This window comes from Streptomyces griseomycini (assembly GCF_014203535.1).
Classification (GTDB): Bacteria; Actinomycetota; Actinomycetes; order Streptomycetales; family Streptomycetaceae; genus Streptomyces; species Streptomyces griseomycini.
The window spans coordinates 168,400-223,867 of record NZ_JACHJI010000002.1; the positions used below are offsets into that span (position 1 = coordinate 168,400).

The 55,468-nt window shown below is 71.8% G+C and carries 54 protein-coding genes, 3 tRNA genes and 1 riboswitch (2 of these 58 running past the window's edge); of the genes, 22 read left to right on the plus strand and 35 right to left on the minus strand.

Features of this window, described 5'->3' with window-relative positions; all coding sequences use genetic code 11:
- Positions 1–311 carry the 5' end (the start) of a TetR/AcrR family transcriptional regulator gene (locus FHS37_RS05285; RefSeq protein ID WP_373304218.1) on the minus strand. The gene continues 352 nt to the left of window position 1, outside the view, so the window shows 311 of its 663 coding nt (coding positions 1–311); it begins with the start codon at positions 309–311; the stop codon falls past the left edge of the window.
- A gap of 167 nt (positions 312–478) precedes the next feature.
- On the opposite strand from FHS37_RS05285, the gene FHS37_RS05290 reads away from it, so the two are divergent.
- From FHS37_RS05290 to FHS37_RS05325, 8 genes are all read left to right on the plus strand, one after another.
- Entirely contained in the window at positions 479–1,231 is a 753-nt protein-coding gene (locus tag FHS37_RS05290; protein WP_184817864.1) for an SDR family oxidoreductase, read from the plus strand.
- A 172-nt stretch (positions 1,232–1,403) separates the two neighbouring features.
- Entirely contained in the window at positions 1,404–2,189 is a 786-nt protein-coding gene (nagB, locus tag FHS37_RS05295) for a glucosamine-6-phosphate deaminase (RefSeq protein WP_184817865.1), read from the plus strand.
- A gap of 174 nt (positions 2,190–2,363) precedes the next feature.
- Entirely contained in the window at positions 2,364–3,128 is a 765-nt protein-coding gene (locus FHS37_RS05300) for a GntR family transcriptional regulator (RefSeq protein ID WP_184817866.1), read from the plus strand.
- A 172-nt stretch (positions 3,129–3,300) separates the two neighbouring features.
- Complete coding sequence (locus tag FHS37_RS05305; RefSeq protein WP_184817867.1) at positions 3,301–3,567, plus strand: DUF3311 domain-containing protein; 267 nt, start codon at positions 3,301–3,303, stop codon at positions 3,565–3,567.
- Complete coding sequence (gene mctP, locus FHS37_RS05310) at positions 3,564–5,192, plus strand: monocarboxylate uptake permease MctP (protein WP_184817868.1); 1,629 nt, start codon at positions 3,564–3,566, stop codon at positions 5,190–5,192. Before FHS37_RS05305 ends, mctP begins: the two co-directional genes overlap by 4 nt.
- 76 nt (positions 5,193–5,268) lie before the next feature.
- Complete coding sequence (locus FHS37_RS05315; protein WP_184817869.1) at positions 5,269–5,775, plus strand: GNAT family N-acetyltransferase; 507 nt, start codon at positions 5,269–5,271, stop codon at positions 5,773–5,775.
- 52 nt (positions 5,776–5,827) lie between these two features.
- Positions 5,828–5,967: riboswitch (cobalamin riboswitch) on the plus strand.
- Positions 5,968–6,090: 123 nt separating this feature from the next.
- A complete protein-coding gene (locus FHS37_RS05320) occupies positions 6,091–8,460 on the plus strand; it encodes a ribonucleoside-diphosphate reductase subunit alpha (protein ID WP_184817870.1) in 2,370 nt (789 codons plus the stop codon).
- Positions 8,460–9,479, plus strand: a complete 1,020-nt coding sequence (locus FHS37_RS05325; protein WP_184817871.1) for a ribonucleotide-diphosphate reductase subunit beta — start codon at positions 8,460–8,462, stop codon at positions 9,477–9,479. Before FHS37_RS05320 ends, FHS37_RS05325 begins: the two co-directional genes overlap by 1 nt.
- Before the next feature lie 40 nt (positions 9,480–9,519).
- Here FHS37_RS05325 and FHS37_RS05330 read toward each other — a convergent pair whose 3' ends face one another.
- Positions 9,520–9,792: a hypothetical protein gene (locus FHS37_RS05330; protein ID WP_184818864.1), complete on the minus strand. Its 273-nt coding sequence runs from the start codon at positions 9,790–9,792 to the stop codon at positions 9,520–9,522.
- Between the two features lie 93 nt (positions 9,793–9,885).
- Here FHS37_RS05330 and FHS37_RS05335 point away from each other — a divergent pair, with 93 nt between their 5' ends.
- Complete coding sequence (locus tag FHS37_RS05335) at positions 9,886–10,848, plus strand: GlxA family transcriptional regulator (RefSeq protein ID WP_184817872.1); 963 nt, start codon at positions 9,886–9,888, stop codon at positions 10,846–10,848.
- 19 nt (positions 10,849–10,867) lie between these two features.
- Here FHS37_RS05335 and FHS37_RS05340 read toward each other — a convergent pair whose 3' ends face one another.
- The 10 genes from FHS37_RS05340 to FHS37_RS05385 form a co-directional block, all read right to left on the minus strand.
- The gene (locus FHS37_RS05340) at positions 10,868–12,238 is read right to left on the minus strand and encodes a bifunctional albaflavenone monooxygenase/terpene synthase (protein WP_184817873.1); all 1,371 of its coding nucleotides are present in this window, start codon (positions 12,236–12,238) and stop codon (positions 10,868–10,870) included.
- Positions 12,235–13,320 carry an epi-isozizaene synthase gene (gene cyc1, locus FHS37_RS05345; RefSeq protein WP_184817874.1) on the minus strand — a complete coding sequence of 362 codons (1,086 nt, stop codon included), beginning with the start codon at positions 13,318–13,320 and terminating at the stop codon, positions 12,235–12,237. Before cyc1 ends, FHS37_RS05340 begins: the two co-directional genes overlap by 4 nt.
- 297 nt (positions 13,321–13,617) lie before the next feature.
- Positions 13,618–14,268 (minus strand): peptide deformylase, encoded by a 651-nt coding sequence (gene def / locus FHS37_RS05350; RefSeq protein ID WP_184817875.1) that lies wholly within the window; start codon positions 14,266–14,268, stop codon positions 13,618–13,620.
- A gap of 114 nt (positions 14,269–14,382) precedes the next feature.
- On the minus strand, positions 14,383–15,363 hold the full coding sequence (locus FHS37_RS05355; protein ID WP_184817876.1) for a tetratricopeptide repeat protein: 981 nt from the start codon (positions 15,361–15,363) through the stop codon (positions 14,383–14,385).
- Between the two features lie 190 nt (positions 15,364–15,553).
- On the minus strand, positions 15,554–16,792 hold the full coding sequence (locus tag FHS37_RS05360; protein WP_184817877.1) for an HD-GYP domain-containing protein: 1,239 nt from the start codon (positions 16,790–16,792) through the stop codon (positions 15,554–15,556).
- Entirely contained in the window at positions 16,789–18,144 is a 1,356-nt protein-coding gene (locus FHS37_RS05365) for an HD-GYP domain-containing protein (protein ID WP_184817878.1), read from the minus strand. The genes FHS37_RS05360 and FHS37_RS05365 overlap by 4 nt, the downstream gene beginning before the upstream one ends.
- Before the next feature lie 156 nt (positions 18,145–18,300).
- The gene (rsrA, locus tag FHS37_RS05370) at positions 18,301–18,630 is read right to left on the minus strand and encodes a mycothiol system anti-sigma-R factor (RefSeq protein WP_184817879.1); all 330 of its coding nucleotides are present in this window, start codon (positions 18,628–18,630) and stop codon (positions 18,301–18,303) included.
- Complete coding sequence (gene sigR, locus FHS37_RS05375; RefSeq protein WP_193473752.1) at positions 18,627–19,316, minus strand: RNA polymerase sigma factor SigR; 690 nt, start codon at positions 19,314–19,316, stop codon at positions 18,627–18,629. The genes rsrA and sigR overlap by 4 nt, the downstream gene beginning before the upstream one ends.
- Positions 19,317–19,572: 256 nt before the next feature.
- Positions 19,573–20,283: an alpha/beta hydrolase family protein gene (locus FHS37_RS05380; RefSeq protein WP_184817880.1), complete on the minus strand. Its 711-nt coding sequence runs from the start codon at positions 20,281–20,283 to the stop codon at positions 19,573–19,575.
- Position 20,284: 1 nt separating this feature from the next.
- Complete coding sequence (locus FHS37_RS05385) at positions 20,285–21,100, minus strand: SOS response-associated peptidase (RefSeq protein WP_184817881.1); 816 nt, start codon at positions 21,098–21,100, stop codon at positions 20,285–20,287.
- Between the two features lie 55 nt (positions 21,101–21,155).
- Between FHS37_RS05385 and FHS37_RS05390 the strand changes: the two genes are divergently transcribed.
- The 4 genes from FHS37_RS05390 (at position 21,156) to FHS37_RS05405 (ending at position 24,857) form a co-directional block, all read left to right on the plus strand.
- Positions 21,156–21,896, plus strand: a complete 741-nt coding sequence (locus FHS37_RS05390) for a M50 family metallopeptidase (RefSeq protein WP_184817882.1) — start codon at positions 21,156–21,158, stop codon at positions 21,894–21,896.
- 159 nt (positions 21,897–22,055) lie between these two features.
- Positions 22,056–23,372, plus strand: coding sequence for a 3-phosphoshikimate 1-carboxyvinyltransferase (gene aroA / locus FHS37_RS05395; protein WP_184817883.1), 1,317 nt, complete (start codon positions 22,056–22,058; stop codon positions 23,370–23,372).
- Between the two features lie 12 nt (positions 23,373–23,384).
- On the plus strand, positions 23,385–24,395 hold the full coding sequence (gene rsgA / locus FHS37_RS05400; protein WP_184817884.1) for a ribosome small subunit-dependent GTPase A: 1,011 nt from the start codon (positions 23,385–23,387) through the stop codon (positions 24,393–24,395).
- Positions 24,396–24,533: 138 nt separating this feature from the next.
- The gene (locus FHS37_RS05405; RefSeq protein WP_145867333.1) at positions 24,534–24,857 is read left to right on the plus strand and encodes a DMT family transporter; all 324 of its coding nucleotides are present in this window, start codon (positions 24,534–24,536) and stop codon (positions 24,855–24,857) included.
- 10 nt (positions 24,858–24,867) lie between these two features.
- Here FHS37_RS05405 and FHS37_RS05410 read toward each other — a convergent pair whose 3' ends face one another.
- Positions 24,868–25,482 carry a TetR/AcrR family transcriptional regulator gene (locus tag FHS37_RS05410; RefSeq protein ID WP_184817885.1) on the minus strand — a complete coding sequence of 205 codons (615 nt, stop codon included), beginning with the start codon at positions 25,480–25,482 and terminating at the stop codon, positions 24,868–24,870.
- Between the two features lie 120 nt (positions 25,483–25,602).
- Here FHS37_RS05410 and hisN point away from each other — a divergent pair, with 120 nt between their 5' ends.
- Both hisN and FHS37_RS05420 read left to right on the plus strand, forming a co-directional pair.
- The gene (hisN, locus tag FHS37_RS05415) at positions 25,603–26,403 is read left to right on the plus strand and encodes a histidinol-phosphatase (RefSeq protein WP_184817886.1); all 801 of its coding nucleotides are present in this window, start codon (positions 25,603–25,605) and stop codon (positions 26,401–26,403) included.
- A 183-nt stretch (positions 26,404–26,586) separates the two neighbouring features.
- Positions 26,587–27,000 (plus strand): CBS domain-containing protein, encoded by a 414-nt coding sequence (locus tag FHS37_RS05420; RefSeq protein WP_184817887.1) that lies wholly within the window; start codon positions 26,587–26,589, stop codon positions 26,998–27,000.
- Positions 27,001–27,093: 93 nt separating this feature from the next.
- Here FHS37_RS05420 and FHS37_RS05425 read toward each other — a convergent pair whose 3' ends face one another.
- On the minus strand, positions 27,094–28,545 hold the full coding sequence (locus tag FHS37_RS05425) for a catalase (RefSeq protein ID WP_229889957.1): 1,452 nt from the start codon (positions 28,543–28,545) through the stop codon (positions 27,094–27,096).
- A gap of 144 nt (positions 28,546–28,689) precedes the next feature.
- Here FHS37_RS05425 and FHS37_RS05430 point away from each other — a divergent pair, with 144 nt between their 5' ends.
- The gene (locus tag FHS37_RS05430) at positions 28,690–29,106 is read left to right on the plus strand and encodes a Fur family transcriptional regulator (protein ID WP_004983642.1); all 417 of its coding nucleotides are present in this window, start codon (positions 28,690–28,692) and stop codon (positions 29,104–29,106) included.
- Between the two features lie 141 nt (positions 29,107–29,247).
- Here the strand turns inward: FHS37_RS05430 and FHS37_RS05435 are convergent.
- The 4 genes from FHS37_RS05435 to FHS37_RS05450 all read right to left on the minus strand — a co-directional run bounded on the left by FHS37_RS05435 (position 29,248) and on the right by FHS37_RS05450 (position 34,836).
- Positions 29,248–29,321: transfer RNA gene (locus tag FHS37_RS05435), tRNA-Met, on the minus strand.
- Between the two features lie 418 nt (positions 29,322–29,739).
- Complete coding sequence (locus tag FHS37_RS05440; protein WP_184817889.1) at positions 29,740–31,557, minus strand: tetratricopeptide repeat protein; 1,818 nt, start codon at positions 31,555–31,557, stop codon at positions 29,740–29,742.
- A gap of 224 nt (positions 31,558–31,781) precedes the next feature.
- Positions 31,782–31,855: transfer RNA gene (locus FHS37_RS05445), tRNA-Met, on the minus strand.
- A 56-nt stretch (positions 31,856–31,911) separates the two neighbouring features.
- Complete coding sequence (locus tag FHS37_RS05450; RefSeq protein ID WP_221499455.1) at positions 31,912–34,836, minus strand: UPF0182 family membrane protein; 2,925 nt, start codon at positions 34,834–34,836, stop codon at positions 31,912–31,914.
- A gap of 164 nt (positions 34,837–35,000) precedes the next feature.
- On the opposite strand from FHS37_RS05450, the gene FHS37_RS05455 reads away from it, so the two are divergent.
- Positions 35,001–35,543, plus strand: a complete 543-nt coding sequence (locus tag FHS37_RS05455) for a PPA1309 family protein (RefSeq protein ID WP_245005411.1) — start codon at positions 35,001–35,003, stop codon at positions 35,541–35,543.
- A gap of 21 nt (positions 35,544–35,564) precedes the next feature.
- Here the strand turns inward: FHS37_RS05455 and FHS37_RS05460 are convergent, their stop codons facing one another.
- The 4 genes from FHS37_RS05460 to FHS37_RS05475 form a co-directional block, all read right to left on the minus strand.
- The gene (locus FHS37_RS05460; protein WP_184817891.1) at positions 35,565–36,659 is read right to left on the minus strand and encodes a YlbL family protein; all 1,095 of its coding nucleotides are present in this window, start codon (positions 36,657–36,659) and stop codon (positions 35,565–35,567) included.
- Positions 36,660–36,759: 100 nt separating this feature from the next.
- Positions 36,760–36,924 (minus strand): hypothetical protein, encoded by a 165-nt coding sequence (locus FHS37_RS05465; protein ID WP_184817892.1) that lies wholly within the window; start codon positions 36,922–36,924, stop codon positions 36,760–36,762.
- 189 nt (positions 36,925–37,113) lie between these two features.
- Positions 37,114–37,572: a molybdenum cofactor biosynthesis protein MoaE gene (locus FHS37_RS05470; RefSeq protein ID WP_184817893.1), complete on the minus strand. Its 459-nt coding sequence runs from the start codon at positions 37,570–37,572 to the stop codon at positions 37,114–37,116.
- Between the two features lie 117 nt (positions 37,573–37,689).
- Positions 37,690–38,802, minus strand: coding sequence for an SDR family oxidoreductase (locus FHS37_RS05475; protein ID WP_184817894.1), 1,113 nt, complete (start codon positions 38,800–38,802; stop codon positions 37,690–37,692).
- Positions 38,803–38,994: 192 nt separating this feature from the next.
- Between FHS37_RS05475 and FHS37_RS05480 the strand changes: the two genes are divergently transcribed.
- Together FHS37_RS05480 and FHS37_RS05485 are read left to right on the plus strand one after the other, a co-directional pair.
- Positions 38,995–40,440, plus strand: coding sequence for a zinc-dependent metalloprotease (locus FHS37_RS05480; RefSeq protein WP_184817895.1), 1,446 nt, complete (start codon positions 38,995–38,997; stop codon positions 40,438–40,440).
- Positions 40,437–40,958 carry an NUDIX hydrolase gene (locus FHS37_RS05485; protein ID WP_184817896.1) on the plus strand — a complete coding sequence of 174 codons (522 nt, stop codon included), beginning with the start codon at positions 40,437–40,439 and terminating at the stop codon, positions 40,956–40,958. Before FHS37_RS05480 ends, FHS37_RS05485 begins: the two co-directional genes overlap by 4 nt.
- 60 nt (positions 40,959–41,018) lie before the next feature.
- On the opposite strand, the gene FHS37_RS05490 is transcribed toward FHS37_RS05485, so the two are convergent.
- The 4 genes from FHS37_RS05490 to FHS37_RS05505 all read right to left on the minus strand — a co-directional run bounded on the left by FHS37_RS05490 (position 41,019) and on the right by FHS37_RS05505 (position 45,004).
- On the minus strand, positions 41,019–41,774 hold the full coding sequence (locus FHS37_RS05490; protein WP_184817897.1) for an AIM24 family protein: 756 nt from the start codon (positions 41,772–41,774) through the stop codon (positions 41,019–41,021).
- A 17-nt stretch (positions 41,775–41,791) separates the two neighbouring features.
- On the minus strand, positions 41,792–42,472 hold the full coding sequence (locus FHS37_RS05495; RefSeq protein WP_184817898.1) for an AIM24 family protein: 681 nt from the start codon (positions 42,470–42,472) through the stop codon (positions 41,792–41,794).
- Between the two features lie 12 nt (positions 42,473–42,484).
- Entirely contained in the window at positions 42,485–44,260 is a 1,776-nt protein-coding gene (locus tag FHS37_RS05500) for a TerD family protein (RefSeq protein ID WP_184817899.1), read from the minus strand.
- A gap of 147 nt (positions 44,261–44,407) precedes the next feature.
- On the minus strand, positions 44,408–45,004 hold the full coding sequence (locus FHS37_RS05505; RefSeq protein ID WP_184817900.1) for a M48 metallopeptidase family protein: 597 nt from the start codon (positions 45,002–45,004) through the stop codon (positions 44,408–44,410).
- A gap of 218 nt (positions 45,005–45,222) precedes the next feature.
- On the opposite strand from FHS37_RS05505, the gene FHS37_RS05510 reads away from it, so the two are divergent.
- Positions 45,223–46,437 (plus strand): TOMM precursor leader peptide-binding protein, encoded by a 1,215-nt coding sequence (locus tag FHS37_RS05510; protein WP_184817901.1) that lies wholly within the window; start codon positions 45,223–45,225, stop codon positions 46,435–46,437.
- Entirely contained in the window at positions 46,430–47,797 is a 1,368-nt protein-coding gene (locus FHS37_RS05515) for an ABC1 kinase family protein (RefSeq protein WP_184817902.1), read from the plus strand. Before FHS37_RS05510 ends, FHS37_RS05515 begins: the two co-directional genes overlap by 8 nt.
- Positions 47,798–47,819: 22 nt before the next feature.
- On the opposite strand, the gene FHS37_RS05520 is transcribed toward FHS37_RS05515, so the two are convergent.
- The 5 genes from FHS37_RS05520 to FHS37_RS05540 form a co-directional block, all read right to left on the minus strand.
- Positions 47,820–48,032, minus strand: a complete 213-nt coding sequence (locus FHS37_RS05520; RefSeq protein ID WP_184817903.1) for a hypothetical protein — start codon at positions 48,030–48,032, stop codon at positions 47,820–47,822.
- A gap of 132 nt (positions 48,033–48,164) precedes the next feature.
- Positions 48,165–48,488, minus strand: a complete 324-nt coding sequence (locus tag FHS37_RS05525) for a putative WhiB-interacting protein (RefSeq protein WP_184817904.1) — start codon at positions 48,486–48,488, stop codon at positions 48,165–48,167.
- Positions 48,485–48,853 (minus strand): WhiB family transcriptional regulator, encoded by a 369-nt coding sequence (locus FHS37_RS05530; protein WP_073932361.1) that lies wholly within the window; start codon positions 48,851–48,853, stop codon positions 48,485–48,487. Before FHS37_RS05530 ends, FHS37_RS05525 begins: the two co-directional genes overlap by 4 nt.
- A gap of 174 nt (positions 48,854–49,027) precedes the next feature.
- Positions 49,028–49,342, minus strand: a complete 315-nt coding sequence (locus tag FHS37_RS05535) for a hypothetical protein (protein ID WP_184817905.1) — start codon at positions 49,340–49,342, stop codon at positions 49,028–49,030.
- A 164-nt stretch (positions 49,343–49,506) separates the two neighbouring features.
- A complete protein-coding gene (locus tag FHS37_RS05540; RefSeq protein ID WP_184817906.1) occupies positions 49,507–51,717 on the minus strand; it encodes an ATP-dependent DNA helicase UvrD2 in 2,211 nt (736 codons plus the stop codon).
- Between the two features lie 202 nt (positions 51,718–51,919).
- Here FHS37_RS05540 and FHS37_RS05545 point away from each other — a divergent pair, with 202 nt between their 5' ends.
- Positions 51,920–52,177 (plus strand): mycoredoxin, encoded by a 258-nt coding sequence (locus FHS37_RS05545; protein ID WP_184817907.1) that lies wholly within the window; start codon positions 51,920–51,922, stop codon positions 52,175–52,177.
- 69 nt (positions 52,178–52,246) lie between these two features.
- Here FHS37_RS05545 and FHS37_RS05550 read toward each other — a convergent pair.
- The 4 genes from FHS37_RS05550 to FHS37_RS05565 form a co-directional block, all read right to left on the minus strand.
- A tRNA-Arg gene (locus FHS37_RS05550) sits at positions 52,247–52,321 on the minus strand.
- 76 nt (positions 52,322–52,397) lie between these two features.
- Complete coding sequence (nudC, locus tag FHS37_RS05555) at positions 52,398–53,342, minus strand: NAD(+) diphosphatase (protein WP_229889958.1); 945 nt, start codon at positions 53,340–53,342, stop codon at positions 52,398–52,400.
- Positions 53,343–53,497: 155 nt separating this feature from the next.
- The gene (locus tag FHS37_RS05560) at positions 53,498–54,910 is read right to left on the minus strand and encodes a dipeptidase (protein ID WP_184817909.1); all 1,413 of its coding nucleotides are present in this window, start codon (positions 54,908–54,910) and stop codon (positions 53,498–53,500) included.
- A 10-nt stretch (positions 54,911–54,920) separates the two neighbouring features.
- A protein-coding gene (locus tag FHS37_RS05565) for an ATP-dependent DNA helicase (RefSeq protein WP_184817910.1) crosses the window boundary here: on the minus strand, positions 54,921–55,468 show its 3' portion. Its footprint extends 3,070 nt past the window's final position; 548 of the gene's 3,618 nt are visible here — the last part of the coding sequence; its start codon lies beyond the right edge, outside the window; the stop codon is at positions 54,921–54,923.

Below are 55,468 nucleotides of genomic sequence, written 5' to 3' on the forward strand. Positions count from 1 at the left end.
GCGCGGGCGGTGGGCTCCTCGGCGAGGGCGCGGTCGGTGAAGGAGCCGTACCGCGCGCCGTAGACCCGGACGACCTCGTCGAACAGGGAGCGCTTGTCGCCGAAGGCCGCGTAGAGGCTGGGGGCGCCGATGTCCATGACGCGGGTGAGGTCGGAGACCGACGTGGCCTCGTAGCCGTGTTCCCAGAAGGCGAGGAGCGCCTTCTCCAACGCGGTCTCCCGGTCGAAGGAGCGGGGGCGGCCGCGGGCTCTGCGCGCGGATCCGGCTCCGGGGCGGGCGGCCCCGCTCCGTCCGGCGTCCCCGTCACTCATCATGCGACTCCTCCTCGCCCACCGGACACTCCCGCCCCGTTCGCCGTGCGTCCCGTTCGCGGTCCCACCATGGAGTGCATTTTATAGCGAGCACTAGAAAAACGGCGGCGGACTGTCGTACGGTTTTTTCTGTAACGACCACTAGAAAAATCTGGAGGGGCGTCGACATGGGCGTGCTCACGGGCAGGACGGCACTCGTCACGGGGGCGAGCAGGGGGATCGGGCGGGGCATCGCCGAGCGGCTGGGGCGCGACGGAGCGCGGGTCGCGGTGCACTACGGCCGGAACGAGGCGGCGGCGAAGGAGACGGTCGCCGCGATCGAGGCGGCGGGCGGCTCGGCGTTCGCGATCGGCGTGGAGCTGGGCACGCCCGGGGACGCCGAGGCCCTGTGGGAGGAGTTCGACCGGCACGCGGACGGCCTGGACGTGCTGGTGAACAACGCCGGGATCGGGTCGTCACGACCGATCGAGGAGATCCGGGAAGAGGAGTACGACGCGGTCTTCGCGGTGAACGTGAAGGCGCCCTTCTTCATCGTCAAGCACGGCATGACCCGGCTGCGGGACGGAGGGCGGATCATCAACATCTCCTCGGGGCTCGCCCGGACCGCCGTGATGCCGGGGAACATGGCGTACGCGATGACGAAGGGGGCGCTGGACGTCTTCTCCCGCGACCTGTCCAAGATCCTGGGCCGGCGGGGCATCAGGGTGAACTCGGTGGCGCCGGGGCTGATCGACACCGACAACACGGCCGCGCTCCTGCACGGCACGGAGGACGGCTGGGCGCAGGCCGAGGCGATATCGGCGCTCGGGAAGGTGGGGACCCCGGCGGAGGTCGCGGACGTGGTGGCGTTCCTGGCCTCGGACGCGGGCCGATGGGTGACGGGGAGCTGGGTGGACGCCACCGGCGGTTCGCTGACGTAACCCCGCGGAACGGGCCGGGTCCGCCCGGCCCCGGGAAGCCGGAGGAGGCGGGAAGGGGGCCGCGCCGCTCACCTGGGAGGGCGGCGCCCGCTCTGCTAGATTGGTCTAAACCACATGGTCCCTTCCGGGTCCAGTACCAGTCGAGCCCTCCTCTCAGATCGGCAGGCCCAGCGTGGAAGTTGTCATCGTTGCGGACGCCCAGGCCGGCGGCGAACTCATCGCCGAGGCCGTGGCACACCTCCTGCGGCGCAAGCCCGACGCCCTGCTCGGCGTGGCCACCGGCTCCACCCCGCTGCCCATCTACCAGGCACTGGCGGCCAAGGTGCGCGACGGCGCCGTGGACGCCTCGCGGGCGCGCATCGCCCAGCTCGACGAGTACGTGGGGCTGCCCGCCGACCACCCCGAGTCCTACCGCTCGGTGCTCCGGCGCGAGGTGCTGGAGCCGCTCGGGATCGGCATGGACGCCTTCATGGGCCCCGACGGCACGGCCGAGGACGTGCAGGGTGCGTGCGAAGCGTACGACAGGGAGCTGACCGAGGCCGGCGGCGTGGATCTCCAGCTGCTGGGCATCGGGACGGACGGGCACATCGGGTTCAACGAGCCGTGCTCCTCGCTCGCCTCACGCACCCGGATCAAGACGCTGACCGAGCAGACCCGGGTGGACAACGCGCGCTTCTTCGACGGCGACATCGACCAGGTCCCGCACCACGTCATCACCCAGGGCATCGGGACCATCCTGGAGGCCCGCCACCTGGTGCTGCTCGCCACCGGGGAGGGCAAGGCGGACGCCGTCGCCGCGACCGTCGAGGGACCGGTGGCGGCGGTGTGCCCGGCGTCCGCGCTGCAACTGCACCCGCACGCCACGGTGGTCGTCGACGAGGCGGCCGCCTCCAAGCTGAAGCTCGCCGACTACTTCCGGCACACCTACGCCAACAAGCCGGAGTGGCAGGGGATCTGAGCGCCGGCGCGCGGTCCGGGGGCTGGTCGTGGACTAGACCAGCCCCGGTCCCAGGGGTATACAGAGGGGATCACGGAGGGTGTGGGGCACACCCCGCACCGAGCCGTGCCACGATGTGAGCCGTGGCCGATGGGACGTCGGCCGCTTCGGCACTCGGAGCCGGGAAGGCAGAGCATGAGCACCGACGTCAGCAGTGCGGAGAACGAGGGTGGGACTACGGTCCGTACGGCGCGCGTGCCCAAGTACTACCGGCTGAAGAAGCACCTGCTCGACATGACCGAGACGGCGCCCCCCGGCACCCCGGTCCCGCCCGAGCGCACGCTGGCGGCGGAGTTCGACACCTCGCGCACCACCGTGCGCCAGGCCCTCCAGGAGCTGGTGGTCGAGGGGCGCCTGGAACGCATCCAGGGCAAGGGCACCTTCGTCGCCAAGCCCAAGGTCTCACAGGCGCTGCAGCTCACCTCGTACACCGAGGACATGCGCGCCCAGGGGCTGGAGCCCACCTCGCAGCTGCTGGACATCGGCTACATCACCGCCGACGACCGGCTCGCCGGACTGCTCGACATCACGCCCGGCGGACGGGTGCTGCGCATCGAGCGGCTGCGCATGGCCAACGGCGAGCCGATGGCCATCGAGACCACCCATCTGAGCGCGAAGCGCTTCCCGGCGCTGCGTCGCAACCTGGTGAAGTACACGTCCCTCTACACCGCCCTCGCGGAGGTGTACGACGTCCACCTGGCGGAGGCCGAGGAGACCATCGAGACCTCGCTGGCCACCCCGCGCGAGGCCGGTCTGCTCGGCACGGACGTCGGCCTGCCGATGCTGATGCTCTCCCGCCACTCGCTGGACCGGGACGGACAGCCGGTGGAGTGGGTGCGGTCGGTGTACCGGGGCGACCGGTACAAGTTCGTCGCGCGGCTGAAGCGGCCGCAGGACTGAGCCGGGGAACCCGGCGAAACGGATCATCGACGGCCATTCCGTTGTCGCCGCCTCCCGGACGAGCGAAATCCGAGGTGTCGGCACACGGACGAGGGGTTACGGACGGGCCGCCCCCTGACCTAGATTTCCTGCGCACCATCGCCGGTGATCAATGAGGGGACGGAGCCGTCTGATGTCACAAGCCCCAGAAACCGGCAGGGGGCCGGTGGTGACGCCCGTGCGCGTCGTCATCGCCCTCTGTCTCGTCGCACCCTTCGTGGCCATGCTGTGGGTCGGGTCGTACGCGAAGGCCGACCCCGTCGTCATCGGCATCCCGTTCTTCTACTGGTACCAGATGCTGTGGGTGGTGGTCTCCACCGTACTGACCATGATCGCCTACAAGCTCTGGCAGCGTGACCAGCGCGCCCGCTCGACATCGAAGGGCGGTGCGGCACGGTGAACGACGGCGTGAACGGCGTGGCACTCGCCGTCTTCATCTTCTTCTTCCTGCTCGTCACGGTCATGGGCTTCCTGGCCGCGCGCTGGCGCAAGGCGGCGAACGAGCACAGCCTCGACGAATGGGGCCTGGGCGGACGGTCCTTCGGCACCTGGGTGACCTGGTTCCTGCTCGGCGGCGACCTCTACACCGCGTACACCTTCGTGGCCGTGCCGGCGGCGATCTACGCGGCGGGCGCGGCGGGCTTCTTCGCCGTGCCGTACACGATCCTCGTGTACCCGCTGATCTTCACCTTCCTGCCCCGTCTGTGGTCGGTGTCGCACAAGCACGGCTATGTGACCACGTCCGACTTCGTGCGCGGCCGGTTCGGCTCGAAGGGGCTGTCGCTGGCGGTCGCGCTCACCGGCATCCTGGCGACGATGCCGTACATCGCGCTCCAGCTGGTCGGCATCCAGGCCGTGCTGGACGTGATGGGCGTCGGCGGCGGCGAGCACACCAACTGGTTCGTCAAGGACCTGCCGCTGCTGATCGCCTTCGGCGTGCTGGCGGCGTACACGTACTCGTCGGGCCTGCGGGCCCCCGCGCTGATCGCGTTCGTGAAGGACACGCTGATCTACCTCGTCATCGCGGTGGCGATCATCTACATCCCGATCAAGCTGGGCGGCTTCGACGACATCTTCGCCAGCGCGAGCGAGGCGTTCGGCCAGACCAACCCGGCCACGGGCGCGCCGCGCGGTGCGCTGGTGCCGGGCGACGCGGGCCAGTGGACGTACGCCACGCTGGCGCTGGGCTCGGCACTCGCGCTGTTCATGTACCCGCACTCGATCACCGCGACGCTGTCCTCGCGCAGCCGTGAGGTGATCCGCCGCAACACCACGATCCTGCCGCTGTACTCGCTGATGCTGGGCATGCTCGCGCTGCTGGGCTTCATGGCGATCGCGGCCGGGGTGAAGGTGCAGAACGGGCAGCTGGCGATCCCGCAGCTGTTCGAGAACATGTTCCCGGACTGGTTCGCGGGCGTGGCCTTCGCGGCGATCGGCATCGGCGCACTGGTGCCGGCGGCGATCATGTCGATCGCGGCGGCGAACCTCTTCACCCGCAACATCTACAAGGACTTCATCAAGCCGGACGCGACGCCGGCCCAGGAGACCAAGGTATCCAAGATCGTTTCCCTGCTGGTGAAGGTGGGAGCGCTGGCCTTCGTCCTGACCATGGACAAGACGGTCGCCATCAACTTCCAGCTCCTCGGCGGCATCTGGATCCTGCAGACCTTCCCGGCGCTGGTGGGCGGCCTGTTCACCCGCTGGTTCCACCGCTGGGCGCTGCTCGCGGGCTGGGCGGTCGGCATGGTCTACGGCACGGTCGCCGCGTACGGGGTGGCCTCGCCGACGCAGAAGCACTTCGGCGGCTCGGCGAAGGAGATCCCGGGCATCGGCGAGATCGGCTACATCGGTCTCACCGCCTTCGTGATCAACGTCCTGGTGACGGTCGTCCTGACCTTCGTCCTGAAGGCCGCCAAGGCACCCGAGGGCGTCGACGAGACCAGGCCGGAGGACTACACGGCGGACGCGGGCGACCCGGGCGTCCAGACGGAGCTCCCGCCGGCCACGGCGGGCAGCACGCACTGACCCGCCGTCACACGGGCCACGGGCCGCCGGAGGAATCCGGCGGCCCGTTGTCGTACCCCTCGGGCACACTCGCCCCATGGACATCGTCATCCGGGCGGCGGAGCCCGGCGAGTACGAGGAGCTCGGTGAGATCACCGCGCAGGCCTACCTCCGGGACGGGCTGCTCGACTTCGGGGAGAGCGACGCGTACCTCGGCGAGCTGAGGGACGTGGCGAAGCGGGCGGCGGCCGCCGAGGTGCTGGTCGCCGTGGAGCGCGGCAGCGTGCTGGGCGGGGTGACGTTCGTGCCGGGCGGCGGACCGATGGCCGACATAGCCGGGCCCGGCGAGGCCGAGATCCGGATGCTCGCGGTCGCCCGTGCGGCCCGGGGCCGCGGCGCCGGGGAGGCCCTCGTCCGCGCCTGCGTCGACCGTGCACGGGCCGTCGAGGGCTGCGCCCGGATCGTGCTGTCGACCCAGCGCACCATGCACTCCGCCCACCGCATCTACGAGCGACTGGGCTTCGCCCGCACGCCAGGGCGTGACTGGAACCCCCTCCCGCACCTGGACGACATCACGCTCCTCACCTATGAGTTGACGCTCTGACACCACCGAGACACAACATATGGGCCTGCCGACAGCACCCGGCACAAGATGTATGCTCGTGCTCGCTGTCGCCGCAGGGGAATCCGGTGCGAATCCGGAACTGTCCCGCAACGGTGTACTTGTACGTGTTCGCGTCCCGCGCGGGCGCGCACGGGCTTCAGTCCGAGGACCTGCCGACAGTGCGCCCGGCCGTCCGGTCCGGGTGCGTGGACGTCCGGGCCTCGTGGAATGGGCCGGTGGACGCGACGCCGCGTGCGCTCGTGTGCTGCCCCCTGCCCTCGACGAGGCCCCGTGCCGAGCGAGGGAGAGCCCCACGTGACCATCGCGCCAGCCGATCCGGCCTCAGCGAGCGACGTGACAGAGCAGGGCGACGGCCCCGGTGCCGCGCTGCTGCGGACCCTGACCGAGCTGACCGCCGACCTGCCCGACGCGGACCCCGGCCGGGTCGCCGCCGCCGCGCTGCGCGGCCGGTCCGCCCGCGCCGACGGGACGGAGCTGCGGGAGCTGGCCACCGAGGCCGCGGCCGGGCTCATCTCCGAGGACCCCGCCTACTCCCGGCTCGCCGCCCGGCTGCTGACCCTCGGCATCCGCGCCGAGGCCGCCTCGCAGGGCGTCACGTCGTTCACCGGGTCCGTCGCGACCGGGCACCGCGAGGGCCTGATCGCCGACCGCACCGCCGCGTTCGTCCGGCTGCACGCCGACCGCCTCGACGCGCTGGTCGACCCCCGGGCCGACGACCGCTTCGGCTACTTCGGCCTGCGCACCCTGCACAGCCGCTACCTGCTGCGGCACCCGATCACCCGCAAGGTCGTCGAGACGCCGCAGCACTTCCTGCTGCGCGTCGCCGCCGGTCTCGCCGAGGACGACAGCGCGCGGTCGGTGGACGAAGTCGCCGCGCTGTACGGGCTGATGAGCCGCCTGGACTACCTGCCCTCCTCCCCCACGCTGTTCAACTCCGGTACCCGCCACCCCCAGATGTCGTCCTGCTACCTCCTGGACTCCCCCAGGGACGAGCTGGACTCGATCTACGACCGCTACCACCAGGTGGCCCGCCTCTCGAAGCACGCCGGCGGCATCGGCCTGTCCTACTCCCGCATCCGCGCCCGCGGTTCGCTGATCCGCGGCACCAACGGGCACTCCAACGGCATCGTCCCGTTCCTGAAGACGCTGGACGCCTCGGTGGCCGCCGTGAACCAGGGCGGCCGGCGCAAGGGCGCGGCGGCGGTCTACCTGGAGACCTGGCACGCGGACGTCGAGGAGTTCCTGGAGCTGCGCGACAACACCGGTGAGGACGCCCGCCGCACGCACAACCTGAACCTCGCGCACTGGGTGCCGGACGAGTTCATGCGCCGGGTGAACGACGACGCGCAGTGGTCGCTGTTCTCCCCGGTGGACGTGCCGGAGCTGGTCGACCTGTGGGGCGCGGAGTTCGACGCGGCGTACCGGGCCGCCGAGGCCGAGGGGCTGGCCAGGAAGACCCTCCCCGCCCGCGAGCTGTACGGCCGGATGATGCGCACCCTCGCGCAGACCGGCAACGGCTGGATGACCTTCAAGGACGCCGCCAACCGCACGGCGAACCAGACGGCGACCCCGGGCCACGTCGTCCACTCCTCCAACCTGTGCACGGAGATCCTGGAGGTCACCGACGACGGGGAGACGGCGGTCTGCAACCTGGGGTCGGTCAACCTCGGCGCGTTCGTCGACCCGGCCGCCGGTGACCTCGACTGGGAGCGGCTGGACGCCACCGTGCGCACGGCCGTCACCTTCCTCGACCGGGTCGTGGACATCAACTTCTACCCGACCGAGCAGGCGGGCCGGTCCAACGCCCGCTGGCGCCCGGTGGGCCTGGGGGTGATGGGCCTGCAGGACGTCTTCTTCCGGCTCCGCCTGCCCTTCGACTCGCCCGAGGCCCGGCGGCTCTCCACCCGGATCGCCGAGCGGATCATGCTCGCCGCGTACGAGGCCTCCGCGGACCTCGCCGAACGGAACGGGCCGCTGCCGGCCTGGGAGCAGACCCGCACCGCCCGGGGCGTGCTGCACCCCGACCACTATGCCGTCGAGCTGTCCTGGCCGGAGCGCTGGGCGGCGCTGCGCGAGCGGATCGCGTCCGTCGGGATGCGCAACTCGCTGCTCCTGGCGATCGCGCCCACCGCCACCATCGCCTCGATCGCGGGCGTGTACGAGTGCATCGAGCCGCAGGTGTCCAACCTGTTCAAGCGCGAGACGCTGTCCGGGGAGTTCCTCCAGGTCAACTCCTACCTCGTCGACGACCTGAAGCGCCTCGGCGTGTGGGACGCGCGCACCCGGGAGGCGCTGCGCGAGGCGGGCGGCTCGGTGCAGGACTTCACCTGGATCCCCGAGGAGGTGCGCCGGCTGTACCGCACCGCGTGGGAGATCCCGCAGCGCGGCCTGATCGACATGGCCGCCGCCCGCACCCCGTTCCTGGACCAGGCGCAGTCGCTCAACCTGTTCCTGGAGACGCCGACCATCGGCAAGCTCTCCTCGATGTACGCGTACGCCTGGAAGCAGGGCCTGAAGACCACGTACTACCTGCGGTCCCGCCCGGCGACCCGCATCGCCCGCGCCGCACGCGCGCAGGCCGCCGTCCCCGTCCAGCAGGCGTCCGGCGGGGAAGCCGTCGCCTGCTCCCTTGAGAACCCCGAGTCCTGCGAGGCCTGCCAGTGATGTCCAGTTCCCCCCGTCCCCAGAACCTGCTCGACCCGGGCTTCGAGCTCACGCTGCGCCCCATGCGCTACCCCGACTTCTACGAGCGCTACCGGGACGCCATCAAGAACACCTGGACCGTGGAGGAGGTCGACCTCCACTCCGACGTGGCCGACCTGACCAGGCTGAGCCCCGCCGAGCAGCACCTCATCGGCCGGCTGGTGGCGTTCTTCGCCACCGGTGACTCGATCGTGGCGAACAACCTGGTGCTCACGCTCTACAAGCACATCAACTCCCCCGAGGCCCGGCTGTACCTGTCGCGGCAGCTCTTCGAGGAAGCGGTCCACGTCCAGTTCTACCTGACCCTGCTGGACACCTACCTGCCCGATCCGGACGACCGGGCGGCGGCCTTCGCGGCCGTGGAGAACATCCCGTCCATCCGGGAGAAGGCCGAGTTCTGCTTCCGGTGGATGGACTCGGTGGAGAAGATCGACCGGCTTCAGACGCAGGCGGACCGCCGCCGCTTCCTGCTCAACCTGGTCTGCTTCGCCGCGTGCATCGAGGGCCTGTTCTTCTACGGCGCCTTCGCCTACGTCTACTGGTTCCGCAGCCGGGGCCTGCTGCACGGGCTGGCGACCGGCACCAACTGGGTGTTCCGCGACGAGACGATGCACATGTCCTTCGCCTTCGACGTGGTCGACACCGTGCGCAAGGAGGAGCCGGAGCTGTTCGACGAGGAGCTCGGCCGGCAGGTCACCGACATGCTGCGCGAGGCCGTCGAGGCGGAGCTGCAGTTCGCGCGCGATCTGTGCGGTGACGGGCTGCCGGGCATGAACACGGAGTCGATGCGGCAGTACCTGGAGTGCGTCGCCGACCAGCGGCTGGTCCGGCTGGGCTTCGCGCCGGTGTACGGCTCGGAGAACCCGTTCTCGTTCATGGAGCTCCAGGGCGTCCAGGAGCTGACGAACTTCTTCGAGCGGCGCCCGTCCGCGTACCAGGTCGCCGTGGAGGGCACGGTCGACCTGGACGAGGACTTCTAGGGGATTCTCCGGAGGGTGCCGGTCCGGGCGCCACCTCGCCTCACGCCGCCCGCGCGGTGCGGTGCGAGGTGGTGTCCCGCGCGGTGCGGTGCGCGGTGGCGTCCCGCGCGGTGCGGGCCGGTGCGGCGGGGGCGTCGTGCCGTTCCGTGACGGCACGGTCCGTCTCCGTCCGCTCCGTCCGTTCCGCCTGCCTGATCTGCCGGTCGATCCGCCGGTCGCGCACGATGCCGATCACGGCGGGGAGGACCATCAGGACCAGCAGGCCGAGGACGGTCAGCGTTCCGATCAGTGCTTCCATGCGTGTCGTATCCATGGACACCACTGTCGCGCCGGACACTCCTTACCGGCAGTGGCAGAACTGCCGCACACCCTCGATTTACTGCCAGGGGCGAGGCACACTGGAGCCATGCTCCAGAACGTGGCAGCCGTCCTCCTTCACGGCGTGAACCCCTTCGAACTGGGCGTGGTCTGCGAGGTCTTCGGCGTCGACCGCAGCGACGACGGCCTGCCGGTCTACGACTTCGCCGTCGTCTCGGCCGACGGTCCCGCGGTGCGCACCAACACGGGCTTCTCCCTCCAGGTCGAGCACGGTCTGGAGCGTCTGGAGACGGCCGACCTCATCGCCGTGCCCGCCGGCGCCTCCTACGTCTCCCGGGAGTTCCCGCCCGAGCTGCTGGACGCGCTGCGCCGGGGCGTGGCCCGGGGCGCGCGGGTGCTGAGCGTCTGCTCCGGGGTGTTCGTGCTCGCCGCCGCCGGGCTCCTCGACGGCCGGCGCGCCGCCGTTCACTGGAAGCACGCGGAGGACCTGAGCAGGCGGCACCCCCATCTGACCGTCGAGCCGGACGTGCTCTACGTCGACGAGGACCCGGTGATCACCTCCGCGGGCACCGCCGCCGGCATCGACGCCTGTCTGCACCTGGTGCGCAAGGAGCAGGGCCCGGAGGTCGCCAACAAGATCGCCCGGCGGATGGTCGTGCCCCCGCACCGCGACGGCGGCCAGGCCCAGTACATCGAGCGTCCGCTGCCGCGGTCCGGGGGCGACACGGTCTCCGGGGTACTGGTGTGGATGGAGCAGCACCTCGACGAGGAGGTCACCGTCGAACAGCTGGCCGCCCGCGCCCACATGTCCCCGCGCACCTTCGCCCGCCGCTTCCGGCAGGAGACCGGCACCACTCCCTACCGCTGGATCCTGCGCCAGCGCGTGCTGCTGGCCCAGCGACTGCTGGAGGCGACGGACGAGACGGTGGACGCGATCGCGGGCCGCACCGGTTTCGGCGACGCGGCCGCCCTCCGTCACCACTTCGTACGCACCGTGGGGACGACCCCGCAGGCCTACCGGCGCGCGTTCAGGGGCCCGCAGGCCGCCTGAACGCGCGCCGCGCGCCCGGTCAGCGGGGCAGTGCCCGCAGCATCAGGCGTCGCGGCCTCAGCGTGATGCCGATCCGGGGCCTGCCGTCGGAACCAGGGGCGTGCTCGAAGCGGTAGTGGGAGGCGACCACGGCGGCGATGAGCGTGAGCTCGGCCATCGAGAAGTGGTCACTGGGGCATTTCCGGTTGCCCACGCTGAACGGGCTCATCGCGTACTTGGGCACGTCCGCGGACCGCTCCGGGAGCCAGCGGTCGGGGTCGAACTCCTCGTGCCGCTCGTACGAGCGCCGGTCGCGCTGGATCGCGTACGGGCTGTAGATGACGTCCGCCCCCCGGGGAATGCGGTACCCGCCGAGTTCCGTGTCGGTCACCGCGCGGCGCGTCAATATCCAGACGGCTGGATACAGCCGCAGGGTCTCGACGACGACATTCGCGGTGTACGTCAGCTTTCGGACATCCTCGAATGCGACCGGGCGGTCACCCACGACGGTTTTCACCTCGTCGCGGATCTTGTCCCCGAGCTCGGGATGCTCGGTGAGAACCAGGAGGAGCGACATGATCGTGGCCCCGACGGTTTCACTGCCCGGGGTGAGTATCGCGATGACCTGGTCGTGGATCTCCTGTTCCCCGATGGGCTCTCCATTCTCGTCCTTCGCCTCCAGCAAAGCCGTCAGCAAATCGTTCGGTTTTTGACCGCTCGCCCGGCGGTCGGCGACGATCTCGTCGACCAGGAGGTGCAGATCGGCCAGAGCCCGATTGAATTCGCGGTTGCTCGGCACGGGTACGCGGTAAAGCGGTCCGAGCGGAACCACCATGCGCTGGTACATGCCGCTGAACAGGGTGGTGAGGGCGGCGCAGATGCGCTCCGCCCGGGCGTCCATGTAGCTGCCGCGCATCAGGCAGCGGGCGGCGACCCGCACGGCCACCCGGAAGGACTCCGCGGTCACGTCCAGCACCTCGCCCGAGCGCCAGCGCTCCACGAGCGCGTACGCCTCCTCCGTCATGATCGGTCCGTACGCGGGGATCGCGTCGAGCCGGAAGGCGGGCTGGATGGTGCGCCGCTGGCGCCGGTGCAGCGGGCCGTTGGCGGTGGCCACGCCCTCCTTGCCGAGCAGGCTCTCCAGGGACTCCCACAGCGGCCCGGCGATGATGTAGTCGGGGCTCAGCGCCACCGCCCCGGTCAGGGCGGGCGTGGTGACCGCGTACACCGTCTTGGGGCCGAGCTTCAGGCGCACGACGTCGCCGTGGTCGCGCAGTTGGGCCATGAAGGCCAGCGGGTCGCGGACCAGCCTCCAGCCGTGGCCGAGGACGGGAACGGAGCCGCCGGCCACCGGCGGCTCGTGCAGTGCGGTCGCCCCGGACGCTCCGGGTTTCACCGACTCGACGGTCATTTCTCACCTGCCGCTTCGTTGTTGACGTACGGGGGTGTGGACCGGTCGTCCCAGCTGTCGACCCGGTACCGGCCGGACTCGTGGTGGAACCAGTAGACGGAACTGAACCAGTTCCGCATGCTGCCGGCGCAGGCGCGCACGGCGGCGCTCATTTCCTTTCCTCGCACCGTGCCGTCGTCGAGGTCGTCGGCGAATCGCAGGGCGTCCTGTTCGGCGACCAGGAATTCGCTGATGCATTCCTCGACGCGGCGCCTCAATTCTGCGATCGCCTCTTCGAGCGTCAGCCCCTCGTGGATGACGAGACTGATTCCCAGATTGTGCACCTCGTTGCCCGCGATTTCCTTCGGCAGCGAGCACAGGTCGTTGTACCAGGCGGCGAATTCCTGACTGAGCAGCGCCGCCTTCCGATAGGCCGGGTTCTTCCGCACGGCGTCCGGGAGTTCGCATCCGGCGCTGGGCTCCAGGAGGTCGGTCCATATCCAGTGCGCGAAGGTGAGACGACGGAGTTCCAGATACTCGTCGACGGTGGGGACGATTCCCTCCGCGCGATTGTGGAACTCCCGGTCGTACGCCTCGATCACCGCGTGGAAGTGCCGGGCGAACCGGGCGTTCCAGGTGTCGGACAGGAACGTGTAGAGCCGCTGCACGCTGTCCGCGAGCCCCGCCACCACCGGATCCCCGTGACCCAGGTGGTCGGCGGGGCTGTCGAGGGCCGAGTGCAGTTGCTCCTTCAGCCGCCGCCAGGCGGCGGGGCGGCCGTGCACGATGTCGCGGTCGTGCCGGTCGTCCCAGACGAAGAACCACGCGCTGTAGTCCGCTATCGCCTGCAGGACCTCGTCGGGGGCTCCCGTGTAGTAGCCCGCCATGAGGTCGGTGTAGCACAGCCCGTCGGCGTGTTCCTCCACCTTGTCGGCCGGCATGAGCCGCTTTTCGAGCAGCCACGCGCGCGTCGTCCCCTGGAGCTTCGGCCAATACGGGTGGAGTTGCCGGGGAAACACCGCCTCGATCACCGGGAGGGACAGCGCCGGTGGAACTGCGATGGTGGTCGGTGTCGATGTGGTGCCGTGTGACAAAGCATGCACGAACAATCCCCTCTCAGCCGCCAGTTGGCGTGCCCCCGCTCTCCGCCCCCGCGCAGGGCGCACGCCGGTGCATATCCCCGCACCTCCATTCAGCACTACAACTGACCGTTCTGGGAACGGATTTGCTCCATTCCCTCCATGAGGAAGCCGGGATCACCGCTTGACGTGTCCGGTTCCGGATCAGTGCGGGGCGATAGGGGATCGAACGCGTGACGAACGGACGAACGGCGCCCGGTCCGGGAACGAGCCCGGTCGGACGCCGTGCGTGAGGGGGGCGGAGCCCCGGTGGCCGGGTCGTCAGTCGTTGGCGACCACGGGGTAACGCGGTTCGTTCTCGGCCATCTGCCGCAGCGCGTCCTTGCGTTCCCGCTTGGACAGCCGGTCGATGTAGAGGTAGCCGTAGAGGTGGTCGGTCTCGTGCTGCAAACACCGTGCGAAGTAGCCGGTGCCGCGTACCTTGATCGGATTGCCCCGCTCGTCCTGACCGGTCACCTCGGCGTAGTCGGGGCGGGCCAGCGGAGCGTACGCGGTGGGTACCGACAGACAGCCCTCGTTGCTGTCGTCCAGCCGGCGCTTCTCGGCGGGCAGTTCGACCAGCTTGGGGTTGCAGACCACGCCGACGTGGCGCACGCCCTCGTCGTCCGGGCAGTCGTAGACGAAGACCTTCAGGTCGACGCCGATCTGGTTGGCGGCCAGGCCCACGCCCTCGGCGGTGCGCTGGCTGGCGAACATGTCGTCGACCAGCTTGCGCAGTTCGTCGTCGAACTCCGTGACGTCCTTGCACTCCTTGTGCAGCACCGGGTTCCCGACGACCGTGATCGGACGGGAGGTGCCGCGCTCGCGGTAGGCGGTCTCGCGCTCCTCGCAGTCCTCCGTGTCGATGACGTACCCCTCGTCGTCGACGGGGAGCACGCCCGCGTGCTGCTGATCGGTGTCCTGCTGAGCCATGACCGACGTATGCCTTCCTGGAAAACATGGGGGTGTGGTGTTGATACAGGGTACGGCGACCGGTCCGCGGACCCGTGCGCCGAGGGCCGTCCGGCGGATCACGCCGGACGGGCCCTAGCAGACCTCTTCCAGGTCCCGCCAGTCACGTGAGTCCGGGCTGTCCGCCACCCATCCGTCCAGCAGCCCCCGGACCAGCGAGGCCGGCGCGGCGATGCCGCACTCCCGTTCCGGCACCCACAACTGCCCGTCGGTGCGGTGGCCGAGCGGTCCGGGGTGCCCCGGCTCGCTGTGGTCGTGCGGGTCGAGGTGCTCGCCCTCGCCCTCGTCGGACGGCATCCGGGACTCCGAGCACATTCGGCACAGCAGCCGCACGGAGGAGGACCAGTCCTCGGCGGCGAAACCGGCGTCGGAGGCCAGCTGCTCCAGCGCGTCCCGGTCGGCCTCGGAGGCGGCCTCCAGCAGCACCACCCAGGTCGGCACCGGCGAGGGCGCCCACAACTCGATCTCGTCGAAGACCGGGTAGGTGTGCCCGGCGACCGTGCTCCGCTCCCCGTGCGGCACGCCGTCGTGCAGCACGACCTCGCCCCAGCGGCGCCCGGAGGACGGCAGCGGGATGGACAGCACCTCGATGCGGGCGGGGTCGAGGCGCCGCCCCCACACCACCTCGGCCTCTCCCTCCGGGGACAGCCGTACGGCCGCGCTGCCCAGGTCCATGCCGAGGGGCTCGCCGGAATCGGTGGCCGGACCGGGGACCCTGAGCCCGTAGGCCTGCCAGGCCCGCCGGGCCAGCGGCCAGTCCTGCAGGGCGGTGGCGGCGATGCCGACGTTCCACCAGTCGGGAGCCCCGGTGTCGCGGTCGAGCAGCGCGACGGCGCGCAGACCGGCCGCGCGCGCCTGCTCCCAGTCGTGCCGGAACTTGTGCAGCAGCGCGAGGTTGAACCACGACTCCGACAGCCACGGCTCCAGGTCGGCGGCCCGTGTCAGCAGCGCGCCCGCGTCCTCGTACCGGCCGTCGCCGATGAGCGTGAACGCGCGGTCCGTGGCCTGCCGCCAGGAGGCGGAGGGCCGGTGCCGTCCCTTGCCGAAGATCCTCACGATTCCCGCCTGCCAGTTCCGTGCGGTGGGCTGGCTGTGTCTTTCCGCGCCCCCGGACACCCTCTTCTTCGCATCCAACCACGTACGGCCGGAGAGGCGCTCATTACCCATGGGTTACCCAGCCCCGGGCGGGGTCAGACAGCCCCGTTCGCGACCCTCGCCGCGCCCGGCCCCCGGACGCACGCGGCGTTCAGCTCCCGTACGCACGCACCACCTCCGTGTCCCGTGACAGCACCCGGGCCAGTGCCTCGACCACCTCCGGGGCGTACTCCCCGGCGGTCGCCAGCCGCAGCTCCTCCAGTGCGGTCAGCGGCCCGCCGGGCCCTCCTTCCCTGGACTTCTCCTCGTACGCGTTCACCACCCGGACGATCCGCGCGGCGAGCGGCTGCTCCCGGTACGGGTCGGCCTGCCGTTCGACGATCCGGGCCACCCGGGGGTCCACCCCGGTCTGGCGCACCACCGCGCCGCCGAGCAGGGCGATCCGCCGCTGCTCGGTGACCGGCAGGCCGGCGGTGGCCCCCGCGGGGACCGGGTCGACGAGGCTGAGCTGGCCGATGTCGTGCATGAGGGCCGCGTACTCGAGCACGGTCAGCTCGGGTTCGGTCAGCCCGAGGTCCCGGCCCACCGCCTGGCTGAGCGCCGCGACCCGGTGGGCGTGCCCGGCCGGGGTGTACCCGGCGACCTCGGTGGCCCGCGCGAGGGAGGCGATGGTCTGCCGGTAGGTGGCGCGCACGGCGGCGTACCGCCGGTAGGACAGCTGTGCGAGCAGCAGCGGCACGGAGAGGACGGGCAGTGCCCACAGCCCCGCGACCGCGACGCCGAGCGCCATCACCGCGCTCGTGGCGACGACGGCGGCCCCGATGCCGGGCACCGCCCGCAGTTCGTCGCGCAGCATCGGCAGGAAGGGCCACCCGGTGCGGGAGCGGGCCAGCGCGGCGGCGAGCACGGCGTCGCACAGCGCGGTGAGGGACAGCAGGGCGAGCAGCAGCAGCGCGTGGGCCGGCCCGCTCCAGTCGTCGAACGTGCCCTGGCCGTACGGGGACTGGAAGCACACGGCGACGAAGCCGACGGTGAGCACCCTGCGGGCCAGTGGGTCGAGGACGGGGCCGTGGCCGCGCCCGACGTGCGGCACGCTGCCGAGCAGGGAGGCGGCGAGCACCACGGTGACGACCTGGGCGGCGCCGTGGTGGGTGGGCCGGCCGCCGGCCTCGCCGAGCAGCGCGTACGACAGCGACCCGGCGGCGGCGAGCGGCGCGGCCTGCCTGATCCGCGTCCCGTTGCGCCGGGTGAGCTCGCCGACGGCGACGAGCACGCCGAAGGCGAGGGCGGTGCCGCGCTCCTCGACGCCGTGGTGGAGGGTGGTGCCCAGGGACCCGGCGGCGAGGACCGCGGCGCACGTGTGGACGAGGGTGTGGAGCCCGGGCCTCATCGGCGTGCCCCGGGCCGGTCGGTGACCGGTGCGGCGGGCGCGGGCAGGACACGGGAGCGGACGTCGTCGGCGGTCACCGCGGGGTGCCACCCGACCCGGCCGATCACGCGCACCAGGGCGGCCACCATCCGTGGGTCGAAGTGGGTTCCCGCGCACCGCTGGAGCTCCTTCAGCGCCACGGGCACGGGCCGGGCCCGGCTGTAGGAGCGGGTGGAGGTCATCGCGTCGAAGGCGTCGGCGACGGCGACCACCCGCGCGGACTCGGGGATCTGGCCGCCCGCCAGCCCGTAGGGATAGCCGGTGCCGTCCAGCCGCTCGTGGTGGTGCAGCACCGCCGCCCGGGCCTCGCCCAGGAAGGAGATCCCCCGCACCATCTCGTGCCCGTACTCGGGGTGCAGTTCGATCACCCGTCGCTCCTCGGGGGTGAGCGGACCGTCCTTGGTGAGCAGCCGGGTGGGCACGCCGAGCTTGCCGACGTCGTGCAGGATGCCCGCGAACCGCAGCACCTCGACCCGCTCCTCGTCCATGCCCAGTTCGCGCGCGATCATCATGGACGCCTGTCCGACGCGTTCGCTGTGCCCGCGCGTGTACCCGTCCTTGATGTCGACGGCCTGGACGAGCGCGCGGATCGTCGCCCGGTGCGCGGCCCGTTCCCGGTGGTACTGGGCGAACGCCCACCACGAGACGCCCATCGGCAGCAGCACGAGCAGGGCGGCCACGGGGCCGTAGGGGCTGCGCCACAGCAGGGCCATCATGAGCCCGGCGAGGCCGTGCACGGTGATCGGTGCCAGCGACCGCAGGAACAGCCGCCACCAGGCGGCCGGCCCCGCCGCCCGTCCCCCGCCCCGGAGCGGCGGGCCCGCCGTCAGCGCCAGGAGGGCGCCGTCCAGCAGGGTGAGCACCAGGCAGAACACCAGCACCGCGGCCCCGGCCGTCCCGAGCGCGAGCGGGACGTCGCAGTCCGCCACCGCGTCCCGGCCGCCGGTCGCCCGGTGGACCCGGCTCGCGGCCCACACGGCGAGCACCAGCCGGCCGGCCCGCCAGAGCCGCCGGGCCGGATACGGCCGCCGCGCCACGGGCACGAGCAGCGCCCCGGGCAGGGCGGCCAGCGCCGCGGCGGGCGCCGGCAGCAGGAAGGCGCCGGCGAGCAGAACGGGGTAGAAGGTTCCGCCCGGGTGCGGGGTACCGACGAGACGCGACCGGGCGAGGCACTCGCAGCCGCCGTACAGCGCGGCGAGCAGGGCGACCGCCCGCCAGGGGGCGCCGACGCCCGGGAGGGGCAGCAGGCAGAGCAGGCCCGTCAGGGCGACACCGGCGACCAGCGCACGGGCCCGTCCCGGTAACGCTTCCATGAGCCCCTCCCCGACCGTGCCCGCCGCACTCGGCCTGCCGCCTGCCAGGCTCTGGAGCCTAGGGCGGCGAGGGGCGCCTCCGCGGGCCGATAACCCGCGGATTAGCACGTACGAGTGACGACGGTCTCCTTACGGGGAGTCGCGCGCCAGGGAGTGTCAGGACTCCTGCGGTGTGACCGGTGTGGTCGGCGGTGCGGGTGCGGCGGTGACGTCCTGCTCGGGCACGGCCTGACCGGAGCGGATCAGCTCGATCCGGCCCATGACCTTGGAGCGCAGGTCGCCCGGCACGTCGTCGTGCCCGCAGCACCGCTTGACCAGCTTCTTCACCGCCTGCTCGAGCCCGTACTTCTCCAGGCAGGGCGAGCATTCCTCGAAGTGGTGCTCGAACTTCACGCAGTCGGCATCCGGCATCTCACGGTCGAGGAACTCGTAGAGATGATCGAGGATTTCGCTGCAATCCGTCTCGTGCGGCTCTCCGCAGCTCATGACCCCGAGCCTTTCGCTTCGTTCGACTCTCCGGCGCCGGCCGGGACCAGTCCGCGTTCGCGGGCGTAGTCCTCGAGCATGCCGCGCAGCTGACGGCGACCCCGGTGCAGCCGGGACATCACCGTACCGATGGGTGTCCCCATGATGTCGGCGATCTCCTTGTAGGCAAAGCCCTCGACGTCCGCCAGGTAAACGGCGATGCGGAACTCCTCGGGGATCGCCTGGAGCGCTTCCTTCACGTCCGAGTCGGGCAGGTGGTCCAGCGCCTGCGACTCCGCGGAGCGCAAGCCCGTGGACATGTGCGACTCGGCACGCGCGAGCTGCCAGTCCTCGATCTCCTCGGCCGCGCTGCGCTGCGGTTCGCGCTGCTTCTTGCGGTACGAGTTGATGAAGGTGTTGGTGAGGATCCGGTACAGCCACGCCTTGAGGTTGGTGCCCTCGCGGAACTGGTGGAAGGACGCGTACGCCTTGGCGTACATCTCCTGCACCAGGTCCTCCGCGTCGGCCGGGTTGCGCGTCATGCGCAGCGCGGCCGAGTACATCTGGTCGAGGAACTCGAGCGCGTCCCGCTCGAAGCGCGCGCTGCGCTCCGCGGTCGACTCCGCGCCCGTGCCGCCGCCCTGGCCCTCGGGCTGCTCCGCCTGGCCGTGTTCGGTCCCTGCGCCGGTACCGGGAACCGGACCCACCTCCTCCAGAGTTGTCGCGAGACCGAAGCCGGTCCCACCCGAATCGGAGGATAGACGACGATCCGGTCCGCCCGCCGCCCGAACGGGGGCGGTCCTGGCCGCGTGCAGCACCGTCCAGTCCAGGTCGGCGCGGCTGCTGCGGCTCGGGCAAAAGATCGAACCCATGCGGCGGACTTCCTCTCCTACGACGGCGGCGCCGTCGACCGGCACCCACGTCCGGCTCAACAGCGGGAGTCCCCCGGGCATTCCCGGTGCGTCACCCGAGTGAGCCGGACCACCGCACGACCGCGTCCGTGACCACCGTCACGGCCTCCTCCTGCGTGATGTCCGCCCGTCCGGGAACGGCGAAGCCGTGGTCGCCGTGCGGGACCTCCACCAGTTCGTGCTCTCCCTCGGGGAACTCCTCCGGCCTGCCGAACGGATCGTTCCCGCCCTGGACGACGAGGGTGGGCACCCCGGCCCCGAGCAGTTCGTCCGCGCGGGACTTCTCGGGCCTGCCCGGCGGGTGCAGGGGGAAGCTCAGCGCGAGCACCGCGTGGGCGCCCAGTTCACGGGCCGTGCGGCAGGCGACGCGGGCGCCCGCGCTGCGCCCGCCCGCGATCACCGGCAGCCCCGGACCGGTCAGCGCGGGCCAGACGCCGCGCCAGCCGGTGTCGAGGGTCTTCGGCGCCGGCGCCACCTTCTTGCCGGCCACGCGCCAGGGCTGTTCGACGAGGGCGACGGTCACGCCGTGGGCGGGCAGGACGGCGGCGAGTGCCCTCAGGTCCCGGGCCTCGATGCCGCCGCCGGCTCCGTGGCCGACCGCGAGGACGAAGCGGGCACCGCGCGGGGCGCGGTGCCAGGTGACGCGGGCCGGACCGGCGTCCGTCCCGACGGTCTCGACGGTCGCGTCGGGGGTGCCGGCGGCCGCGCCGGAGGTCTCGGACGTCCCAGAGGGCTCGGAGGTATCAGGGGTCTTGGAGCTCACGTCAGAAGAGTGTGCCCTCTTCCGGTGCGGCCAGCTCCGTCAGCAGCTCCGGGCCGTTGTTGCGGACGTTGCTGACCGCCGTGGAGACCGGGTAGGCGCGCATCAGGCCGGGGGGCGGCGGTGCGAGCAGCCCGCGCAGGTCCTCCACGTCCGTGCGGGAGGGGTCCAGCCAGCTGTCCCAGCGGTCCGGCGTGAGCATGAGCGGCATCCGCGGGTGGATGTCCGCCAGGGTGCGCGGGCCGTCCGCCGGGGACACCGCGAGCGGACTCGTCTCCGCCTCGGTGGTGATGACGGAGCACGTCACCCACCAGGCCTGCGGATGGTCGTCCGGCAGCGTCCGGTCCCGCCAGAACTCGTACAGCCCGGCCATCGCGAACACCGAGCCGTCCGCCGGCGTCACGAAGTACGGCTGCTTGCGGGGGCGCTTCTTCTTCCCCTCGACCTCCAGGTCCCGCTCCTGCTTGCCGGTGACCCACTCGTAGTAGCCGTCGGCGGGCAGGATGCAGCGCCGGGAGGAGAAGGCACGCCGGTAGGACGGCTTCTCGTGGACGGTCTCCGCGCGCGCGTTGATCATCCGGGCGCCGCCCTCCGGCGTCTTCGACCACGAGGGGACCAGGCCCCACTTCAGCCTGCGCAGCTGCCGAACCGGTTCCGGGTCGTCCGCGTCCTTCAGGGGGCGGTCGAGTACGGCGTAGACCTCTTTGGTGGGGGCCACGTTGTAGTCGGGCGCCAGCGTCTCCTCCGGCTCCCACTTGTCGATCTCAAAGATTCCTGCGAGATCCTCGGGACTGCGACTCGCTGCATACCGTCCGCACATACGTGCAACACTGCCAGACTCCGCACGCGCAGGCAGAGGGAGCCAACGGAAACACATGGAAAGCACCCCGAGCACGGCCGGCACCGCCTCCGCCTCCCTCGCCTCCCTCTGGGACGAGGTCTCCGGCACCCAGCCCGATCCCGACCTGTGGGTGGTCGTCGCCACACTGGTCGCCGCGCTCGCCGTCGTCGTGCCGCACGGGCCGTGGCGGCTCTCGCGCAACGCCATCACCATCGCCCACGAGGGCGGCCACGGGCTCGTGGCCCTGCTCACCGGCCGCACCCTGACGGGGATACGCCTGCACTCGGACACCAGCGGCCTGACCGTCAGCCGCGGCAAGCCGCACGGCATCGGCATGATCCTGACCGCGGCGGCCGGCTACACCGCTCCCCCGCTGCTGGGCCTGGGCGGTGCCGCGCTGCTCGGCGCCGGGCGCGTCACGCTGCTGCTGTGGCTGGCGACGGCGCTGCTGATCGCGATGCTGGTGATGATCCGCAACGCGTACGGGGCGCTGACCGTGCTCGTCACCGGCGGCACGTTCATGCTCGTGTCCTGGCTGGCGGGGCCCCAGGTGCAGGCGGCGTTCGCGTACGCCGTGGTGTGGTTCCTGCTGCTGGGCGGGGTGCGCCCGGCCTTCGAGCTGCAGGCCAAGCGGGCGCGCGGGGGTGCGGGGGACTCGGACGCGGACCAGTTGTCCCGGCTGACGCACGTACCGGCGGGACTGTGGTTCTTCCTGTTCCACGCGGTGTCGCTGTGCTCGCTGACGGGCGGCGGTCGCTGGTTGCTGGGGCTGTGACCGGCCGGCCCCGGGGGGCGCGGGGCGCGTCGATGTGCGGCTCCGTCACGAAGGGGGTCCCCCCGCTCGAGCGAAGCCGGGAGCGGGGGAGCGACCAGCCACAACGGCGCCGCACCGGGACGACGGCCTGCGCGGCCCCCTCCTTATAGAGTGGGCCTCATGGCCCGAAACCCCGCACACACCGCCCTCTGGCCCGCCCCGCACGCGAGCGGAGCCGTCGACGCGACGGTCCACGTGCCCGGGTCCAAGTCGGTCACCAACCGCGCCCTCGTGCTCGCCGCCCTCGCCTCCGAGCCGGGCTGGCTGCGCCGTCCGCTGCGCTCCCGCGACACCCTGTTGATGGCGGGCGCGCTGCGGGCCATGGGCGTCGAGATCGAGGAGGGCGTGGGTCCGGACGGCACCGGTGAGGCCTGGCGGGTGCTCCCCACGGGCCTGCACGGTCCGGCCACCGTCGACGTGGGCAACGCCGGCACGGTGATGCGGTTCCTGCCCCCGGTCGCCACGCTGGCCGACGGCCCCGTCCGCTTCGACGGCGACCCGCGCTCCTACGAGCGTCCCCTGAACGGCGTCATCGACGCGCTGCGCCGGCTGGGCGCCCGGATCGACGACGACGACCGCGGCGCGCTGCCGATGACCGTGCACGGCGGCGGCGCCCTGGACGGCGGCACGGTCGAGATCGACGCCTCCTCGTCCTCCCAGTTCGTCAGTGCCCTGCTGCTGTCCGCGCCGCGCTTCAACCAGGGCGTCGAGGTCCGGCACACCGGCTCGACGCTGCCCTCCCTGCCGCACATCCGCATGACCGTCGACATGCTCCGCGCGGTCGGCGCCCAGGTGGACACCCCGGAGTCGGGCGGCGAGCCGAACGTCTGGCGGGTCACCCCGGGCGCCCTGCTCGGCCGGGACCTGACCGTCGAGCCCGACCTGTCCAACGCCCAGTCGTTCCTGGCGGCGGCGCTGGTGACCGGCGGCAAGGTCGTCGTCCCGGACTGGCCGGCCCGGACCACCCAGCCCGGTGACCGGCTGCGGGAGATCTTCACCGAGATGGGCGGCTCCTGCGAGCTGACCGAGTACGGCCTCGTGTTCTCCGGCTCCGGGGCGGTCCACGGCATCGACGTGGACCTCGGCGAGGTCGGCGAGCTGACGCCGGGCGTCGCGGCCGTCGCGGCGCTCGCGGACTCCCCGTCCACGCTGCGGGGCGTGGCCCACCTGCGGCTGCACGAGACGGACCGCCTGGCCGCGCTCACCAAGGAGATCAACGAGCTCGGCGGCGACGTCACCGAGACCGCCGACGGCCTGCACATCCGTCCGCGCCGGCTGCACGGCGGGGTCTTCCACACCTACGAGGACCACCGCATGGCCACCGCCGGCGCGGTCATCGGCCTTGCGGTCGAGGGAGTGCAGATCGAGAACGTGGCGACCACGGCGAAGACCCTGCCGGACTTCCCCGAGCTGTGGACCGGGATGCTCGGGCAGTAGGGACTCACGACCATGCGCCGCTACGGCAAGCACACCGACGAGGACGACATCCGCTCGCGCCCCAACCGCAAGGGCAACCGGCCGCGCACGCACCTGCGGCCCAAGCACGAGGACGCCGCCGAGGGCATGGTCCTCACCGTCGACCGGGGCCGGCTGACCTGCCTCGTCGAGGACCGGACCGTGGTGGCGATGAAGGCCCGGGAACTGGGCCGCAAGGCGGCGGTGGTCGGTGACCGGGTGGCGATCGTCGGCGACCTGTCCGGCCGGAAGGACACGCTGGCGCGGATCGTGCGCATCGCGGAGCGGACGTCGGTGCTGCGCCGTACCGCCGACGACGACGATCCCTACGAGCGGGTCGTCGTCGCCAACGCCGACCAGCTGGCCGTCGTCACCGCCCTCGCCGATCCCGAACCCCGTCCGCGCCTGATCGACCGCTGCCTGGTCGCGGCCTACGACGGGGGGCTGACGCCGCTGCTGGTGCTGACCAAGTCGGACCTCGCGCCGCCCGACAAACTGCTGGAGCTGTACGGCGACCTCGACATCCCGTACGTCGTCACCAGCCGGGCCGAGCTGGAGAGCGGCGAGGCGGCGGACCGGGTGCGGGAGCAGTTGGAGGGACGCGTCACGGCGTTCGTGGGGCACTCCGGGGTCGGCAAGACGACGCTGGTCAACGCGCTGGTGCCGGAGGAACGGCGGCGTACGACCGGGCAGGTCAACGCGGTGACGGGGCGGGGCCGGCACACGACGACCTCCGCGCTGGCGCTGCCGCTGTCGGGCGCGGACGGGTGGGTGATCGACACCCCGGGGGTGCGGTCCTTCGGGCTCGCCCACGTCGATCCGTCCCGGGTCATCCACGCCTTCCCCGACCTGGAGCCGGGCACGGGGGGCTGTCCCCGCGCGTGCAGCCACGACGAGCCGGACTGCGCACTGGACGCGTGGGTGGCGGAGGGGAACGCGGATCCGGCGCGGCTGTACTCGCTGCGGCGGCTGCTGGCGACGCGGGAGCACACGGAGGGCGACTAGGAAGGCGATCAGAATTCGGCCTTCGCGTTGTTTGCCGTGGCGTCCGGGCGGTAAGTGCATAATCGCACCGAGCCGGACCCGAACCTGCCGAACCTGGCGAAGCGGTCACCGTGCGTGGGGAGAACGGGAGGACGACACATGGCGTGGCTGCTGGTCGTGGTGGCCGGGTTGCTCGAGACCGGATTCGCCGTGTGCCTGAAGCTGTCCCACGGCTTCACGCGGCTGTGGCCGACGGTCGCCTTCTGCGTGTTCGCGCTCGGCAGCTTCGGCCTGCTGACCCTGTCGCTGAAGAAGCTGGACGTGGGCCCGGCGTACGCGGTGTGGACGGGGATCGGCGCGGCGGGGACGGCGATCTACGGGATGGTGTTCCTCGGCGACCTGGTGTCGACGCTGAAGATCGTGTCGATCACGCTGGTGATCGTCGGGGTGATCGGGTTGCAGTTGTCGGGGTCGGCGCACTGAGCGTCCGCCGTCACGCGACGGGGTGACGGTGCAGGGCGCCGCGCACCAGGTCGGCCACGCCGCCCTCGGCCGGTGGCGCGGCGACGCAGGACAGGGCGAGCCGGACCACGAGTTCGCAGGAGCGGGCCAGGTCGAGGGCGTCGGTCCGGGGCTCGCCGGGGCCGCCCAGGACGGCGACGGCACGGTCGCGGACGAGGACGACGAAGTCGGTGGGCGAGGGCAGCGGGCCGTCGGCGCGGCGCTGGGCGGGGACGGTGGAGCCGGACCGCACGGGCGCGAAGGCCGCCGGGGCGGGCAGGCGTTCGCTCCAGCAGCCGGTGAGCATGGCGCGGACCAGGGCGTTCTCCCGGGCGGTGGAAGTCGTCCACTCGGCGGTCGCGGTCAGCCGGTCGCGCGCGTCGGCGGGGCCGGCGAGGGCGCGGTCGACGCCGGCGAGGTAGCCGTCGGCCTCCCTGCGGACGAGGGCCCGCGCGAGGCCGTCCTTGCTGCCGAACTCGTTGTACAGCGTCTGGCGGGAGACCCCGGCCGCGGCGGCCACGTCCACCATCCGCACCGCGGACCACGGCCGACGCGCCAGTGCCGCGTAAGCGGCGTCCAGCAGGGATTCCCGCGCTGCAGGCATCATCGCCTCCCTCGGGGCGAGCGACCGACCCTGCGGTTCAGATTTGACGCGCCCCCGGGGGCTGTCAAGGGTTCGCGGGGCCCCTGTGGCCCCACCCCCGCCTCGGCGGATACCGTTCGTTGCATGCCCGACTACCTCGACGACCTGCGTCTCGCCCACGTCCTCGCGGACGCCGCCGACGCCGCGACGATGGACCGCTTCAAGGCCCTCGACCTCAAGGTCGAGACCAAACCGGACATGACGCCGGTGAGCGAGGCGGACAGGGCCGCCGAGGAACTCATCCGCGGCCACCTCCAGCGCGCCCGGCCCAGGGACGCGGTGCTCGGCGAGGAGTACGGGGTGGAGGGCACCGGTCCGCGCCGCTGGGTGGTCGACCCCATCGACGGCACGAAGAACTACGTGCGCGGCGTTCCCGTCTGGGCCACCCTGATCGCCCTGATGGAGGCGGGCGAGGGAGGCTTCCAGCCGGTCGTCGGCGTCGTCTCCGCACCCGCCCTCGGCCGCCGCTGGTGGGCCGCGAAGGGCCACGGCGCCTTCAGCGGGCGCAGCCTGTCCTCGGCCTCCCGGCTGCGGGTCTCCCGCGTCTCCAAGCTCTCCGACGCGTCCTTCGCGTACTCCTCGCTCAGCGGCTGGGAGGAGCAGGGGCGCCTGGACGGCTTCCTGGACCTCACCCGCGAGGTGTGGCGCACGCGCGCGTACGGCGACTTCTGGCCGTACATGATGGTCGCCGAGGGGTCGGTCGACATGTGTGCCGAACCCGAGCTGTCGCTGTGGGACATGGCCGCCAACGCCATCGTCGTCACCGAGGCCGGCGGCAGTTTCACCGGGCTCGACGGCCGCCCCGGACCGCACGGCGGCAATGCCGCCGCGTCGAACGGCCTGCTCCACGACGAGCTGCTGGGATACCTCAACCAGCGTTACTGAGCGGCGAGGGGTCCACGTGCGCGCCCCGGCCTGCCGCGCGCGCCCCCTTGTTGGCCCCCGCTTCGCCTGCCACCCTGAGAGTCCCCCCACTTGTGAACTTGTGAAACCGTGAACTAGCGGGCACCGCGTCCGTAAACGCCGTGCCCGCGAGAGCCCGGTTTCCGGAAGGAGGTGGCTCCATCCATGCTCGTCCGTGACGCCATGAGCACCGTGGTCCTCACCATCGGTCCCGCCCACACCCTCCGCCAGGCCGCCGCCCTGATGTCCGCCCGCCGCGTGGGTGCGGCCGTGGTCCTCGACCCCGACGGCACCGGCATCGGCATCCTCACCGAGCGGGACGTCCTCAACTCCGTGGGCCTCGGGCAGGACCCGGACACCGAGCGCGCCCACGCCCACACCACCACCGACGTCGTCTTCGCCGCCCCGTCCTGGACCCTGGAGGAGGCCGCCGTGGCCATGGCCCACGGCGGTTTCCGTCATCTGATCGTCCTGGAGCACGGCGGACCCGCCGGCATCGTCTCGGTCCGCGACGTCATCCGCTGCTGGGCGCCGCGGCGGCAGCCGGACCGGCACGTGCCGGCGCAGGTGCTGGCATAGGCACCCCGGGACCGCCGCCGCGGGAGCACGCGGAACGGGCCGGACCCCCTGGGGAGTCCGGCCCGTGTTTCGACAAGCGGTCCAGCGCTGGTATCAGCCGCGCAGGGCCTGGACCGCGGCCTCCAGCCGCTTGCCGAAGTCCTCGTCCGCCTGACGGAAGTTGTTGATCGCGCGCTCGGCGATGTCGTCGCGCGTGACCCCGGAGATGGCGTTCGCCAGGTTCTTGACCAGGCGCTCCTTCTCCTCCTCCGTCATCAGTCGGTACAGGTTGCCCGCCTGCACGAAGTCGTTGTCCTCGGCGTGGACGGGCGTGACCGTCTCACCGGTGACACCGGTCACCGAGATGGGCTGCCACAACGGACGGCCCGTCTGGAACGGGCCGCCGAAGCTGTTCGGCTCGTAGTTCTTCGCGCCCTTGTGGCGGCCGTCGTAGAGGTAGCCGTCACGGGAGTTGGTGCGCGCCTCGGTGGCGTGCGGCCGGTTCACCGGCAGGTGGTCGGCGTTGATGCCGACGCGGTAGCGGTGGGCGTCGCCGTACGCGAAGAGGCGGCCCTGGAGCATCTTGTCCGGGGACGGACCGATGCCCGGCACGAAGTGGGCGGGGCTGAAGATGGACTGCTCGACCTCGGCGAAGATGTTCTCCGGGTTGCGGTTGAGCTCCAGCTTGCCGAACTCGATCAGCGGGTAGTCCGCGTGCGGCCAGACCTTGGTCAGGTCGAACGGGTTGAAGCGGTAGGTCGCCGCCTCGGCCGCCGGCATCACCTGGACGTAGACGGTCCAGGACGGGAACTCGCCGCGCTCGATGGCCTCGCGCAGGTCGCGCTGGTGCGAGTCGGGGTCCTTGCCCGCGAGGATCTCGGCCTCCTCGGCGGTCAGGTTCTTGATGCCCTGGTCGGTCTTGAAGTGGTACTTGACCCAGAAGACCTCGCCGGCCTCGTTGTTCCACTGGTAGGTGTGCGAACCGAAGCCGTCCATGTGGCGGTAGGACGCCGGGATGCCGCGGTCACCGAACAGCCAGGTCACCTGGTGCGTCGACTCGGGCGACAGGCCCCAGAAGTCGAAGACGTTGTCCGCCTCCTGCGAACCGGTGTACGGGTCGCGCTTCTGGGTGTGGATGAAGTCGGGGAACTTGATGGCGTCCCGGATGAAGAACACCGGGGTGTTGTTGCCGACGAGGTCGTAGTTGCCCTCCTCGGTGTAGAACTTCACCGCGAAACCGCGCGGGTCGCGCACGGCGTCCGCGGCGCCCAGGTTGCCCGCCACCGTCGAGAAGCGCAGGAAGACCTCGGTCTCCTTGCCGACCTCGGAGAGGAACTTGGCCCTGGTGTACTTCGTGACATCGGCGGTGACCTTGAAGGTGCCGTAGGCACCGGCACCACGGGCGTGCACGACACGCTCCGGGATGCGCTCGCGGTTGAAGTGGGCCAGCTTCTCCAGGAGGAGCTGGTCCTGGACGAGCACCGGGCCACCGACGCCCGCGGTCTCGCTGTTCTGGTTGTCGGCTACCGGAGCACCGGCCTCCGTAGTAAGCGGTCCCTGCGTCACGTGCGCCTCCTGCGTCATTACTGGACCAACCTGTCCCTTGGCTAAAGCCGAGCTCGATCCTACAATGGACAATGTCTAAGTCAAGTGAGGCTCCAAAGTCACACCCATTCGGGACCTGGTCCCCCTGCTGCTAGGCTGGTGCCTATGAGTGACCTTCTGGAACGGCTCCGCGGACGTGGATGGCGGATGACCGCACAACGCCGTGTCGTGGCCGAGGTCCTCGACGGCGAACACGTCCACCTGACGGCCGACGAGGTGCACGCCAGGGCTGTCGCCAAGCTGCCCGAGATCTCCCGGGCGACCGTCTACAACACCCTGGGCGAGCTGGTCTCGCTCGGCGAGGTGCTGGAGGTCGCCACGGACAAGCGGGCCAAGCGCTACGACCCCAACGCCCACCGTCCGCACCACCACCTGGTCTGCGCGCAGTGCGGCGCGATCCGCGACGTCCACCCCACCGGCAACCCGCTGGCCGACCTCCCCGACACGGAGCGCTTCGGCTTCACGGTCTCCGACGTGGAAGTGACGTACCGCGGCGTCTGCCCGAACTGCGCGGCGGCGTAGGCGCCCCACACGCGCGAGCGGAAAGCCCCGGCACCGATGGGTGACGGGGCTCTTCGTCGTACCGGTCGACGTCTCGACACGGCCAGCGGTACGACGCACCGAGGGCCGGAACCCTTCTGGATTCCGGCCCTCGGCCTTCAGTAGCGGGGACAGGATTTGAACCTGCGACCTCTGGGTTATGAGCCCAGCGAGCTACCGAGCTGCTCCACCCCGCGTCGATGAATGCAACGTTACGTCAAGGAAGCAGCCAGAGGCAAATCGCTTTCCGCACGACACCACCGCCGGGGCCGCGGGGCCGGGCCAGGCGGCTCGGGCCGCACGGCCCGGAAGCCGCCGGAGCGGCAGCACGGCCCCGGAACCGCCTCGGCCGCATGAGTCCCGAGCCGTCCGGAGCACAGGGAGTACCCGGAGCACAGGGAGTGCGGGGAAGCCTTGGCAGCAGCAGGGTCCTGACCCTCCCGAGCGGCTCGCGGCAACTCGGGCCGCACGGCCTGGGGCCGTCCACGGGCAGCACCGGCCGCACGGGGCCGAAGCCGCCGGGACGTCCCGGCCGCACGGGGCCGAAGCCGCTCGGGCACACGGCGGGACCCGCGCCGGATCGTGCCGTCGCTCGCCGAGCGGGCGGTCTCACGGTCAGGCCGACAGTTCCTGGCGCAGGGCGTCACGGAGGCGTGTGGCGCGCTCCGTGACCGCCTCGGGGCCCAGGGCCGCCGCCCGGTCGGCCCAGCGCTGGCCCTCGGCGAGCTCACCTCGTCGCGCGTAGACCAGCGCGAGGCGCAGGGCGGCCCGGCCGTGTCCGGCGTCGGCCGCGCGGGTCCACCAGACGGCCGCCTCCGGCTCGCTGCCCTCCCGGGCCAGCAGCAGGCCCAGGTTGAAGGCGCCGTTGCGGGAGCCGGCCTCGGCCGCCTCCCGGTACCAGCGCGCCGCCTCGACCACGTCACCGCGGGCCGCGGCGAGCATGCCGACGCGCACCTGCGCCCGGCGGTGCCCCTGGGAGGCCGCGCGCTCGTACCACTCCTCGCACTCGCTGCGCCGGTTCACCGGCTCCCCCAGCTCGTGCGCGGGTTCGGGCGGCCGACGGGCGTCCAGCACCGTCGCCAGGCGGTACGCGGCCTCCGCGCTGCCGCCGCCCGCCGCGCACCGCAGGAACCGCTCCGCCTCGCCCTCGTCGCCGTCCCGCAGGCGCGCCATGCCGACCTGGAGCGCCGCATCGGTGTGCCCGGCGGACGCCGCCCGCTCGTACCAGCGCAGCGCGGCCTGCTCCTCGCCCCGGCCGGCGTGCAGGATGCCGAGGTTGAAGGCGGCGTCCACGCTGCCCGCCTCCGCGGCCTTGGAGAACCACGGCTCCGCGCCCGCCCGGTCCCCGGCCCTCAGCAGCAGGATCGCCAGCGCGTTCGCCGCCTCGCGGTGACCGGCGTAGGCGGCCCGGCGGTACCACTGCTCGGCCTGCTGGTTCCGGCCCTGCTCGGCGCAGAGGAGCCCGAGGTTGTACGCGCCGTTGTCGTCACCGGCGTCCATGGCCGCCCGGTACCAGCGCTCGGCGGTCTGGGTCTCGCCGCGCTCGGCGTGCAGCGCGCCCAGCGCGTTGGCGGCGTTGCCGTCCCCGTCCTGCGCGGCCCGCAGCCACCACACGGCGGCGTTCTCGGTGTCTCCCGCGTCACGCAGCAGGAAGCCGAGCGCACAGGCGGCCCGCGCCTCGCCGTCCTTGGCGGAGGTCAGGTACCAGCGGCCGGCCTCCTTGAGCTCGCCGCGCTTCTCCAGGATCGCCCCGAGGTGCAGCGCGGCCCTGCGGTGCCCGCGCGCGGCGGCCTGCCGGTACCACTGCTCGGCCTCGTCCACCAGCGGGGCGCCCTCGTCGTCGGTCTGCTGCGCGGCCTTGCGGTCCAGGGCTCGTGCCAGCCGGTACGCGGCCTCCCGGTGCCCCCGCTCGGCGGCGGCCCGCATCCAGCGCTCGGTGCCGGCCGCGTCCCCGCGGTGTTCCAGCAGATCGGCGAGGGCGTACGCGCCGAGGGGGTGGCCCTGCTCGGCGGACTGGCGCAGCCAGTACTCGGCGGCGGGCTCGTCACCGCGCTCACGGTGGTGGCGGCCGAGCGCGTGCGCCGCGGCGGCGGAGCCGGCGACGGCGGCGATCCGCCACCATCCGGCGGCCTCGTCGGCGTAGCCCCGCTGGTGCAGGAGGACACCCAGGTTGTTGGCGGCGGCACGGTCGCCCTCGGCGGTGGCGGCACGCAGGTGGGGTTCGGCTCCGTCGAGATCACCGCGGCGCAGCAGCATGGCGCCGAGGACGCTCATCGCCTCGACGTCACCGGCCTCGGCGGCAAGCCTCTGACGCAGCTCCTCGACCGCCTCGTCGGCGACGTCCCCCGTCTCGTCGCGGGGTTCCTCCCGAGAGGAGGTCTGCACAAAACGCCCTGTCTGGTACAGAGTTGCCTTGTCCCCCATAACGTCCATCGTCGCACCACCTGCAACCCGGGTACACCTGGTATACCGCAGCCAGTGAGGTCACTTCAGCGTTTTGTCGACATGCCCACAGAGAGACAAGTCAAACACAGATCCCCCAACTCCCGTCGGCGGCACGGCCGTCGCCCGCCCGGGGCACATCCGTTCGCACACCACAAAGGCCCGGACTCCTTGCGGAATCCGGGCCTTTGCCGTCGCAGACTGCACGACTTCAGTAGCGGGGACAGGATTTGAACCTGCGACCTCTGGGTTATGAGCCCAGCGAGCTACCGAGCTGCTCCACCCCGCGCCGTTGTGCTGCAACCGTAGCACGGCGCGGGACGGAGCGTTCGGCCGGCCTGCTCGCTAACTGCTCGGGCTCGCCTCCGGACCGGGACCGCCGCCCCCGCCCCCTTCGGCCGCCTGGGCCTCCTCGGCCCTGCGCAACGCCTCCTCCAGGTCCTTCTGCGCCTGGCCGTAGGCCTCCCAGTCGTTCTTCCTCAGGGCCTCCTGGCCGGCCTCGAAGGCCTCCTGGGCGTCGTTCAGCGCCTCCTGGACCGTGGGGTTGTCCGACGTCGGCGGTGGCGTCGTGCCCTCGTCCTCGCCGGTTCCCTCGTCCTCGCCCGACGGCGGCTCGGTGGTCGAGCCCTCCGCTCCGAAGACCTTGTCGAGGGCCTGCTCGAGGGTGTCCTCGAAGGCGGTCTGGCCCCCGTAGGTCACCAGGACCTTCCGCAGCAGCGGGTACTTCAGCCCGCCACCGCGCACGTAGACCGGCTCCACGTACAGCAGTCCTCCGTCGAGGGGGACGGCCAGCAGGTTGCCGTACTCGACCTCGGAGTCGCCGCCTCTCAGCAGCCTGATGGACTCGGCGATGTCCTGTTCGGAGTTGAACTGGCTCTGGATCTGCTTGGGGCCGGCGGCCGTCGTGCTCGTCGGCAGTTTGAGGACTCTGATCTTGCCGTAGTCCTCGGTTCCCGCCTCGGCGTTGACCGCCATGAACGCGCTGAGGTTGTCACGGCCGTTCGGGGTGAACGTCGTGGTGAGCGAGAAGACCTGTTCCTGCTGGTCGGGCATCCTCATGCTCAGGTAGTACGGCGGCACCGCGTCGCCCGTCTTGTTGGTCGGGTCGTCCGGCACCTGCCACACCTCGCTGCCGCTCAGGAACGTCGTGGCGTCCTTCACGTGGTAGCGGGTGAGCAGCTCGCGCTGCACCTTGAACAGGTCCTGCGGGTAGCGCAGGTGCGCCATCAGGGAGTCGGAGATCTCGCTCTTTGGCTCCACCGTGTCCGGGAAGGCCTTCATCCACGTCTTGAGGACGGGGTCCTGGGTGTCCCACTGGTAGAGCTTGACCTCACCGCTGTACGCGTCGACGGTCGCCTTCACCGAGTTGCGGATGTAGTTGACCTGGTTCTGCTGGGCCACCACCGCGCGCTGGTCGTTGGTGGCGGTCAGCGAGTCGGCCGTGGTGTCGCCGAGCGTCGTCCGCGACGAGTACGGGTAGCCGTTGGTGGTCGTGTAGGCGTCGACGATCCACTGGATCCGGCCGTCCACGACCGCCGGGTAGGCGTCGCCGTCGATGGTCAGCCACGGGGCGATCGCCTCGACGCGCTCCTTGGGCGTGCGGTTGTACAGGATCCGCGAGCCCTCGCCGATCGCGCCGGAGTACAGGATCTGCGGTTCGCTGAACGCGAGCGCGTACGCGGCCCGGTTGACCGGGTTGGCCAGGCTGACCCCGCTGTCGCCCTCGTAGCTGTACGTCTTCTCGCCGCTGTCGTCGGAGTAGTCGATCTCCTTCTGGGGACCGCCGACGATCGAGTACGTGGTCGTCCGCTCGCCGTAGTAGACGCGCTGCTCGTACGTCCCGAGGTCGCCCTTGGACGGCAGGTCGGACTCGGTGAACTTCGGGCGGCCGCCGGAGTCGGCGCTGGTGCCCTCGGCGGCGACGACACCGTATCCGTGGGTGTAGCGGAAGTGGTCGTTGATCCAGTTCCGCTTGGGGATGCCGTCGAGGTTCAGCTCGCGCAGACCGATGACGGTGTCCTGGTCCTTGCCGTCCTCGGTGTACCGGTCGACGTCCAGGTTGGTCGGGAACGCGTAGTAGTTCCTGATCTGCTGGAGCTGCTGGAACGTCGGCGAGACGATGTTCGGGTCCATGATCCGGATGCTCGCCGTGTCGGTGACGTCGTCCCGCAGCTGGGTCTTGTCCTCGGTCTGGCCGGTGCCCGGGTAGTCGGTGACCTTCGAGTCGTCGATGCCGTAGGCCTCACGCGTGGCCTTGAGGTTCTTCTCGACGTACGGCGCCTCCTTGGCCTGCTCGTTCGGCTGGACCTGGAACTTCTGCACGATCGCCGGGTACAGACCGCCGATGAGGATCGCCGACAGCACCATCAGGCCGAAGCCGATCACGGGCAGCTGCCAGGTGCGCCGCCACAGGGTGGCGAAGAACAGCAGCGCGCAGATCACGGCGATGCAGAAGAGGATCGTCTTGGCCGGGAGGTAGGCGTTGGCGTCGACGTACCTGAGGCCCGTCCAGCTGTCGGTGGCCTTGAAGTCGCTGGACTTGACCGCGAGCCCGTACCGGTCGAGCCAGTACGCGACCGCCTTCAGCGCGACGAAGACGCCGAGGATCACCGACAGGTGCCCGGTGGCCGCGGCCGTGGCGCGCGCGCCCGGGCTGGTGATGCGCAGCCCGCCGTACAGGTAGTGGGTGAGCGCGGCGGCGATCAGCGCCAGGATCGTGGCGGCGAAGCCGAAGCCCAGCAGGAACCGGTACCAGGGCAGGTCGAAGGCGTAGAAGGAGACGTCGAGCTTGAACTGCGGGTCCTTCTCCCCGAAGGACACGCCGTTGACCCACATCAGCCAGGTCCGCCACTGGCCCGACGCCGAGGCGCCGGCGATCAGGCCCACCAGCGCGGTGATGCCGAGCAGCAGCCACTTCTTGTACGGGGCGATGCCCATCCGGTACCGGTCGAGGTTCTGCTGCTCCATCGACATGGCGCTCAGCGGCGGCCGCATCCGGTGTGCCAGCCAGATGTTGAAACCGACCGCGAGGGCCATCAGCAGACCGAAGACGAAGAAGAGCCCGATCTTGGTCCACAGGGTCGTCGTGAACACCGACGAGTAGTTGACCGAGCGGTACCACAGCCAGTCGGTCCAGAACCCCGCGAACATGGTGAACACCATGCCGAGGACGGCCAGGACGCCCAGTGTCATGAGCAGGGTCCGGACCCGCCGGGACGGGCGGCCCACTCTGATCCGTGGCCCTGTCGGGCCTCCGCCGCGGTCCGGCATCTGGAAAGCCAAGGTAGGCACCTCGAAGTTCGCTGTCGATTCGTCAGGCCCGCGTTTTCCGGGGGCCGGGTGCGGCCCCCCTGATCGCGGGCCCACACCTATGCAACTTACTCACCCTTTACTCGGTTCCCGATTCCGGCCAGGAACGAGAGAGGATTGTGACCATGTCCAACACACCCATGGCGGCGAGCCCGCTCACCCGGGCCGTGCTCGAGATCGACGAGTACGTCTCCGGCCTCGGCTGGGACCAGCCCGCCCGTCTCTTCGCCCTCGTAGACACCGCCCGGCTGCGGGCCGAACAGCCCTCTCTCGCGGACCGGCTCGGTCTGGGCGACGAGCAGGAGACGACCGCTCTCACCCCGATCGAGCAGGACGAGATTCCAACGGGCAAGCCGCTGGACGAGTTCCTGGGCACCATCGCCTGGCCCGACGCGGTGACCGGCTGCGCCCTGACCGTGGAGCGGCTGATGCTGCCGCCGTCCGCGGAGGCCCAGGTCCCGGAGGACCTGGACGAGGCCGCGCTGACGAAGTGGGTGGCCGCCCACCCGGAGCGCCAGGAGGTCCGCATGACGGTCGCGGTGCTGCGGGACGGCGCCCGCGAGTCGGCGCTCCGGCTGCGCGAGAAGGACTCCCCCACCGAGGTCCTCACCGGTTCCTCACTGGTGCCGGGCCTGGCCGAGGCCCTGGCGGCGACGTTCGAGGAGTAGCCGTCCCGGTCGCCGGGCCGGTCAGGACGCCGCGCACCTCGGCAGGTCGGCGGTGTCGCCGGAGCGGATGTCCGCCAGGGCGCCCAGGGCGTCGTCGATGGTGTCCACCTTCACGAGGGTGAGGCCCTCGGGGGTGTCCCTGGCGGCCGCCGCGCAGTTGTCGGCGGGCGTGAGGAAGTACTGGGCGCCCTTGCCGCGCGCGCCGACCGTCTTCATCTCGATCCCGCCGATCGGCCCGACCTTGCCGTCGTCGTCGATCGTGCCGGTGCCGGCGACGAACGCGCCGCCGGTCAGGCTGCCCGGGGTGAGCTTGTCGTAGATGCCGAGCGCGAACATCAGGCCCGCGCTCGGCCCGCCGACGTCGGCGAGCCTGATGTCAATGGTGAACGGGAAGGTGTGGTCGGTCCCGGCGGAGATCCCGACGACGGCCCGCTCCTCACCGCCGTCGTCGGAGGTCGTGGTGGTGATCGTGACCTTCTCGGTCCTCGTCGCCGTCCGGTTCTCCTTCTCGGCGGCGGCCTGCTCCTTGGCGGGCACGATCGTGAAGACGACGTCCTCGCCCGGCTTGTGCTCGGTCACCAGCTCGGCGACGTCGGCCGGCTCCTTCACCGTCTCGCCGTCCACGGCCTTGATCACGTCACCCGCGTGCAGCTTGCCCTCGGACGGGGAGTCCTTGACGACCGACGAGACGATCACCCAGGACTTCACCGGGACGTCGAGTTCCTTCAGGGCCGCGACCTTGGCGCTCTCCTGGGACTGGCTGAACTCCTCGGCGTTCTCCTGGGTGGACTCCTCCTCCGTCTTGCCGTCGGGGTAGAGGGTCTCGTGCGGCACGACCTTGTTGTCGTGCGCGAGCCATCCGTAGACGGCCTCGACGAGGTTCATCCGGTAGTCGGCGCTGGTGACCCGCACCGTGGTCATGTTGAGGTGACCGTCCGTCGGGTAGGTCTTGCGCCCGGAGATCTGCAGCACCGGCTCGCCGTCGTGCTCACCCAGCGTGTTCACCGTCGGCCCCGGGGACATCTCCGCATACGGCACGGGGATGAACACTCCCGCGCACAGGAGCGCGATCAGCATCAGGGTGGAGGCGAGCATCGTCGCGGTGCGGCGTGGCATGCCTCGACAGTACGGGACGTGCCTGTCAGCGCACCGTCAGGGCCGCCCGGACGGGCGGCCCTGCGCACGCCGTATGCCGTGACCTGCTGTTCTCCGGCCGTCAGCGGTTCGGCTGCGGCCTTTCCATGGCCTCGCGGAAGCGGGCGTAACCGATGAGTTCGGGTCCGTCGCTCCGCACCTTGCGGGTCCGGTTGGCCCAGCTTCCCCACAGTCCCGCACCTATCGCGGCCACAAGCGGAATCAGCAACCAGGCAAGCGCCGCCATGCCGACCTCCCAACCCCATGAGCGTCCGCAACTGACTGATCAGCAGATTAACCATTCGCAGTGACAACGCTCACGCCAGGGGTGCGGTTACGCAACCGGAATCCCGTCACCCGACCGCCACCCCTCAACGACGGCGCTACGCGCCGACCCGCCCTCCCGTCACCCGACCGCCACCCCTCAACGACGGCGCTACGCGCCGACCCATTCCTCGGTCCCGTCCGAGAAGCTCTGGTGCTTCCAGATGGGCACCTCGTGCTTGAGGTCGTCGATCAGCTTCCGGCAGGCCTCGAAGGCCTCGCCCCGGTGCGGGCACGACACGCCGACGACCACGGCGAAGTCGCCGACCCGGAGGTCCCCCACGCGGTGGACGGCGGCGAGCGCCCGTACGGGGTACTCGGCGGCTACCTTCTCGGCGATCCGCCGCATCTCGTCCTCGGCGCTGGGGTGGCACGAATAGCCGAGCGCGTCGACGTCGGCGCCCCCGTCGTGGTTGCGCACGGTCCCCACGAACAGCGCCGTCCCGCCGGCCGCGTCGTCCCCGACCGCGCGGAGGATCTCGTCCACCGACAGCGGTGTGTCGCGGATCGCGATCAGCTTGATCGGGTCCTGTGCGGCCTGCTCACCCGGGTGATCGTGCGTGGATGCCATGCCCCCATCGTGCCGCACCGCGGTGACGACGCGGAACAGAGCCATCGCCCAGTACGCGCGCGTGCCGGTTCGGAGCCTCCTACAGGAGACACGACCACGCGGCCCGGCCCCCGGCGGTCAGATCCGCCGCCGGGCCTTCCGCGCCCGCCGCACCACCGCCGCCGCGCCCAGCAGGGCCACCGTCGCACCCGCGGCGCCCGCCGCCGTCGCGTCCTTGCGCCCCAGCCGCCGCCCGGCGACCGTGTGCCTGCCGGAGACCTCCTCCAGCAGCTCCGCGAGCACCTCCTCGTTGGTGTACGCGGGCCGCCACCCGGCGTCGTGCAGCCGGCTCCCGCTCACCACCCAGGGGTACATCGTGTACGCCAGGTCCCCGGCCGGGGACGGGGTGAGCCCGATCCGGTGCAGCCGGGCCGCGGCGCCCAGCGCCACCGCCGACGGCAGCTCCATCCGGCGGATCCCGCTAAGCTCCTCGACCTCCTCCTGCTCCAGCCACCCGTCGCAGCCGACGGCCAGCTCACCGTCGACCTTCTCCAGCACGGCGTACTCCAGGGCGCTGCACAGGTCGTCGACGTGGCAGAACTGCCACGCGGGCCGCGACCCGGCCACCACGAGCAGCCGAGGCGACTCGAAGTACCTGGTCAGCGCGGTGTCGGTGCCTCCCACCAGGACCGCGGGGCGGACGACGGTGACGTTGAGCCCGGGGTGCGCCCGCGGCGCCCGGCGCGCGAGCCGCTCGACCTCCAGGAGGTCGCCGACACCCGTGGCCTCCGCCGTGGCCCGAAGCTCCGCGTCCTCGGACAGCGGCAGCTCGTTGTCGGGCAGCGCCCCGTAGACCATCGTCGAGGTGCACAGCACCACCCGGTGCACCCCGGCGGCCGCGGCGGCCGTCAGGACGGTCTGCGTGCCGCGTACGTTGTAGGCCGTACGGGCGGCGGCGTCGGTCTCCAGGTCGAGGTCGAGCGCCAGGTGCACCACCACGTCGGCCCCGCGCAGCTTCTCCGCGATCGCCGGATCCCGTACGTCCAGGATGTGCCACTGGGCCTCGGCGCACTCACCGCGCCGCTCGTCGATGGCGACGACCTGCTTGATCTCGTCCGAGGCGGCGAGCCGCCCGGTGAGCAGCGCACCGACGCCGGACGCGGCACCGGTGACCGCGACGACGGGCCCGCGCGCCGCGGGACTGCTTGACTTGTTTCGCGCTGCGCGAACCTGCGGATCTGGGGAACTCACCGGGCGTCTCCAGCGGTTGTCTTCTGTACGGGCGCAAGTGACGCGTACGTACCAGGTGGCATCCATCCTGCCGCAGGCCTTCGGTCGGCGAAGCACCGAGGCCCGAACCGTCTCAGGTGTCTACGCTGGGTGGTGTTGTCGGGCAGCCGTGCCGCCGGAAAGAACCGGCGGCCCTACCAGCCGAGGAATCCCGTGAGTGACACCCCATTCGGATTCGGCCTTCCGCCGGAGGAGCCGGACGACGGCGACGAGGGCAAGAAGAAGGACCCGCAGAGCGGCGGTGGTCAGGGCCCGGCCAACCCGTTCGGTTTCGGCATGCCCGGAGCCGGAGGCTTTGGCGGCCCGGGCGCGGACAATCCGTTCGCCGCGATGTTCGGGTCCCTGAACCCCACCGACCTGGGCGCCGCGTTCCAGCAGCTCGGCCAGATGCTCTCCTACGAGGGCGGCCCGGTGAACTGGGACATGGCCAAGCAGATCGCACGCCAGACCGTCGCGCAGGGCACCGCGGGCGGCTCGAAGGACGCGAGCGTGGGCCCCGCCGACCGCAAGGCCGTCGAGGACGCCGTCCGCCTGGCCGACCTGTGGCTGGACGACGCCACCTCCCTGCCGTCGGGCGCGCACTCCGCCGTGGCCTGGAGCCGCGCGGAGTGGGTCGAGGCGACCCTCCCGGCCTGGCAGGAGCTGGTCGACCCGGTCGCCGAGCGCGTCGGGAACGCCATGGGCGACGTCCTGCCCGAGGAGATGCAGGCCATGGCCGGCCCGCTGATCGGCATGATGCGCTCCATGGGCGGCGCCATGTTCGGCACGCAGATCGGGCAGGCCGTCGGCGTGCTGGCCGGGGAGGTCGTCGGCTCGTCCGACATCGGCCTGCCCCTCGGGCCGGCCGGCCGGGCGGCGCTGCTCCCGCTGAACATCGAGACGTTCGGCAAGGACCTGGGCGTCTCCCGGGACGAGGTGCGGCTGTACCTCGCCCTGCGCGAGGCCGCCCACCAGCGCCTGTTCGCGCACGTCCCGTGGCTGCGCTCGCACCTGTTCGGCGCGGTCGACGGCTACGCGCGCGGCATCAAGGTCGACACGGCCAAGCTGGAGGACGTGGTCGGCCAGTTCGACCCGCAGAACCCCGAGCAGCTGCAGGAGGCCCTCCAGCAGGGCATGTTCCAGCCGGAGGACACGCCGGAGCAGAAGGCCGCCCTGGCCCGCCTGGAGACGGCGCTGGCGCTCGTCGAGGGCTGGGTGGACGCGGTGGTGCACGCGGCGGCGAAGCCCCGGCTGTCGTCGGCCGACGCGCTGCGCGAGACGCTGCGCCGCCGCCGTGCCTCGGGCGGCCCGGCGGAACAGACGTTCGCCACGCTGATCGGCCTGGAGCTGCGCCCGCGCCGGCTGCGCGACGCCTCGCGCCTGTGGGCCTCGCTCACCGACGCGCGCGGTGTCGACGGCCGGGACGCCCTGTGGGCCCACCCGGACATGCTGCCGACGGCCACCGACCTGGACGACCCGGACGGTTTCGTGCACCGCGAGCAGATCGACTTCTCCGAGCTGGACAAGATGCTCGGCGAGGCGGCCGGCAAGCCCGACCTCAGGAAGAGGGACGACGGCGAGGGCGGGAGCGACGAGCACAAGGGTGACGACACCGAGTGAGCCTGTACGACGACGCGGTCCTCGTGCTCAAGGGGTACGAGGACCAGCCCGAGCTGCGCCAGGTGTACCTGGACCACCTCGCGGCCCATCCGGACGGCATGTGGAAGGCCTGCGCGGACGGGCACATCACGGCGAGCGCCCTGGTGATCGATCCCGAGCGGGGCCGTGTGCTCCTGACGCTGCACCGGAAGCTGCGGATGTGGCTGCAGATGGGCGGGCACTGCGAGCCGGGTGACGTCTCCCTCCGGGCGGCGGCCCTGCGCGAGGCGACCGAGGAGTCGGGCATCCCGGGACTGACCCTGGTGCCCGGCGGCCCCGTGCGTCTGGACCGTCATCACACCCCCTGCGCCTGGCACCTGGACGTCCAGTACGCGGCGCTGGCTCCGGCCGGAGCGGTCGAGGCGATCAGCGACGAGTCCCTCGACCTGCGCTGGTTCCCGTACGACGAGGTCGCGGACGTGGCCGACGAGTCGGTCACCCGTTTGGCGGAAGCGACCCGGACGAGACTGGGCGTGTGACCACAGGGGTGAGGGGCGACCGCCGGGCGGTCGCCCCTCACCCCTGTGGTCCCCGACCGGTCAGTTCCAGACGTTGCCCTGGTTCTGACCGCGGGCGCCCTGCTGTCCCATGCCGTACTGCGCGGCGAGGCCCGAACCGATCTGGGCGTTCTGCGGCGGCAGCAGCTCGCTGGGCTGGACGAGCGCGAAGCCGCTGCCCATGAAGCTGAGCTCCCAGCCCTCACCGGTGTTGCCGCGGCGGCGCCACACCCCGGAGGAGTGCGTCTGGGCCTGCATCTGCACGCGCAGCGCGGTGGACCAGGCGACGATCGCGTCGGCGTCGCAGTTGACGTACTTGTCCGGCGTCACCTGCATCAGCAGGGGCATCCCCGAGGTCATCAGGGCGACCTTGCCGCGGCCGGTGATGTTGAGCTGGTACTTCCCGGAGCCGGAGATGCCGTACAGGCTGTCGACGGCGATGACCTCGTGGTGCAGCGAGGAGTCCATCGCCAGCACGTAGCTGCTGTCGACCGTCAGCCCGTCCTGGTCCACCTCCATGACGTGGATGTGCTGGGCGAGGTTGGCGAGGTAGACCGTGCCCTGTCCGTGACAGCGCATGAGGTCGAGCCCCTCGCCGGTCCGCGCACGCTCGCGTGACTGGCCGTTGCTCTGGAACTCGGCGTCGAACTCGACGAGGCCCTGGTAGGCGACCATGGTGCCCTTGCGGGCCAGGATGTCGTCGTGGCCCTCCAGGGCGACGCGGAGCATCTGCTTGTTCTGCAGGCTCCAGCGCTCCTGGGTCTGCTGGTCGTTGTACGCGAAAAGCGGGCTCTGCATGGTGTGGTTGCTCCCCCTCAGCCCCGGACCCGGAGACGGTCGGTGCTGTCCTCACTGGGCTGGACGACGACGATGCCCTGGCCGGAGAAGGCCATCTGGTAGGCCTCCCCGCTGCCGCGGCCGATCAGCGACTGGGCCCGGAAGCTGCGCTTGCCCTTCACCTTGAGGTTCGGGGACCAGGCGACGAGGGCGTCCGGGTCGACGTAGGTCTCGTCGTCGCCACCGCCGCAGTCGACGACGATCGGCTTGCCGCGGGAGGTCAGCGCGACCCAGCCCTGCCCGGAGATCCTGGTGTTCCACAGGCCCTGTCCGGCGAACTTCGCCAGGCCCTTGACCCGCTCCACGCCCCACGTCAGGTGCGCGTCGAAGGCGAGCAGGTTGGTGGCGTTGACGGAGATGCCGTCGCCGTTGAGGTTGATCACGACGACGTTGGCGCCGTAGTCGGCGAGGTAGAGCAGGCCGTCGCCGGAGCACTTCATCAGGGGGGCGCCCTCGCCGGTCAGCCAGTCCTTGGCGATCTGGCGGACGGCCGGCGGGTTGGGCTCGTACTGGACGAACCCCTCGTAGGCGACCATGGACCCCACGCGCGCGAGGAGGTCGTTCCCGGTCTGCATGGCGACCTTCAGCATGTGGTTGCCGTGGTTCTCCATGCGGGCGGTGACGGGGGCGGGGGCGAAGCCCGCGAGTGGCTGGTTCATGACGGGCTCCCCTTAGATCTCGTACGGCTGGACGACGATGAAGTTGCCGGGCGCGCCCCGGAACTGGAGGTTGACGCTCTCCCCCGTGTCGCCGGGATAGGAGTTGCGGCGCATCCGCACCTGGCTGGAGACGACCACCTGGGAGGCGGCCGACCAGGCGACCACGGCGTTGCAGTCGGCGAACGTGGTGGGCGTCACCGGCAGCACCACGGGCACGCCGTGGGTCTTCACGACGACGGTGCCGGTCCCCTGGAACTGCATCGTGAACAGCGCGCCGCCGGGGATGCCGTGTCCCTCGATGCGGCGGACCTCGTACTGCAGGCTCTCGTCGAAGGCGAGGACGTTCTCGGCGGAGACGCACACGGCGTCGCCCTGGAGCTCGATCGGGTGCAGCATCGTGGAGTTCTCGGCGAAGAACACCTGGCCCTTGCCGGTGCAGCGCATCAGCTGCATCTCCTGGCCGGTGGCGTTGCCCACGATGCGACCGGTGAAGCCGGCGCCCTTGTAGCTGAAGTCGACCTTGCCCTGGTAGAGCACCATGCTGCCCTGCCGGGCCAGGACGGGCTGCTCGCCGACGCCGAGGTCGACGCGGACGAGCTTCTTGTTCTGCTGCGTCCAGCGCTGCCCGGTGGGCGTCTCCTTGAACTGCTGGAGCGCTCCGAGCACGCCCGGGCCCTGCGGGGCGGCTCCCTGGGGGGCGCCCTGGGGTGCCCCGTACGGCGCCGGCTGGCCGGGCATCTGTCCGGGCGGCTGCTGCTGTCCGTACCCGGGGGGCGGCGTCGGCTGACCGTAGCCCGGAGGGGGTGTCGGCTGACCGTAGCCGGGCGGGGGCGCGGGGGCCTGGGGCGCCTGCGGCTGTGCGGCGTAGCCCGGGGGCGGCGGGGCGGTCTGCCCCGGACCGGGCCCGTACGGCGGCTGCTGACCCGGCTGGCCGTAGGGCGCGGGGGCCGGGGCCGGGGGCGGCACCGGGGAGCCGCCGGGCGGGGTGTGCATGGGCGCGACGATGGTCGGCGCGGTGTGCACCGGCGGCGCCGGGGGCGCGGGGGCCGGCGGCGGGGTGGCGCCCGGCGGGGGCGCGAAGCCCTGCGCGACGGGCTGGGGGGCGGGAGCGGCCGGCGTGGGGGCGGGCGCGGGGGCCGGGGCCGGGGCGGGTGCGGGACCGCCGGCGGGCACCCCGAACGCGGGCGGCGCGGCGGCCTGGGCGGGCGGTGCGAAACCGGGCGCGGCCGCCTGCGGCTGCTGCGGGGCGGCCGGCTCGTCCTCGGCCACCTCGCCGCCGAAGTTCCTCAGCAGCGCGTCGAGCCCGCCGTCGAAGCCCTGTCCGACGGCGGCGAACCGCCACACGTCCTTGAAGTAGAAGTCGCCCAGCATCACGGCCCGCTCGGTGGAGAACTCCGAGCCGTTGAAGGGGTACCGGGCCACCTCCTCGCCGCCCGCGACGATGCGGATGTATCCGGGACCGATCTGTGACATCTGACCGGCGCCGTCGAGGGTCGCCGTGAAGGACAGCTTCCTGATCTGCTGCGGGATCCGGTCCAGCGTCACGCGGAAGGACTCCGTGTCGCCCGCCTGCGCGCCCAGGAGCTGGACGGACTCCTCGGGGGACTTCGGCTGGTTGTAGAAGATGAAGTACCGGTCGTCCGAGAGCCGTTCGTCGGCGTCCAGACCGAAGCAGCTGATGTCGAAGGTCAGCCCGGGCCCGGAGATCTGCACGCCTACGTACAGATCCGTGCCCGCCGTGAGGTCACTGATCCTGGCCTTGTGGCCGCGTTGGAATTCCCTGGCCATGCGTACGACCGTCCCCCATCCCGAATGTGAGTGCGTCGCGCCAGGCTAACGGCAAACTCCGACACCGGAAGAAGTCGGTGCGGGCAGTCGGTACAGACCCGGTACACAACGCGCGCGGCCCTGCGGCGCGGTCGTCCCGGGCGGGGCTCACTCGCCGCGGGCGGTCGGCACGTGGGGCAGCCGACCGGCCGCGGCCACTCCTTCGAGGTAGCCCCTGGCCCGCTCGGTCTTCGGGTACGCCTCCAGCAGTCGCCAGAAGCGGGGCCCGTGCCCGGGCACCAGCAGATGCGCCAGTTCGTGGCACAGGACGTAGTCGACGACGTACTCGGGCATGCCCTGCAACCGGTGCGACAGGCGGATGCTGCCCTCGGCCGGGGTGCACGAGCCCCAGCGCGTGTTCTGGTTGGTCACCCAGCGCACCGATACGGGGCGGGCCCGGCCGTCGAAGTACTGGGCGGACAGGCGCCGGGCGCGCTCGGCCAGCTCGGTGTCGCCGAGCGCCCGCCTGCTCTCCTGGGCGGCCAGCTTGTCGAGCATGACGCTCACCCAGCGCTGCTCCTCCGCCTCGGACATCCGGGCGGGGATGAGCACGACGGTGCGATCGCCCTCGCGGTACGCGGAGACCGTTCTGCGGCGGCGGGCGCTCCTGCGGACCTCGATCGCGCTCGCCCGTGAGCCGTTCGTCGGCTGGCTCGTCGTGCTGCGCTGTGACATTCCGGCGCGGTGCAGTGGGTCGGCGGGCACGCCCCGACGGTACCCGCTGCACCCGGGGAAGTCCCGGCTCCGGAACGGTTCGACGATGATCCTCCCACCGTGCGCCGGATTTATACGATGAATCTTCTCGCCTGTGGACAACTCTCGGCGGCGATCGGCCCGTGCGGGCATGCTGGCACTCGTCGACCGAGCCGCGAGTCGTCTCGGCCGCAGTACGGGGACGATCCAGGACGTACGGGGGACCTGTCATGCATCCGATGATCAAGCCGGCGCTCAGGCGCGGGTGGCGCGATCTTTGCACCGTGCAGTTCGGGATGACGCCGGCCCACGCCTTGACGCTGGGGCCGGTGGACACGGCCACCGGCAGCTTCCTCGACCTGCTCGACGGCACCCGCGGCCTCGAGCTCCTGCGTGAGGAGGCGCGGCGGATGGATCTGCCCGACGGTCACGTCGACCGGCTCGTGCGACGGCTGTCGCGGGCCGGGCTCCTGGACGACTCCCGGGGCGGCGGACCGGACGCCGACGCCCTGCGCGGGAAACGGGAGGTCCTCGACCGGCTGCGCCCGGACCTGGCCTCGCTGACCCTGACCACCTCGGGACCGGGCGACGCGCTCGGGCGGCTGGCGGCGCGCGGCAGCACGCGGGTGCAGGTGAGGGGTGCTGGCCGGGTCGGCGCGGTACTGGCGGCGCTGCTGTCGGGGGCCGGAGTGGGGGAGGTCGACGTGCGCGACGTCGGGCGGGTCGAGCCGTGGGACGTCGCGCCGGGCGGACTGCCCGCCGAGGCCGTCGGCGACCGCAGGGACGAGACGGCCCGCCGTGTCGCGCGCCGGGCCGCACCGGGCCGGCCGCCGCGCCGGACCGCCCGGTCACGGCTCGAGGAGGACTCCTCCGGCTTCTCCCTGGTCGTCCTCGCCCCACGGGACGACGTCGCCGTGCACGCGCCCGACCCGTCGGCCGCCGAGCCCCTGCTGTCCTCGGGCACTCCCCACCTCTACGCGGGTGTCGTGGAGGGAACCGGTGTGGTCGGTCCGCTCGTCCTGCCCGGCGAGACGGGCTGCGCGGGCTGTCTTCAGGAGGACCGCACCGACCGGGATCCGACCTGGCCGCGACTGGTCGCCCAGTGGCGTTCCGGACGGCAGCGCCGAGTGGGAGCATGTGACCTGACGCTCGCCACGACGGTGGCCTCGCTGGCGGCCGCCCACGCGCTCGCCTTCCTGGACGGCGGGGTACCGTCCAGCGCGGACGCCCGCTGGGAGGTCTCCGTCCCCGGTCTGCACTGGCGGGCCCGGCCGGTCCGGGCACACCCCGCGTGCCCGTGCGGAGCGGCGGAGAACAGTAAGGGAGAACACACCTCCGAGGACGGGCGGTCGCACGAGACAATGGCCGTGCACGAACCGTCGGAGGAGTCGTGCCGTATGACGGACGCGAAGCGGCCGGCAGGGACTTGGAGGGCGCATGTCTGATCTTCCCCGGAAGGCGGTCACCCGGACCGCCAAGCTGGCCGCGCTCCCGCTCGGCTTCGCCGGACGGGCCACCTGGGGACTCGGCAAGCGGATCGTGGGCGAGTCCGCGGAGATCGTCGGCCGTGAGCTGCAGCAGCGCACCGCCGATCAGCTCTTCAAGGTGCTCGGCGAGCTCAAGGGCGGCGCGATGAAGTTCGGCCAGGCCCTGTCGGTCTTCGAGTCCGCCCTGCCGGAGGAGGTCGCCGGCCCGTACCGCGCGGCCCTGACCAAGTTGCAGGAGGCGGCACCGCCCATGCCGACCCGTACCGTTCACGCGGTGCTCCGGGAGCGGCTCGGCGAAGACTGGCAGGAGCTGTTCCTGGAGTTCGAGGACAAGCCGTCCGCGGCGGCCTCGATCGGTCAGGTGCACCGGGGCGTGTGGCACGACGGCCGCGAGGTGGCGGTCAAGGTGCAGTACCCCGGCGCCGGCGAGGCCCTGCTGTCCGACCTGAACCAGCTGAGCCGCTTCGCCCGGCTGCTGGGCCCGCTGATCCCCGGCATGGACGTCAAACCGCTGATCGCCGAGCTCAAGGACCGCGTCTCGGAGGAACTGGACTACGGCCTGGAGGCCCAGGCCCAGCGGTCTCACGCCGAGGAGTTCGCGGACGACCCCGACGTCGTCGTGCCGGACGTGGTCCACCAGTGCGAGCAGGTGCTGGTCACCGAATGGATGGACGGCATACCGCTCGCGGAGATCATCTCGGACGGCACCGAGCACCAGCGCGACCGGGCCGGCCAGCTCCTGGCCCGTTTCCTGTTCTCCGGGCCCGCCCGCACCGGTCTGCTGCACGCCGACCCGCACCCCGGCAACTTCCGTCTGCTTCCCGGCGGTCCGGCCGGCGAGGACGACTGGCGCCTCGGCGTACTGGACTTCGGCACGGTCGACCGGCTCCCGGGCGGACTGCCCTCGCCCATCGGCGAGGCCCTGCGGATGACCCTGGACGGCGAGGCCGAGGCCGTCTACGAGATGCTGTGCGCGGAGGGCTTCGTCAAGGAGACCGTAGAGCTGGACCCCGGTGCGGTCCTCGACTACCTGCTGCCGATCATCGAACCGGCCCAGGTCGACGAGTTCACCTTCACCCGCGGCTGGATGCGCAGCCAGGCGGCCCGTATCGCCGACATCCGCTCGCCCGCCTACCAGTTGGGCAAGCAGCTCAACCTGCCCCCCGCGTATCTGCTGATCCACCGGGTGACCCTGAGCACCATCGGTGTGCTGTGCCAGCTGGGCGCGACGGTACGGCTGCGGGACGAACTCGAGGAGTGGCTGCCGGGCTTCCTCCCGGAGGAACCGGTGGCGGAGGAACCGGCGGCCCGGGCATGACACGCGCCGCTCTCGGTCGCCGCTACCACCACTGCGCGTCCAGACGGCCCTCGATCGCGCGCAGATTGTCCCGGGAGCACGTCTCGCAGTAGTGCCGGCGGACGCCGTTCTCCACGGAGAGGGTCCAGGTCGGCCGCGGGCCCTCGGCGCGCGCGCCGCAGCGGGCGCACACCAGGGCCTCCGGCTCCGCGGTGCCGGCGTCGCCGTTGCCGTCGCCGTCCGGTTGACTCGTCACCCGCCGACGATAACGCCGCGCCCGGTGACCCGCCCCCGGCAACGCACCGCGGGGGCCGGTCCGTTCGCACGGACCGGCCCCCGCGGGAGAGCTCGCCCCCGGGGCCGGGGGCACCGCTTCAGGTGGGATCGGTCACTGCATGACCGCCATGGCGAGCGCGCGGCGGGCGCGCCGGGAGGCGCGCTCGGCCCGGCGCTGCATCCGGCGAGCGGTCACCAGGCCCATGGCCTGGCGCTCCCGCTGCGCCTCCCGCAGTCGCTCGTGCATATGCGCACGGGCCATGGCTTCTGGGATGAGTTGCATCTCTCGGGTCCTGTTCTGGCGCGAGTCGTTCGCACCGCTGGTGGTGAAGTCTTCGGTCGCGGAGCCTGCGGGCTCGTGGGTGGACGGCATCATCGGGGCCTGCTTCTGGGGGTCGTGCGTGAGGGGGCGGTCGATCGTTCCCGGGGCGTTCATGCCGTGACCGGGTTCTTGCGCGGGCGACCACGCGGCCGCTTCCGGGCGACGACGACTCCCTGGACGAACAGCTCGCCACCCCAGACGCCCCAGGGCTCACGCCGCTCCTTGGCGCCGGCGAGGCAGGCCTCGATCAGCGGGCAGGTGCGGCAGAGGGACTTGGCGTACTCGACGTCCGCCGGCGACTCGGCGAAGAAGACCTCCGGGTCGTACGAACGGCAGGGGACGGGTACGCCGAGGTTCTCGATGGCGTCGTCGAGCGCGGTGAGCGCGGTGAGCGGAGTCAAGGTCGGGTCCTCCGTGGAGCCGGGCTTGGGGATCGTGTCGGAAGGCGGTACGGACGGGACGTGCGCTTCGAGTTGCACGGTTCGTCTTCCTCGTCTGGTCGTTTCCGGCCGGTTGGCCGGGGTGGCGGCTGGTACCGGGTTCTTTTCTTGTCCCGAGGCGCCTTCGTGTCGTCGTCCACGTTCATGGACAAACAGAAGGGCCGCGGATCCCGGATGGGGTTCCGCGGCCCTGAAGGCGCCGGCCTGATCGAATCAGGCTGGATCACTCCAGGGTTCTGGCCCACGGAAGGCCCACATCAGGTGGTGCTGCGTCGTCTGCTCCCGGAATCCGGCACCGGCCGCCGCAAAGGCATAGGCCTGCGCCTGTGCCACTACCGCTTCCAGTGCCTTGGTCGGTCGCTCATCGCGCTCACGGACGGCAAGGGCCGAGGGAGCGACGGAGGACGCCGGAAGGACGGCACGAATGCCGGACAGACCGGTGCCCTGGTTCGAGGCGCCGAGCATGCACAGGGAGACGGCCGAGCGATCGGTCGTTTTGACGATGGAGCTGGTGTTGATGCTGATCACTGGACTCGCCTCCTCTCGGCGCTTCGGGGACTGGGGTGAGCCAATCCTGCGGATGTGCAAGTACAACACGGAATCAGGGCCTCCGAGAAGGCCGCTGTTCCCGTGCCTAAGAACCTATGGGGATCGCTGGGGCATGCGCAAACTATTTTTTCGACGAGTTCGCATCAGTCCTGTTCTTGATCCCCGGCGATGTCCCGGCCCGCGCAGAGAGCCAGAACGTCCGCCCCGTAGCGGCCCAGCTTGCGCATCCCCACCCCGGGGATGCGGGCGAGCTCGTGCTCGTCGTCCGGAACCGTCTCGGCGATGGCCATCAGCGTTTTGTCGGTGAAGACGCAGAAGGCGGGCTGCCCGCTGCGCCGCGCCTGACCGGCGCGCCATTCACGGAGCCGCTCGTAGAGGCCCTCGTCCATGTCGGAGGGACAGTCCTCGCACCGCATCAGCTTCATCTCGCCCGCGTCGGTCAGCGTGCGTCCGCAGACCCGGCAGCGAGCGGGGCTGCGCTGCCTGCGCCACCCGCCCGGCGCGGTCGAGGCGGACACCGCCCCGGAGGAACCGCGCTCCACGCCCCCCGCGCCGCCCACGCCACCGCGCCCGGCGGCAGCGGTGCTCGAGCCGGGGCGCAGCCCGTCGAGGAAGCGGCTGGGACGGCGGTTCGGCCGACCGCCGGGGGAACGGGAGAGCGCCCAGGAGAGGTGGAGGCGCTCGCGGGCCCGGGTGACACCGACATAGAGGAGGCGGCGCTCCTCCTCGATCTGCTCGCCGGTCTTTGCGTAGCTGATCGGCATCATGCCCTCGGCGACGCCGACCAGGAAGACGACGTCCCACTCCAGTCCCTTGGCCGAGTGCAACGAGGCGAGGGTGACGCCCTGCACGGTCGGGGCGTGCTGGGCGCCGGCCCGCTCGTCGAGTTCGGCGACGAGGTCGGCGAGGGTCGCGCCCGGCCTGGCGGCGGCGAAGTCCCGGGCGAGGTGCACCAGGGCGGCGAGCGACTCCCAGCGCTCCCGGACCGCGCCCGAGCCGGCCGGCGGCTGCGGTGTCCAGCCCTCGCCCGACAGCACGGCGCGCACCTGGGAGGGCAGGTCGGGGGCGTCGTCGAGAAGGGCGTCGTTGCCGCCGAAGCGGGCCGCTCCCCGCAGGGCGATGCCCGCCTTGCGCACCTCGGGGCGGTCGAAGAACCGCTCGGCGCCACGCAGCTGGTAGGGCACCCCGGCGTCGGCGAGGGCCTGCTCGTAGGTCTCGGACTGGGAGTTCGTGCGGAACAGGACGGCGATCTCGCTCGCCGGGACCCCGGAGTCGATCAGCTCACGGATGCGGTGCGCCGTCCCCTCGGCCTCCGCGGGCTCGTCGGTGTACTCGGTGAACACCGGCTCGGGCCCCGCCGCACGCTGGGAGACGAGTTCCAGCCGGTGGTCGGCGGCGCGGCCGGTGGCCTGTGCGAGCAGGCCGTTGGCCAGACGGACGACCTGGGGGGTCGAGCGGTAGTCACGGACCAGCTTGACGACGGTGGCTCCGGGATGGCGGATGCGGAAGTCGAGCAGGTGGTCGGGGGTTGCGCCCGTGAACGAGTAGATGGTCTGACTGGCGTCACCGACCACGCACAGGTTCTCCCGGTCGCCGAGCCACAGCTCCAGCAGTCGCTGCTGGAGCGGGCTGACGTCCTGGTACTCGTCGACCACGAAGTGCTGGTACTGGGCGCGGACCTGCTCCGCGACGTCGTGCCGGTCCTGCAGGACGGCGACGGTCAGCAGCAGCACGTCCTCGAAGTCGATGACGGCGCGCTCGCGCTTGAGGTCCTCGTAGGCGGAGTACAGCTGGGCGATCTCGGCGGGGTCGCGGGGCGCCTCCCGGCCCGCCTTGACGGCCGCCGCCGCGTAGTCGGCCGGGACGGTCTGGGTGACCTTCGACCACTCGATCTCGGCGGTGACGTCCCGCAGCTCGCCCCGGTCGAGCCGGATGCGGCAGGCGGCGGCCGCGTCGGCGACGAGCTGGATCTTGCGGTCGACGAGCCGGGGCATGGAGCCACCGATCGCTTTCGGCCAGAAGTACTGGAGCTGGCGCAGCGCCGCCGAGTGGAAGGTACGGGCCTGGACGCCGACGGCGCCGAGCTGGCGCAGCCGGCCGCGCATCTCCCCGGCGGCGCGGTTGGTGAAGGTGACGGCGAGCACGCTGGAGGGCTGGAGGACGCCGGCGCGCACCCCGTAGGCGATCCGGTGGGTGATCGCCCGGGTCTTGCCGGTGCCGGCGCCCGCCAGCACGCACACCGGACCGTGCAGGGCGGTGGCCACCGCGCGCTGCTCGGGGTCGAGCCCGTCGAGCACCGCGTCGGCCGAGTCCGGTACCTGCGGGAAGAGGGTGGAGTGCGTTGCTGCTGTCACACAGCCATGCTGCCAGGTCGCCGGGGACGGGTGAGCCGGTTGTCCACAGGCAGGGCCTCGCAGTCGTATTGATGCGATTAATACGGTTGACGCGGCAGGACACCCCTTGATGCGGCAGGACTCCCCTCGCGGGAATGGTGGCGCTTTCAAGTACGTTCCCCTGTGCGAGGACTTCCCGAGCCGCCGAAGGAGCGCGAAAGACATGCTGGGCACTGTGACGATGTACAGCACCACGTGGTGCGGCTACTGCCGTCGGCTGAAGAGCCAGCTGGACCGCGAGGGCATCGCGTACACCGAGATCAACATCGAGCAGGACCCGGAGTCCGCGGCGTTCGTGGAGAAGGCGAACGGCGGGAACCAGACGGTTCCGACGGTTCGGGTGGTCCCCGCCGGCGGCGGTGCCGAGGTCGTGATGACGAACCCGAGCCTTGCCCAGGTGAAGCAGGCTCTCGCGGTCTGACGCCCCGCGCGCGTGTCGGCCCCCTCCGGTGATCCCGACCGGAGGGGGCCGACGCGTACGCGGGGAGAGCGGAACCGGCCGGATTCGAACCGGCGTCCTCGCGGTTCCGGAGACCGCGCGCGACGACCTCTGCGCCACGGCCCCGCCCGGCCCGACAGCCCAGCCGGTGCGCGACGGCGCCCCGGCTCGCGCCGGGCCCCTCGGAGCGCCGCGCGTCCCGTCAGAAGGCGGTGCGGGTCGGCAGGTCCTTGCCGTACCAGCGTTCGATCAGGCGGGCCGCGATCGAGATGCCGTAGGGCGGGAGCACCTCGCCCGCCTCGAAGGCGGCGCCGAGCTCGTCGCGGGAGAACCAGCGGGCCTCGTGGATCTCGTCGCCGTCGACGTCGATCTCGGTCGAGGTGGCGCGGGCGACGAAGCCCAGCATGAGGCTGGACGGGAACGGCCAGGGCTGGCTGGCGACGTACTCGACCTCGCCGACGTCGATGCCGACCTCCTCGTGGACCTCGCGGCGCACCGACTGCTCGATGGACTCGCCGGGCTCGACGAAGCCGGCGAGGGTCGAGAAGCGGCCCTCGGGCCAGTGGACCTGGCGGCCGAGCAGGATGCGGTCCTGCTCGTCGACCACGGCCATGATCACGGCGGGGTCGGTGCGCGGGTAGTGCTCGGCGCCGCAGGCGGGGCAGCGGCGGATGTGGCCGGCCGCGGCGATGACGGTGCGCTCGCCGCATCGGGAGCAGAAGCGGTGCAGTCGCTGCCAGTTCTCGAGGGCGACGGCGTGCACCATCAGACCGGCGTCCCGCGGCGACAGGAGCAGGCCCGCCTCGCGCAGCCCCGCCGGGCGGGCGGACTCGTCCATGCGGCCGGGCAGGGAGTCCTTCTGGAGGGCGAAGTAGCTGACGCCGTCCTCGTCGGTGCCCAGGAAGTAGCGGTGCGCCTCGGTGAGCGGGGCCTCGAAGGACGGGGTCATGACGATCTCGGTGCGCCCGTCCGCCGTCTCGTCGATGAGGACCTGGCCGCCGGAGACCACGAAGCAGCGGGTCGAGGGGTGGCTCCACGCCGCCGCGAGCCATGCCTCGTCGAGCCGGTGGTGGGCGGCGCGGTCGATGCCGCTCGGTGCGGTGAGCGAGATGGGTCGGTCGGCGGTGTGGTCGGTCCAGGTGGTCACGGGTGCTTCCAACTCCCCCGGTGGAACGGATTGGGTCGGCGGGCGGTTCGGCGGGACGGACGGCGGGAGGCGACCGACCGGGTCCGGCGACGGGCGGCGGCGGGCCCCTTCCAGTGTGCCCCGCGCGGGCGGCCGGTCCGGACGGTGTGCGGTGGTCAGGGTGCGTGCCGCCAGTGCTCGGCGAGGTCGCCCCACAGGTACGCGCTGGTCTCGACGCCCTTGAGGAGCAGGTCGAGCTCGACCTTCTCGTCGGGGGCGTGCCAGCCGTCGGACGGGACGGAGATGCCGAGGAAGAGCACCGGTGCGCCGAGGACGTCCTGCAGGTCGGCGGCCGGGCCGGAGCCGCCCTCGCGGGTGAAGCGGACGGGTGTCTCGAAGGCGCGGCCCATCGCCCGGACCACGGACTGCAGGGCCGGATGGTCGAGCGGTGTCAGGCACGGGCGCGTGGCGGGGCTGAAGGAGATCTCACAGCGGACGCCCTCGGGCAGCTGTCCGGGCACCCAGGCGCGGACGGCCTCCCGCACGTGCTCCGGATCCTGGCCGGCGACCAGCCGGAAGGACAGCTTCACCATGGCGGAGGACGGGATGATCGTCTTGCTGCCCGGGCCCTGGTAGCCGCCGCCGATGCCGTTGACCTCCGCGGTGGGGCGGGCCCAGATGCGTTCCAGGGTGCTGTATCCGGCCTCGCCCAGGGTGCCGTGGGACTTGGCGGCGCGCAGCCACTGCCGCTCGTCGAAGGGCAGCTCGGCGAAGAGCTCGCGTTCGCGTTCGGTGAGCTCGACGACGCCGTCGTAGAAGCCGGGTATCGCCACGCGCGCGTGCTCGTCGTGCAGGGCGGCGACCAGGCGGGCGGCGGCGGTGGCCGGGTTGGGGACCGCGCCGCCGAAGGAGCCGGAGTGGATGTCCTGGTCGGGGCCGTACAGCCGGATCTCGCACTCGGCGAGGCCGCGCATGCCGGTGCACACGGTGGGGGTGTCCTCGGACCACATGCCGGTGTCGGAGACGATCACGGCGTCGGCGGCGAGCCGGTCGGCGTGCTGCTCGACGAGCGCCCGGAAGTGCGGGGACCCGGACTCCTCCTCGCCCTCGATCAGGAGCTTCAGGTGGACGGCCGGGGTGGTGCGGCCGGTGGTGGCGAGGTGGGCCCGGACGCCGAGTGTGTGGAAGAACACCTGGCCCTTGTCGTCGGCCGCTCCGCGCGCGTACAGGCGGTTCCCCCGCACGACGGGCTCGAAGGGATCGCTGTCCCAGCCGTCCTCACGGGCGGCCGGCTGCACGTCGTGGTGGCCGTAGACCAGCACCGTGGGTGCGTCGGGGTCGGCGGAGGGCCACTCGGCGTAGACGGCCGGGGCGCCCGGGGTCTGCCAGACCTCGGCGGTCGGGAAGCCGGTCTCCTTGAGCTTGGCGGCGAGCCAGTCGGCGCTGCGGCGCACGTCGGGCGCGTGCTCGGGCTGGGCCGACACGGACGGGATGCGCAGCCATGCGGCGAGGTCGTCGAGGAAGGCGGCGCGGTGCTGGGCGATGTACGTACGGACGGCGCTGACGGCACTGTCAACGGGCTGGCTCATGCTCACGAGCCTATCGGCCCGCGCCGACGTCCTCGGAGTGCGGTATGTCACCGGACGTCTCGTCGGACGGTCCCTGGAGCAGCAGCCGCTCCAGTGCGGCCCGGTCGGGCAGGGCGTCGGGGCGTACGACCTCGCCGGTGCGTACGTACAGGAACGCGGCGCCGACGGACTCCGGGGGGACGCCCTGCTGCTCGGCCCAGGCGAGCCGGTACACGGCGAGCTGGAGCGGGTCGGCGGTACGGGCGCGGTTGGTCTTCCAGTCGACGATCTCGTACGTCGCCGCGTCCCCGTCGCCCTCCTTGTAGACGGCGTCGATGCGGCCGCGGACGACGCGTCCGGCGATCGACAGCTGGAAGGGGGCCTCCACGCGGTGGGGGGTGCGGTGGGCGTACTCGGTGCGTTCGAAGGCGTCCTTGAGGGCCTGGAGGTCGCGTTCGTCGGCGATCTCGGCCGCGCTGCCGGGCAGCTCGTCCGGCTCCAGCATGGGGAGGGTGAGCTCCTCGAATCGGGCCTCGACCCAGGCGTGGAAGCGGGTGCCGCGGCGCGCGGCGGGCTGCG

What these genes read in the sequence shown, in the direction of transcription:
- FHS37_RS05440 (WP_184817889.1), bottom strand. Translation starts at nt 31,557, where the DNA reads ATGGACGTTATGGGGGACAAGGCAACTCTGTACCAGACAGGGCGTTTT.
- FHS37_RS05315 (WP_184817869.1), top strand. Translation starts at nt 5,269, where the DNA reads ATGGACATCGTCATCCGGGCGGCGGAGCCCGGCGAGTACGAGGAGCTC.
- FHS37_RS05305 (WP_184817867.1), top strand. Translation starts at nt 3,301, where the DNA reads ATGTCACAAGCCCCAGAAACCGGCAGGGGGCCGGTGGTGACGCCCGTG.
- FHS37_RS05460 (WP_184817891.1), bottom strand. Translation starts at nt 36,659, where the DNA reads ATGCCACGCCGCACCGCGACGATGCTCGCCTCCACCCTGATGCTGATC.
- aroA (WP_184817883.1), top strand. Translation starts at nt 22,056, where the DNA reads ATGGCCCGAAACCCCGCACACACCGCCCTCTGGCCCGCCCCGCACGCG.
- FHS37_RS05420 (WP_184817887.1), top strand. Translation starts at nt 26,587, where the DNA reads ATGCTCGTCCGTGACGCCATGAGCACCGTGGTCCTCACCATCGGTCCC.
- FHS37_RS05340 (WP_184817873.1), bottom strand. Translation starts at nt 12,238, where the DNA reads ATGACCGTCGAGTCGGTGAAACCCGGAGCGTCCGGGGCGACCGCACTG.
- FHS37_RS05430 (WP_004983642.1), top strand. Translation starts at nt 28,690, where the DNA reads ATGAGTGACCTTCTGGAACGGCTCCGCGGACGTGGATGGCGGATGACC.
- FHS37_RS05500 (WP_184817899.1), bottom strand. Translation starts at nt 44,260, where the DNA reads ATGGCCAGGGAATTCCAACGCGGCCACAAGGCCAGGATCAGTGACCTC.
- rsgA (WP_184817884.1), top strand. Translation starts at nt 23,385, where the DNA reads ATGCGCCGCTACGGCAAGCACACCGACGAGGACGACATCCGCTCGCGC.
- FHS37_RS05465 (WP_184817892.1), bottom strand. Translation starts at nt 36,924, where the DNA reads ATGGCGGCGCTTGCCTGGTTGCTGATTCCGCTTGTGGCCGCGATAGGT.
- FHS37_RS05545 (WP_184817907.1), top strand. Translation starts at nt 51,920, where the DNA reads ATGCTGGGCACTGTGACGATGTACAGCACCACGTGGTGCGGCTACTGC.
- FHS37_RS05405 (WP_145867333.1), top strand. Translation starts at nt 24,534, where the DNA reads ATGGCGTGGCTGCTGGTCGTGGTGGCCGGGTTGCTCGAGACCGGATTC.
- FHS37_RS05390 (WP_184817882.1), top strand. Translation starts at nt 21,156, where the DNA reads ATGGAAAGCACCCCGAGCACGGCCGGCACCGCCTCCGCCTCCCTCGCC.
- FHS37_RS05385 (WP_184817881.1), bottom strand. Translation starts at nt 21,100, where the DNA reads ATGTGCGGACGGTATGCAGCGAGTCGCAGTCCCGAGGATCTCGCAGGA.
- rsrA (WP_184817879.1), bottom strand. Translation starts at nt 18,630, where the DNA reads ATGAGCTGCGGAGAGCCGCACGAGACGGATTGCAGCGAAATCCTCGAT.
- FHS37_RS05525 (WP_184817904.1), bottom strand. Translation starts at nt 48,488, where the DNA reads ATGAACGCCCCGGGAACGATCGACCGCCCCCTCACGCACGACCCCCAG.
- FHS37_RS05335 (WP_184817872.1), top strand. Translation starts at nt 9,886, where the DNA reads ATGCTCCAGAACGTGGCAGCCGTCCTCCTTCACGGCGTGAACCCCTTC.
- FHS37_RS05365 (WP_184817878.1), bottom strand. Translation starts at nt 18,144, where the DNA reads ATGGAAGCGTTACCGGGACGGGCCCGTGCGCTGGTCGCCGGTGTCGCC.
- def (WP_184817875.1), bottom strand. Translation starts at nt 14,268, where the DNA reads ATGGCTCAGCAGGACACCGATCAGCAGCACGCGGGCGTGCTCCCCGTC.
- FHS37_RS05515 (WP_184817902.1), top strand. Translation starts at nt 46,430, where the DNA reads ATGTCTGATCTTCCCCGGAAGGCGGTCACCCGGACCGCCAAGCTGGCC.
- FHS37_RS05450 (WP_221499455.1), bottom strand. Translation starts at nt 34,836, where the DNA reads ATGCCGGACCGCGGCGGAGGCCCGACAGGGCCACGGATCAGAGTGGGC.
- hisN (WP_184817886.1), top strand. Translation starts at nt 25,603, where the DNA reads ATGCCCGACTACCTCGACGACCTGCGTCTCGCCCACGTCCTCGCGGAC.
- FHS37_RS05410 (WP_184817885.1), bottom strand. Translation starts at nt 25,482, where the DNA reads ATGATGCCTGCAGCGCGGGAATCCCTGCTGGACGCCGCTTACGCGGCA.
- FHS37_RS05300 (WP_184817866.1), top strand. Translation starts at nt 2,364, where the DNA reads ATGAGCACCGACGTCAGCAGTGCGGAGAACGAGGGTGGGACTACGGTC.
- FHS37_RS05325 (WP_184817871.1), top strand. Translation starts at nt 8,460, where the DNA reads ATGTCCAGTTCCCCCCGTCCCCAGAACCTGCTCGACCCGGGCTTCGAG.
- FHS37_RS05470 (WP_184817893.1), bottom strand. Translation starts at nt 37,572, where the DNA reads ATGGCATCCACGCACGATCACCCGGGTGAGCAGGCCGCACAGGACCCG.
- FHS37_RS05495 (WP_184817898.1), bottom strand. Translation starts at nt 42,472, where the DNA reads ATGAACCAGCCACTCGCGGGCTTCGCCCCCGCCCCCGTCACCGCCCGC.
- FHS37_RS05455 (WP_245005411.1), top strand. Translation starts at nt 35,001, where the DNA reads ATGTCCAACACACCCATGGCGGCGAGCCCGCTCACCCGGGCCGTGCTC.
- FHS37_RS05360 (WP_184817877.1), bottom strand. Translation starts at nt 16,792, where the DNA reads ATGAGGCCCGGGCTCCACACCCTCGTCCACACGTGCGCCGCGGTCCTC.
- FHS37_RS05510 (WP_184817901.1), top strand. Translation starts at nt 45,223, where the DNA reads ATGCATCCGATGATCAAGCCGGCGCTCAGGCGCGGGTGGCGCGATCTT.
- FHS37_RS05560 (WP_184817909.1), bottom strand. Translation starts at nt 54,910, where the DNA reads ATGAGCCAGCCCGTTGACAGTGCCGTCAGCGCCGTCCGTACGTACATC.
- FHS37_RS05490 (WP_184817897.1), bottom strand. Translation starts at nt 41,774, where the DNA reads ATGCAGAGCCCGCTTTTCGCGTACAACGACCAGCAGACCCAGGAGCGC.
- FHS37_RS05330 (WP_184818864.1), bottom strand. Translation starts at nt 9,792, where the DNA reads ATGGATACGACACGCATGGAAGCACTGATCGGAACGCTGACCGTCCTC.
- FHS37_RS05290 (WP_184817864.1), top strand. Translation starts at nt 479, where the DNA reads ATGGGCGTGCTCACGGGCAGGACGGCACTCGTCACGGGGGCGAGCAGG.